Here is a 52,460-nt window from a genome sequence, read left to right as displayed (position 1 = left end):
GTGAAGATCACAACAAATTCTATTCGTGCCATAGGTTTTATTCCTGCGACGACTTAAACGTGCAGCTAGCTGCACGTTTAAAGAGGACAAACAATCGTCCTATGCGTCCTTTAAACTGGCTTTCGCCTATCGAATTCTTCAATAACTATCGTGTCCAATATCATTGACAAACTAACAAAATGCAAAAATTAGCGAAAAGTACTGTTAATCTTACAAAAAATATGTTATAATTAGTCTGGTAAAACTAAAACGCTAAAGCTTATCATAATATAATATTTTTACAGGAGGTCAACTATGCCAAAGGTAACAGAACTTAAAGACAAATTCGTTGAGATCTACACAGAAAACATAAAGCGCCCGGGTTCGGAAAAGCTGCTCAATTATCTGCTTTCAGAAAGCAGCGACTTCTTTGTTGCACCTGCTTCTACAAGATACCACGGAGCATACGAGGGTGGCTTGTGCGAACACAGCATACACGTTTATGAGTGTCTGAAAAGCTATCTGGAGCGTGAGCGTGTAAAGGAAGATTACAACATGGAATACTCAGACGAGAGCATTGCTATCGTTTCACTGCTTCATGACATCTGCAAGGTAAATCTTTACAGAGTAAGCTACCGCAATGCCAAGAACGAGCAGGGCGTGTGGGAGAAAGTCCCATACTATGAATTTCACGAAACACTGCCATATGGCCACGGTGAAAAGTCGGTCTACATAGTAAGCAGCTATATGCGACTGACCCGTGAGGAAGCCATGGCTATACGCTGGCACATGGGCTTTTCAGGAGAAGAAAACAAGAACAGTATCGGTCTTGCCCTTGAAATGTATCCTCTCGCACTGGCGACCCACATTGCAGATATGGAATCTACATTTTATATAGAAGGCGGCAAGGCGTGAGGATACTTATAGACGCTGACGGCTGTCCTGTTACGAACATCGCAGTTTCTATAAGCAAAAGCCATGGGCTTAAATGTATCATAGTTTGCGACAGCTCGCATATTTTCAGCTCTGACTATGCACAGGTGATAACTGTCGACAAGGGTGCAGACAGTGCAGACATGAAGCTTGTGAACATCGCTCTAAAGGGAGATATTGCCGTGACGCAGGATTATGGGCTTGCGGCAATGTGTCTTGCAAGAAACGTCCTTGCTCTGGACCAGAACGGCAGGATATATGACAGCTCCAACATTGATGCACTGCTTCTATCAAGACATACTGCAAAGAAGATACGCAGAAGCGGCGGCAGGCTCAAAGGTCCGCCAAAGCGAACCAAACAGCAGGACGAGGATTTCAGGGTGGCTCTTACCAAACTAATCGAAGATAATATTAACTTTATGTAAAATATGCACAAAATATATAGAATTTCATAGAAAATTGTGTTACAATCAAACTATAGTTTTATAGAAAAGAGGTTTTCACAATGAACATAGACAAGATTTTGAAGGAACTCACACTTGAAGAAAAAGCTTCATTGTGCTCAGGCTCTGACTTCTGGCACACTGAGGAAATAAAAAGGCTGGATATACCAAGCATAATGGTGTCTGACGGCCCTCACGGACTTAGAAAAATGCGTGATGATACAGACAATCCTAACGAAGCTATCAAGGCAGTATGCTTCCCATGTGCCTGCGCACTTGCCTGCTCTTTTGACAGAAAGCTGCTTACAACTCTCGGCAAGGCTCTGGGCGAGGAGTGTCAGGCTGAGGACGTTTCCGTTATACTTGGCCCTGGCTGTAACATAAAGCGTTCACCACTTTGCGGCAGAAACTTTGAATACTTCTCAGAAGACCCTTATCTTACTTCACAGCTTGCCACAGCACACATAAAGGGCGTCCAGAGCAAGGGCGTGGGAACTTCTCTTAAACACTTTGCCATGAACAATCAGGAAACAAGACGTATGAGCTATTCTGCCAACGTTGATGAGAGAACGTTCCATGAGATATATTTAAGTGCCTTTGAAACACCAGTCAAGGAAGCAAAGCCTTGGACAGTGATGTGTTCATACAACCGCATAAACGGCGAATATTCCTCGCAGAACAAGCTTCTGCTCACTGATATACTCAGAAACGAATGGGGCTATGATGGACTTGTAGTTAGCGATTGGGGCGCAGTTGATGACAGACCTCTTGGCGTTGCCGCAGGTCTTGACCTTGAGATGCCTACCAGCAACGGCAAAAATGACGAGCTTATCATAGAAGCCGTAAACAACGGCTCGCTTTCAATGAAAGACCTTGACAAGGCTGTGAGAAACGTGCTTACGCTTATTCAGAAAGCCGAGGACGGCTATGCCCCTGCAACAAAGTGGGATAAAGAAAAACAGCATGAACTTGCAGGCAAGATAGAGTCCGAATGTGCGGTACTGCTCAAAAATGATGATAAGATACTGCCGCTTGACAAGTCTGCAAAGATAGCTTTCATTGGCGAATTTGCCGACAAGCCACGTTATCAGGGCGGTGGAAGCTCTCACATAAATTCATTTAAGGTAACATCTGCTCTTGAAGCTGTCAAGGGCATGGATAATATCACATATGCACAGGGCTTCGTCACCGACCGTGACGAAACCGTTGACGAGCTTCTCGATGAAGCTGTGGAGCTTGCCAGAAGCAGCGATGTTGCCGTTATCTTCGCAGGTCTGCCCGAAAGCTTTGAGTCTGAGGGCTTTGACAGAAAGCATATGAGAATGCCTGATTGTCAGCTCAAGCTTATTGATGAAGTTGCTAAGGTAAATGAAAACGTTGTTATCGTTCTCCACAACGGCTCGGCTGTTGAAATGCCGTTTGCAGATAAGGTGAAGGGCATACTTGAAATGTATCTTGGCGGACAGAACATCGGCACTGCTGAAAAGGCTCTGCTTTTTGGCGAAGCTAACCCTAGCGGAAAGCTTGCGGAAACTTTCCCTGAAAAGCTTTCACATAATCCGTCTTATCTTAATTTCCCGGGAAATATGGACGATGTTGACTATGCCGAGGGAATATTCGTGGGCTACAGATATTATGACGAAAAGGGCATAAAGCCACTGTTCCCATTTGGTCACGGACTTTCATACACAACCTTTGAATACAGCAATCTTACTGTTTCAGAAAACGAGATAAAAGACGACAAGACCCTGACGGTCATGGTGGACGTAACAAACACAGGCGACAGAGACGGTATGGAGATCGTTCAGCTTTACGTTTCCGACAAGGAAAGCTCAGTGCGCAGACCTGTCCGTGAGCTTAAGGGCTTTGAAAAGCTTTTCCTTAAAGCTGGCGAGACCAAAAAGGCTGTGTTCCACCTTGATAAGCGTTCATTTGCATACTACGAGCCTGATATACACGATTGGTTCGTTGAATATGGTGAGTTTATTATCGAGGCAGGCTCTTCTTCAAGAGATATCAGGCTTTCGACTTCTGTTTATGTATCTTCCGATACAAAACTCCCAGTGCATTTCACCTTGAACACCACCTGTGGCGAGATAAATTCTATCCCAGAGGGCAGAGCTATGTTCGAGGACATTTTAAGCCAAATAAACTGCGGTTTTGGCGACGCGGCTTCCGACGATCTCGGCGCTTCTGCAAAGGAAATGATGGAAGCAATGATAAGAGATATGCCACTGAGAACCCTTGTTACATTTGCAAATGTTCCGGACATCACAAGAGCGAAGATGTCAGAAATGGTGGAAAATCTCAACGAAATGCTTGCAGAAAAATAATCAATTATGGACGGCAAGTTAGACAGCAACAAAGACGAAAAATCGAATGTGACAGAAAATGATGCTTCAAAAGTAGAAACAAGCAGGCTAAAACTTTTCGTAGGCGTGATCGCAGTTACGGTCGCCATTACTGCAGCGATCGCTTCTGCATTTGTTAACAGACCACAGCGTGATGATGTGGTGATACTCACACCGCCTGCTGACAGCTCTCAGGCTGACAAGGTGGACAATTCAGGCAGTGAAAAGGTCATTAGCAAGACTGCAAAGGCACATACCACAAAGAAAACAACGACATCAAAAGCCGTCACAAGCAGTATTGCTGAAACCAAAGAGGAATACTGCTTTCCTGCTGACATAAACAAAGCTGACAAGGAAATGCTTATGGCGGTGAGCGGTATAGGCGAGGTAACAGCCGACAGGATAATAGCATATCGTGACAGAGTTGGTGTTATCAGCAACATGGATATGCTTCTTGAAGTAAACGGCATCGGAGACTCTACACTTGCACTTCTCAAAGGCTATTTTTATGTTGACAGTGCAGACTACCATGATATGCCGCAGAAAACGAAAGTTGCAGAAACTCAGCCTGTTCAAATAGAAATCCCTGCTGATACTGTAACAGAGCCTCCGGCCACAGAGGAGCAAACTGTTACAACGGCTGAAACTACTGAAAAAGTCAGGCAGAAAGTGAACATAAACAAGGCTGACGCTCAGGAGATATCAGACAAGCTGCTAATTGATATGGACAAGGCGAATGCTGTCATAGAACTTCGTGAGCTTATATCCTATTACGAAAGCCCTAACGAGCTTCTTTTGTGCAAGGGCTTTACAGAAAAACTTGTTTCCGAGCTTTGGGATTATATTGAAATATAACTGTATTATATGTCTGCTGCATAAAAAAGAACTCGCACATTTTCGTGCGAGTTTTTTTTGCTTAATAATGCCAATGCAAACGGCGAGCCTTATGAATATCAGATCATTTATCCTTTGTTTTTTTTGACACGCTTACAGCAACGGCACCAAGCAGCAACATTGTCAATGCTGCACCTGCTCCTAAGCCTGTGTTAGGTGACTTATCACCGTCTTTGTTTACATTTTGAACTGCTGTCTGTGAACTGTTTTGTAAGCTATCATCTTTTTTACCAGTGCTATCTGGTGATATATCTGATGAACTTTCAGGTGCTTTTGTACCAAGGACATAGAAAGGTGCATCGTCTGTGACAAAGGATATTTCTGCATCAGACTCTTCACATTTAAGACTGCTTACTGTACCATCACCTTTAACGGAATTTACCTGATCTTTGTCTATGTTTATCGTTACCTTTATTCCATTTGCCGGCAGAATAGAATCTCCGTCAATGTAATAAATATGAAATGCTACGGTGTTTTCAGACTTTTTTCCCATGACGCTGTTTAACCAGTCAAGAGCTTTCTTCTCTGTGACCTGATCCACCACAAGATTTTTATCTTTATCGGCATTCTCGATCTTCACACTTGTGCCATCTGGAAAATCAATAACAGCATTTCCATCGTCGTCAACAGACACACTGTTCCATGGAACATCTTCTGTATAGACCGCATAAACATTTCCATTTGCAGTTGTATTATTATCATCAAGCTTTGCCTCGGCCGCATAAGCACCAGAAGGTATGCTTAATGCAAGCACAAGAGCAAGAAATGAAGTCATTTTTTTCATTGGTCTATTTGACCCCCTATCTGTGTATTCAAGGAAGCCGCACCTGCACTATAATAAGTGTGCGGCTCGTAACCCATGATCTTAAGCTTTATCTTTGTACCGACCTCCGGCGTCTTTGAGAGCGTAACATATTTCACATACTCGTTTGGCTTGATAAGACCCGTTTCTCCAAGCATATTTTCCTGTTCGTCAAACACTCTGAGCTTTATCCAGGCATTGTTGCCCTCGATATTTGTAAGATATACTATTGCCTTATCGCCTTCCATAGTGACGTTTCCGCACACCGCAAAATCATAGCTCATATCATCTCTGTTCGGAGAGCTATAGCCTAAATTTTCTGAAACCTCAGGCTTGCCATGCTGTGCTGTGCTTTCAAAAGGCGGTGGAGTAAATTCTGCACTTTTTTTATCATTTGGACGGCACAATGCAAATATCATCACGCCAATGGTAACTGCAAAACAGACCATAAGCACTGATACGATCAGCTTTCCGTCATTTTTTTGCTTATCCATCATAAGCCCCCTGATATGAATACTTTTTTAATTACGCTATCGGTACAATCCCAATATCATTGTTTTTTACTACCCTCCATGCTCCATTTGATCCTGTTACATAATAAAGAGTTGTATCAACATGGGTAGAAACAACCATTGCGTCAGTTACTTACTGAATGTCTTCAGAGATCGTTACTGTGATAGTGCCAAGATCTGTATTGTTTGTTTCTATCCCTGCTCCACTTACACTGAAATGTGTTGAATCTTTAGGTGCAGCGTCAACAGCAGTGCCTTCGGCTGTTTCCAATAAAATAACATCTTCATCAAATATGCCGTTAAGTCCTTCGACCTTTGATGCAAAATTCAACTGCGCTTTAATAGCCGAATTTGAATGGTTTGTTACAGTTATCTCCTTAGGCTCATTCCACCAGCATGCAGACTCTGTGGTATAGCTATGTGTTTCAGGATCCCATACCTTATATCCGCCAAAGTAGGTAAAATTCATTTCCTCCCACTCAACGTCCACAGACATTGTCGTTGACTTGGAATCAATATAGCTTCCTGTAACCTTGATATTTGTTGGTTCGCTGCCGTCATTTTTTTCTGAATTTACCGCATATGCTGTAACCACGCTAGTGCTTGCTAGCACTAATGCGGCAATGATCGCCAATTTGTTTTTCATGATAAATTCCTCCGTTATTTATTTTTCAACAGTGACAGTTATTTTTGCCACCGTATCGACCATTGCTTTTTCACCTGATTGCGGATCATAACTTAAAACTCTGAAATTTGCGTCTGAATAAGTGCCTTCACTAAGTTTGTCCGCCTCGCCCTCAAGCAAAGGAAGCGTTTTAAGCTGATTGCCTGGTTTTATAGTACCTGAGCGTGCGATGATCTCACCATTTACTTCGATACAAAGCACGATATCCTGAGTTGAACTGCTTGGATGCTTATAACTAAAATAAGCTGTTTTATCAGAAAGCTTGATATTCACTGTATTTTCGTATTCAAGAGAAATTCCTCCGCCACCCTCAAGCACATCAAGATTTCTGCTGTTGTCCTCCAAAGGTTCAGCATACTGCTCTGTCTGCTGAGGTGCATAATCAGGTACTAGAGATTTTGTTTCTGGCTTTCTGAAAAACACAACCCAAATCGTAATACCTATGCAAAACATCATGCCCAGAATAAGTGCAGCTATTATGATCCTTTGTTTTTTTGCCTTGTTCTCATTATTCTCCATCATTTTCCTCCTGCTTGCGCATTAGCCAGACTTTCCTGCTGAATAGCATTAATGTTCATAATAATTGTACATTGTTATTAACAAAAAGTCAACAATATTTGCACAAGTGGTAAAAATAATGCACAAGCGGTAGTTTTTTTGATACATATGGCATTCATTTTTTGACAGTTCAACATCCCCGTGACCGTTAAAGCACAACAAAAACGATAGCTCTCATAATAACACCGTTACTTTTTTATTAATAGATAATACTTGAAATCTTCGGGATAATATAGTATAATAACTTTATATGTTGTTATCCTGATAGGAAAACTCAGGCAGAAGGAATGGTGATAGTATGAAAAAAGGGGTTATCTCTGTGAACTCAAATGCAGAGAAAACTATTATCGCAATGACGATATCCGTTGTTCTTGCCATTATTTTTGACGGCAAAAAGAAAAAGCCTGCAAAGCGCAAAAGCTTTGCTCAGCGTGTTTCAAAGCACTATAAAACTATCGACAATATAATGCTTATGACAGTTGCAAAGGACGTCAAGAAAAAAGAGCAGGAACGTGCGGCTCTTAAAAAGAAAAATTCATACAAGACCAAGCTCCGTGACCTTGAGATACAAGACGCTGAGTTTATTGAACTGTAGGTGATATCATGACGGAATACTTCAAGCGTTACCGCAGTTTTGTTGCAAGCTGTCTTGAGGACAAGGACTGCGACTTTGCAAAGCTTCTTGATTATCACAAAGAACATATCGCTTTTTTTCAGCACGAACGGCTGATACACCTTATCGTGACGGTGCTTTTTGCACTTTGTACTGTCATGACGTTCATTGCCATTGCAGTTTGGCAGGTCATGATACTCATACCCCTTGCCGTTGCGTTTCTCATACTGCTTGTGCCTTATATAAAGCACTACTATTTTCTTGAAAACCAAACTCAGCTTCTTTATAAGGACTATGACAAAATATACAGACGAGTACATAATTTTGGACTTGACAACGAGAAAGGCGTGAAATAATGGAGTACACAAAATACACCAAGGAGCAGTGGAAAGGCAGCGTCATAACCTCTCCCCTGCCACCTACTCTCGTTACCTGCGGCAGTATGGAAAAGCCTAACGTGTTCACAGTTGCGTGGACAGGCATTCTCTGCACTCAGCCGCCTGTTACCTACATCTCCGTCAGACCTGAGAGATATTCCCACGAGCTTATCACTCAAAGCGGTGAGTTCGTCATAAATCTGCCGACCAGAGAGCTTGTGAAAGCTGTGGATTGGTGCGGTGTGAAAACCGGCAGAAAAGTGGATAAGTTCAAGGAAATGCACCTTACCGCAGAACCGTCCGCAAAGGTATCGGCACCTTTGCTGGCCCAGTCCCCTGTGAATATCGAGTGCAAAGTAAGAGAGGTCGTGAGCCTTGGTACACATGATATGTTCATTGCAGATATCGTGGGGCTTGACGTTGCAAAAGAATTGCTTGACGAAAAAGGAAAGCTTTGCCTTGACAAAGCGGGACTTCTTGCCTACGCTCACGGAGAGTATTACGGTCTTGGCAAAAAGCTTGGCACGTTCGGCTACTCAGTAAGGAAAAAGAAAAACAACAAAAATATCAGAAAAGGAAAATAGAGTTATGAAAAAAATTCTCACAGCCGCAGTTGCGCTGGCTGTATGCTATAGGCTCAGACCTATCAAAGCGTACGCATGGAGCGGCACTACTCACGAGGACATTGTGAAAAAATCACTTGCACTTCTGGAAAAGGAGAAAAAGCAGAAGCAGGTGACATTCTATAAAGACTATCACAGCGAGATACTCAAGGGCTGCACACAGCCTGACGAGGAGAACGATATGGACAAAGGTCATGGCAAGCATTATTACTCCTGCGTTAATCCAAAGGGCAAGGAGCTTCCTGAAACTAACGGCTATTACCGCAACCGCTTTGGTGACCTTGCAGTGAGCGCAAGAACTTGCCTCGAAGAAAACTACACCGCCGCAGTATCTCTTTACAAAAGCGGTGACATAAAAAACGCCATGCGTGTTCTCGGCAGAGCCGCACATTTTATTTCAGACATGGGCTGCACTGTTCACGTTGCAAACATGAAATATCAGGACAAGGCAAACAACGTGCATTACGCTTTTGAGAAGCACGTTTCCACCACCTGCACAAGACACACAGCCGACAGCTTCGACAAGCGTCTGCTGAAATACTACGGCAAGGATAACTTTGGCGAGGCTGCAAACAAGCTTGTAAAATACGCAAGCAAGTTCGTTGACACCATTTCTCACCTTGACCCAAGAGCTTTTGATGACGTTGCAAAGAACACTCTGCCTGTTACACAGCAGAATGTCACAGCGCTTCTTCTGAAATTCTATGACGATTGCACCTCTGACGCAGGAAATTACATACTTGACGGCAAGGCTTACACATTCAAAAACGAGATATCGGGACTTGTACTCACTGTTACTCCTAAGGGATTGCAGCTTGAAAAGCCTGACAAGGAGCTTGAACAGAAGCTGACGGTCTGTCTTACAGAGGACGGCACATTCGGTTTAAAGATAGGCGACGGCGGATATGTAAACGCTTCATGCAAGGGATATGACTATCTGAAAATAGACGGCAAGCCTGTTCAGTTCAGGGTCACTGCGCTGGGAAAAAGACGTTTCAGAATATCCACTGAGTCCACAGACTATGTAAAGGTGCTTGCAAACTCAAAGGGCGGAAAGCTCTCCTTTGCTGACCTTGAGCCTGAAAACTCAGCTCAGATCTGGATACTTAACTAAAAGAATACAACAAAAAAGGCAGACACAGCGTCTGCCTTTTTTTTACTGCAAATTATGTTTGCGTGTTATTATAAAGTTTGTCAGCAGGAAATATGCCAAGATATATGCGAACTGATACATTGTCATAAATACCAGACGCAAATCCAAGTTTATATTGCTCTCGTAATACACCGCATGACCCACAAAGAACATATTCCAAAGTGAAAGACCGCCAACAAAGCTGTTTATAAAAGAGAATATTATATTGCAGCCGAACACTATGCCAAAGCCTGCAAGCACCTTATGTCTGAAACAATTTGAAAGGGAGATAACAAAGTAAAAGAATATCTGCCAGTTGGCAAAAAGCATCAGAGCATAAAGACAAATAAGAAACGACGTGAGCGGTTCTTCAACAAAGCCATTGCCAAATGCGTTTATAAAATCTCCCACAGAGTCAAGATATTCTGTTGGATCGATAAGCAAAAGCGAAAGCACAAAAACGATCATGCTTGCCGCCGACCATATAACAGAAGAGATGAACTTTGTGAAAATGTGATAATATGGCTTGACAGGTATTGTCAGCATAAGATAGCCCTCGTCAGTGAAAAGGGTCTTGTGAAAGTTCGTCAGCGATATGGTAAAGCCCACAGTGAACAACGCCCCCACGGCAATACCATAGGCAATGCACACAACAATGAATATCACCAGAAAATTAGGGCTTTTAACACTCTCGCCATAACGAAGCATCAGAGAAAATATCAGTGCAACTATCATATATCCCACAACAAGAGGGAAAAACTTTCTTGCCGAGCGTTTAAGCTCATATTTCAAAAGCTTGCCTAACATCTGTACACCTCCCTGAAAAGCTGATCCACAGACTTGCCGGTTTCGTTATGGATAGCGTCAACAGATTTATGCAACCTTAGCATACCGTTTTGTATCATTACTACGTCGTCAAGGACAGGTTCGATATCTGCAATAAGGTGGGTGGAAATTACCACAGCCGCCCGCTCGTTGTAATTTGAGATTATGGTGTTGAGGATATAATCTCTCGCCGCAGGATCAACGCCTGCAATTGGCTCATCAAGAAGATAAACGTCAGCCTCACGGCTCATAACAAGACAAAGCTGCACCTTTTCTTTTGTACCCTTTGACATTGTCTTGAACTTTGCCGCAGGGTTTATCCCCAGCCTGTTCATCATATCCTGAGCCTTTGCTACATTGAAATTACTGTAAAAATCCTGAAAAAACCTGAGCATCTCATTTACTTTCATATCGTCAGGTATAAAATTTCTGTCAGGCAGATAGGAAACCACTTTTTTAGTTTCCACGCCAATAGGCATTCCGCATATGAGTATATCCCCTGCCGTAGGTTTTATAAGTCCACAGCAAAGCTTGATAAATGTTGTTTTTCCGCTTCCGTTCGGCCCTAGCAGACCGATAATTTTACCCCTCTCCAGCGCAAGGTCAAGATTGCTCAGCGCTGTAAAGCTTCCATACTGCTTTGTAAGCCCATAAGTCTGCAAAACAGTTTCCATGCTGTCCCCTCCTTTGTAGCAAAAAGCAGCAAGACTTTAACACGCCTTGCTGCCGCATTATTATCTTTCTTCACAAATAAGCTTGATCGCAGTTCTTTCCTCACCGTCGATCAAAACGCTTGCAAATGCAGGGATACAAATAAGATCAATGCCCAATGGTGCAAGATAGCCCCTTGCGATCGCTATAGCCTTGATCGCCTGATTGGCTGCGCCTGCGCCCACTGCCTGTACCTCAACTGCACCGCTGTCACGGATAACGCCCGAAACTGCTCCTGCCACCGAATTAGGGACAGACCTTGAAGAAACCTTTAGAATTTCCACTTGAATACCTCCATAAGTAAATTCAAAGAATTTACCCCACTTATTATACACATTATATTATACTACATACATAATAAAATTTCAAGCTTTATTAATACTTTTCGTTATTATCGCTTAATAACACGCTGTATATTTGTTGCTTTTCCCGATTTTTCATCAAATTTTACCACAACTCCATTTATAAAGCAATCGTTTGTGCTTTCTGAAAACCTCACAGGGGTGCGATATTTGAACTTATTTATGACTATATCGCTGTCCACCCCAAGTACGGAAAGCTCAGGGCCTGTCATTCCAACATCGGTGATATAGGCGGTATGTCCGCCTAAGATCATTTCATCAGCCGTCTGAACATGGGTATGAGTGCCAAGCACAGCAGTGCATCGTTTTTGCAGATAAAAGCCCATAGCCTTTTTCTCAGAAGTTGCCTCCGCATGAAAATCAACGATTATATTAGGCGTATCAATGCTTTCAAGAAGCTTGTCAACATAGTTGAAAGGATTTTCCACAGCTTCCATATACATCGTTCCCATAAGATTTACCACGGCTATCTTATAAGGACACATATCGATATAAGTCACTCCATGACCCATAACGCCCTCAGGGTAATTGGCAGGTCTTAAAAGTTGCTCGTTTGTGTCATAAAGCTCCTCAGCCTCACGTCGTCTGAAAGAATGATTTCCCGTTGTTACAACGTCAGCCCCCATGTTGAGAAGCTGTCTGTAAGACTGCGGTGTGATACCATTGCCCTGAGCAGAATTTTCACCGTTCACCACGGTCACATCTATATCATATTCACGCTTCAGCTTATACATTCTGCTTTCAAGAAAATCGCAGCCGCTTTGCCCCACAACATCTCCGATAAAAAGTAAGTTCATTTGTTATCTCCGTTCTATACTGCATTTTACAGCTACACTTATTATACACTATCATTACTGCAAAATCAAGCAGACATCACAAAAAAATCAGACGCTTTTACACGTCTGATTTCCCATATCAATTATCATCAACTGAAATATCATCAACTATCTCAGGAGTATCCTGGATTTCTGGTGTTTTATCAGGTTCGCCCATGAACTCGCTCTCTGTAAGTTCGCCATTCATAAGCTTCTCAAATGTTGCACCGTCAACCTTTTCATACTTCATAAGATACTTAGCCACAACATGAAGCTTATCCATATGCTCGTTGAGTATCTTTTCAGCGTCAGTAAATGCACTTTCAATAAGAGTTCTTATCTCATTATCGATCTCAGCCGCAACGTTATCGGAATAGCTTGGCGTATTAGTGTAATCCCTGCCAAGAAATACTTCATGATCGCCCTGACCGTATACAACAGGACCAAGATTGTCACTGAAGCCGTAGCGTGTTACCATGTTTCTAGCTGTGGAAGTAGCTCTCTCAAGGTCATTGGAAGCGCCTGTTGAGATATCGTCAAGGATCAGCTTTTCAGCAACACGTCCGCCAAGAAGAACCACGATATTTTCGTACATCTCGTTCTTGCTAACATAAGATTTATCCTTGACAGGCAGGCTCATTGTGAAACCGCCAGCCTGACCTCTCGGTATGATAGATACCTGATGAACTTTATCCTGTGATTTGCTGTAGTATGTGCAGAGTGCGTGACCACCCTCGTGATAAGCGGTAAGCTTCTTTTCGTCCTCTGTGATGACCTTAGACTTTTTCTCAGGACCTGCCACAACCTTGATAGAAGCTTCCTCAAGCTCATCTTTGGTGATAGCCTTTTTATTCTTTCTTGCCGCAAGGAGCGAAGCCTCGTTCACAAGGTTTTCAAGGTCTGCACCTGTAAAGCCCACAGTTGATTTTGCGATAGTTTCAAGGTCAACGTCAGGAGCAAGCGGCTTATTTCTTGTGTGAACTTTCAGTATAGCTTCTCTGCCCTTAACGTCAGGATAGCCCACAAGTATCTGTCGGTCAAATCTGCCCGGACGAAGAAGTGCAGGGTCAAGTATATCACGTCTGTTTGTTGCAGCCATAACAATAACAGAATCGTTATCCTCAAAGCCGTCCATTTCAACAAGAAGCTGGTTAAGGGTCTGCTCACGCTCGTCATGACCGCCGCCAAGACCTGCGCCTCTCTGTCTGCCCACTGCGTCGATCTCGTCTATAAAGATGATAGCAGGAGCGTTTTTCTTAGCCTGCTCAAAAAGATCTCTTACTCTTGAAGCACCGACGCCCACAAACATCTCAACGAAGTCAGAACCTGAGATCGAGAAGAATGGAACTTTTGCTTCGCCTGCAACGGCTCTTGCGAGAAGCGTTTTACCTGTACCCGGAGGGCCGAGGAGCAGAACGCCCTTAGGTATTCTCGCACCGATCTCGGTATACTTCTTATTATCACGGAGAAAATCAACGATCTCCTTAAGCTCTTCCTTTTCCTCGTCTGCACCCGCAACATCATCAAAGGTAGCTTTCTTGCTGCTTGGCGCCATTTTGGCATTTGTTTTTCCGAAAGATGACATCTTTCCGCCGCCTGCATTCTTCATCATGAACACAAAGAAGAATATCATAACGCCCAGCATAAGCAGCGTTGGTATCAGATTGAGCCAGAAGCTGTTATCCGATATCGGTATAAGATTATACTGCAAAGGATCGTCTGGATTTTCAGTATTATATTTCTTACGATAGTTCTCAGCGTCCTCACCGCCAAGGACTTCATTTGCAAACAGTGAAACATTTGGAACTGTATAACTATATACCTTATCCTCGCCCTTGAGCTTATACTTAAGCTGTCCGGAGCCGAGGTCAAGCTCAAACTGTGACACGTTCAGGCTGTCAAACTGTTCCATTATCTCCGAATATTTTTTGTCGGAAGATTTTGTGCTCATGCTTGTTAGCATATAGACCAATCCGCAGATTATGGCAACCGATACCAGCAGATAGATCAACAGGGTCTTTCCATTATTATTGTTTTTCAATCGATCACAACCTTTTGTTCTGTATTATATTTGGCTCCTTATTCGGAAACTATACCGATAAAAGGAAGATTTCTATATCTCTCATCATAATCAAGACCACAGCCAACAACGAATTTGTCCTCGATCTCATAGCATTTGAAATCAGGTGTTATGTCTGCAACACGTCTTGACGGCTTATCAAGCATAACAGCTATCTTAACACTTGGCGCACCCATTGACGCAAACTTCTTTTTTAACTCGCAAAGCGTTCTTCCTGTGTCGAGAATATCCTCAACCAATAAAACGTCCCACTCTCTCAGGTCAAGACCCATAAAATCATGATCTCCTGAAATTGAAACATTTCCTGTTGAGCTTGTGCCAACATAACTCTTTGCAGTAATAAAAGCGATCTGCATATCGTTGTCGATACTTCTTACAAGATCGGCAGTAAACACGAACGCTCCCTTAAGAACGCACACAACAAGAAGCTTTTTTCCTTTATACTCTTCAGTTATCTCTGCTCCAAGCTTTTTCACAGACAATGCAAGCTCTTCCTCAGAATAAAGAACCGATATATTGTTCATTAACTAACAACCTCTCTGATTATATATTATCAATGTGACAGAAAAGTGAAAAAATACAAGTTCACACAAAAAACTTTTCAGCTTAGGGTGATATTCATCTCACTTTATGGTAAAAGCCAATATTTTAACGGTTTCAGAGTCTATCTTCACCCTTTCAGCCACACCGCTTCCTTCAACAAAAACAACGCCCTGACTATCTTTTAGGATAACGGCACTGCTCCTGTCCTCAAGTCTGAAGGACTTGTTCACCAGCTTTCGCACATCGCTGTCAAAATCTCTGTTCACAAGGCGTATCTTCTCGCCCTCTCTTCGATTTTCGACAACAATCTCACCCTTTATTTTATCATAATCCAGACAACAATTTGCAAACTTTTTATGAACATTTGCGATTTTTCCGTCAAAAGGATAGATTTTAAACTCTATCTCCTTATTGCCGAACTGATAAACGCCTTCGTCGCTTACCTTAACGCTCCTGAGAGTGCTGTTTTCAAGCATCTCGCCCTTTGCAAAGCTGAGCACACCTTTTGAGCAGACCGCAAAGACTCCGCCCTTGACGTTCGCCTTACCCACGTCAAGTATAAGCCTGTCGATATCCTTGATACTGTCATGGCTCACAGTAAGCCCCTCTTTCTCAAGAATGTGCATTATTGCACGTCGGCGTACACTTTCGTGGAGCTGTCTTAGACACAATGCGTCATAACCCTTTGGCAAGACCGCTTTCTCAAAGGCTTCAAGCCCCTGACTTTCAAGATAGTCGCTGTCTGTTCTAAGCCTGTCAGCTGTCATGGAATATGAGCCAAAAAGCGAACTGTTAAGCTCCGCAAGCCTTGGCACAACAAGGTGACGAATCTTATTTCTGGTATAATCGTCAGTGAGATTTGTGGAGTCAGTAACAAAGTCCTGTCCTCTCTCTTTGAGAAAGCCCTCGATTTCCTGACGAGTACAATTTATAAGCGGCCTTATGATATTTCCCCTCACAGGCGGTATTCCGCAAATACCTTTCAGACCTGTACCTCTTGCGAGGTTGAATATGGCAGTTTCAAGGCAATCCGAAAGACTGTGTGCTGTGCATATCTTGTCTGCGCCGATACTGTCGAAAAAGTCATATCTAAGCTTTCTTGCCCCCTCCTCAGTGGATACAGAATGTTCCTTGCAATAGCCCACAACATCGGCTTGAAACACCTTCAGCTCGACCCCAAGCTTCTCGCAAAGCTTTTCACAAAAATGCTGATCTCTGTCGCTTTCCTCCCCACGGAGGTGGTGATTGACATGACAAGCGCATACATCATAGCCCAGCTCATATAAACACAAAAGGAGCGTAACGCTGTCGGCGCCTCCTGAGAGGCACACAAGCAAGCGTTCGCTCTTATTTGCCATATTAAATTTCTCTATGGTAGAAGCTACCTTTACAAGAAAATTATTCATCATCTCTCCTGAAATCAAGACCTCTGAACAGAGTATATTCGCCTATCCAACCAAGCTGCACCTTATCTGTCTGTCCGTGACGGTTTTTCGCAACGATACACTCAGCCACCGACTTGTCGCCCTCATCGCTGTAGTAAGCGTCACGATAGAGGAACATGATGATATCAGCGTCCTGCTCGATAGAACCTGATTCTCGCAGGTCTGAAAGGATAGGTCTTTTATCGTCACGCTTCTCTGAGCTACGGGAAAGCTGTGAAAGTGCGATAACAGGCACATTAAGTTCCTTAGCCATAAGCTTCAAGGAACGTGTTATCTCAGACACCGCCTCAACACGGCTGGCGTTTTTATTTGCTGATTGCATAAGCTGTATGTAGTCGATGACCACAAGTCCCAGATTTCTCATTCTTCTGAGCTTTGCTTTCATCTGCGGCACTGTACAGCCTGCACCATCGTCAAAATATATAGGAAGCTGTGACAGCGTATCTGCCGCACCTGCTATCTTCTCCCAATCAGAAGGCTCAAGATTGCCCGACCTAAGCAGAGTATTATTAACAAGTGCTTCCGAAGCGAGCATACGGGACACGAGCTGTTCCTTACCCATTTCGAGAGAGAATATAACAACATCACGCTTTGTCGCCTTGCAGGTATTCACCGCAATATTAAGTGCAAATGCAGATTTTCCCATTGCAGGACGTGCAGCGATAATGATAAGGTCAGTTCTGTTAAGGCCTGTTGTGATTGCGTCAAGCTGGCCAAAGCCTGTCTTTGCACCAAGATGTTCGCCAGCGTCAGGACCTGATATCTCCTGCAAATGCTCGAATGTATCAACGATAACGTCGCTTATTCGTGTAAGGCCCTGAACATCTCTGCCCTGTCTTATTTCAAATATAGACTGCTCGGCAGCGTCAAGCTGCGTCTGAGAATCCTCACCGCCGTCATACGCCTTTTCAAGAATCTGATTAGCGGCATTTATAAGCGACCTTACCCTTGCTTTTTCCTCGATTATCTTGCAATAGCTCTCGATATTATCCGTTGACGGCACCATTTCCATAATACCAAGAAGATAATTCTTAGCCATTGCAGACGTTTCAAAAACACCCATTGTGACGGCTTCATTAATTACCGTGATAAGGTCCTCTTTGCTGCCTGTGGTGAACATTCTCATTATTATGGAGAAAAGCTGTTGATGCTGTGGACGATAAAAGCTTTCAGGCTTTAGTATCTCAATGACCTTCGGAAGCACCGAAGGATCACGAAGAACTCCTCCCAAAACGGCTTCCTCAGCCTCCTGAGAAAAAGGCAGTTCCCTGCCAAGGGTCGCTCCTGTGGTAAGCCCACGGAAATTATCAGCCATGATTACTCCTCAACGACCTTTACTTTAATGCTGCATGATACGCCATGAGTAAGCTTTATCTGTGCAGCATAGTCACCGAAAGCCTTTATCTCGGCTGTAAGATTTATCTTCTTCTTCTCGATAACAACGCCATACTGAGCCTTGAGGCAATCTGAAATAACGTTTGCTGTAACTGCGCCAAAGAGCTTTCCGCCCTGACCTGCCTTAGCCTTTACCAGAACTTCCTTATCCTTTATTTTCTCTGCGATAGCTTTATTGTCGGCTGTTTCAACATCTATCTTGTGCTGAGCGGAAGCCTTTTTGCCTGCAAGGTCATTAAGGTTTTTAGCTGTAGCTTCAAGTGCAAGGCCCTTTCCAATCAGGAAATTTCTTGCATATCCGTCTGCAACGTTGATGATATCTCCCTGCTTGCCTGAACCCTTTACATCTTTTAACAAAATAACTTTCATATTATTCACTCTGCCTTTCTTTTTTTATTCCTGCGAATTATTTTCCCAGTATTCGTCAATGGCGTCTGCAAGACGTTTTCTCGCCTCATTCATTGAACAGTTGAGCTGAGTTGCCGCCATAGTAAGATGACCGCCGCCACCCAACGACTCCATGACGATCTGCACATTACAAGCACCCATGCTTCGTGCAGAGATATTTATCACACCGTTCGTTTCATAGATAACGAACGAAGCTTTTACGCCTGTTATACCAAGCAGCTCGTCTGCCGCCTGTGAAGCCGCTATCCTTATTTCAGAGAAGCTTTCCTCTGTATAAGCCACTGCGCACTCTTTATAAAGGTGAGCGCTGTTTATAAGCGACGATTTTTGATGATAAGTCTCAATAGAGTTTGCAAAAAGCTTTTTGACAGCTATGGTATCAGCGCCCTTTTTCTTCAAAAATGCTGCCGCTTCAAAAGTGCTTACGCCTGTTTTCATAATGAAATTCTTTGTATCCAGCATTATTCCCGCAAGCAGAGCTTCCGCCGCATGGACTGTGATATTGGAATCCTCACCGAAATACTCGATAAGAGCGGTCACAAGCTCGCAGGCCGATGACGCATTCGGCTCTAAGAATGACATGATAGTCGGCTCAATACCGTTCACCATTCTTCTGTGGTGGTCGATAACTACCACATTTTTCGCCCTTGCAAGTATCTCCTTTGACTCAACCAGTGCAGGGTTATGGGTATCAGTTACCACAAGAAGCGTGTTATCGTCAAGTCTTTCAAGACCCTCCTGAGGGGTTATGTAATAATGCTCCGACTCGTTTTCATTTATATAATTTATAAGCGTTTTCGACAAATTCTGCTCAGGGTCTACCACAACGTAAGCTTCTTTTACCATGTTTCTGATAGCACAGCAGAAGCCTGTTGCAGAGCCTACGCTGTCAAGATCGCCAAATCGGTGACCCATTATAAGCACCTTATCGTGATTGCAGATAAGCTCCAGCATAGCCTTTGCCACCATACGGATACGGGTCTTATTGTTCTTGTCAGGTGCAGAAGAAATGCCGCCGAAGAACTTGAATTCACCGTCCTCCTTGACAGCCGCCTGATCTCCGCCACGTCCAAGGCACATTTCGAGAGCCTGCTTTGCAAACTTCTCGCTCTCCGCAAGGTTTGCACCATCTCTGCCCACACCTATGGACAAGGTAAGGTTAGAACGCTCGCCAACGGCTATTTTTCTTGCCTGCTCGAGTATCTTAAATCTCTGCTCGATTATAGGTGCAAGGTGGCGTTCCTCCATATAAACATAGAACTTGTCGCTTGCAACTTTCTTTGACACCGCAGTGGTATTCTCCAAAAATTCCTCTATGAGCTTTTCTATCTCAACAACAACGTGAGCCTTTTCACTCTCTCTGATATTTGACATAAGCTCGTCAAAGTTATCGATAGTTATGATTATTACCGCTTTGTGGGACATTCTGAACTCATATTCAAGCTCCACATAATCGGTAACGTCATTGAAATAGACCATTGAAAGCTCACCGTTTGTATCGGTATGTATAGCCTTTGCCTTATAGAAATGAGAATTTGTGCAAACAAGGTCACCGTCAGAGGTGTATATCTTATCCATATCGATATTCATAAGCTCTGTGAGGTCGATTCCGTAGGCTTCCTCCTCAGAGTAGACCTGTCTGCCAAAAAGTCTGTTATACCACACGATGACGTTTTCGCTGTCGATTATTATAGCAGGAGCAGGAAAATTCAGGAGAGAATCTCTCTCCGTCTTTGAGATCATCGTGGAAAGCTTTGCCACATACTTACGAGTGTGATTGTGGAAAACCACTTCTTCAAGCACCCACAATACAGCCGCCGCCACAGACACTAGGATAAGCACACTGCCCGACTCTCTGTGAGACGGAGTAGAATGCAGCATAAAAGCGCCTATAAGTGACGAAAGCATAGTAACGCACACTGTTATTCTTATTATGATCTGTAATCCGTTGTTACTTTTCATTTTAAAGCTCCTGCATTTCTATAAACAGCCGCACTGTTGACAGGCGGTCATAATTCCATTATTATCGGCAAAATCATAGGACTTCTCTTTGTCTTTGTGAAGATAAAGTCCGAAAGATTATCCTTCATTCTGCCCTTTATGGTATTCCAATCCTTCATATTTCTGTCAAGACAATCCTGAAGTGTTTCGGTAAGAAGCTTCTGAGCTTCGGTCATAAGCTCCTCGCTCTCTCTTACATACACAAAGCCTCTTGAAACCACGTCAGGCCCTGCAAGGATATCTCCCGAAGCCCTGTCGATAGTTGCCACGGCAATGATAAGTCCATCCTGAGCAAGATGTTTTCTGTCACGGAGAACTATTGCGCCAACGTCGCCAACGCCAAGGCCGTCCACAAGCACCTTGCCCGCAGGCACTTGTCCTGTTATCTTCATGTCAACGCCGTCTGTTTCGATAACGTTGCCTATATCAGCAATGATTATATTGCTCTCAGGGATTCCCACAGAAAGTGCCGTATCTCTGTGCTTCATAAGATGTTTATACTCGCCGTGTACAGGGATAAAGAACTTTGGCTTTGTGATAGAAAGCAACAATTTCTGCTCTTCCTGACAAGCGTGTCCTGAAACGTGCACCTCGTACATTGACTCATATATTACCTCTGCACCCAATCTCATAAGGTCGTTTACTACCTTTGTGACATACTTTTCATTGCCGGGGATAGGATTAGCCGAGATTATGATAAAGTCCATAGGAGTGATAGTAACGTTCCTATGCTCGTTTGCCGACATTCTTGTAAGCGCCGACATAGGCTCGCCCTGACTTCCCGTTGTGACGATGACCATTTTTTCAGGTGCATATCTCGATATAGTGTCGATATCCACAAGCACACCGTCAGGCACTTTAAGATAGCCAAGCTCGATGCCCTTTGAGATAACATTCACCATACTTCTGCCCGACACAGCCACTTTTCTGCCGTGTGTGACAGCGTTATTTATTATCTGCTGAACTCTGTGAACGTTTGAAGCGAAAGTGGCAATGATTATCCTCTTGCCCTCAGCCTTGTTGAAAAGCTTCACAAAGCTTTCGCCAACCTTGCGCTCGCTCATGGTATAGCCAGGTCTTTCAGCGTTTGTAGAATCAGCCATAAGAGCCAAAACGCCCTTGTTTCCAAGCTCTGCAAATCTAGGCAGGTCGATTATACCGCCTTCGATAGGTGTATAGTCTACCTTGAAGTCGCCAGTATGGATAAGCACACCGGCAGGGGTATGGATAGCCATTCCCACGGCATCAGGGATAGAGTGATTTACTCTTATAAACTCCACCGCCATACAGCCAAGCTTAACTGTCTGTCTTGGCGTTACAACGTTGAGTTTTACAGTTCCTAAAAGCCCATGCTCTTTCAGCTTGCCCTCAACAAGACCAAGGGTAAGCCTTGTGCCGTAAACAGGCACGTTGAATTTTTTCAGAAAATACGGCAGACCGCCTATATGATCCTCATGACCATGTGTAAGCACAACGCCCCTGAGCTTTTCCTGATTTTTCTCGACGTATGAGAAATCAGGGATAACAATATCAACGCCAGGCATTTCACTGTCAGGGAATGCCAATCCGCAGTCGATAACGAACATATCGTTTGAACACTCGATAACAGTGAAATTCTTGCCTATCTCGTTAAGACCGCCAAGAGGGATTATCTTCACAGGCGTTCTTCTTACAGGCTCTTTCACTCTGTTCGCCGCAGGTCTTGGACGTCTTTGCTGAGTATTCTGCGGTTTTCTCTGTGGAGTTTCATTTCTCGGCTGAAGCGTTTTTTTCACACTGCCCGAAGCTCTCTGACTTTTTACACGGTCAAGCTCTTTTGAAGACTGAGCCAGAGGTATCTCGCTCTTATTTTGTTTTTTTCTAAAAAAACGTTTTTGTGTAGGATTTTTTACTGTGTTGTTCTTTTCGTTCATAAAATAATGTACTTTGCCCTGCTGTACTCCGCTTTTAAGCCTTCAAAGGCACAAAATGCCGCAAAAAAGCAGCACAAACATACGGCAGGAGCAATTATCTCCTTCCTGCTGCATTTTATCATGCTCAAATAATATTCGATTTTTCCGTTTAGATTCAATATACCGCTGCGTTTGGGCTTTATTATCATGTGCTGTCAAAAACGCTTAAAGCCTCAAAGAAAGACAAAATGGTGTGATGAACGCAGTTTAAATACAGCGGCATGAGCCGCCTTTGTCCGAACAAAAATATCTGATTATATTGTACTCCATTTTCGCCTCAATGTCAATAGCAATTTATTACATTTATCTGAATATGCCCTTTATCCTGCTTGTTATATCCTCGCAAAAGGCAGCCGCCTGCTCGCAGCTCACACTTTCTGCAAACACTGTTATACCTTTTTTATCCCTCAGCGGTCTTATAACTGCGTGGGTCTTGCCCATTGTTATTTCACCCTCTGCCGAACAGCCAAGTTCTGAAAATATCTTTTCCTTGTTTTCACGGCTCATTGTTATGCCCACAAATCGGCTTGAAGTGTATGCGTCAGGCACATCACAGAGAGCTTTTTCTAGCGTTATCCCCTGCTCTGACAGATAAGACGTCACCGCTGACGCAAGGTAAAGTCCGTCATAGGCAAACATATTATGGGTCGAAACTGCAACGTCCTTTGCTATGTCAGCATTGTTTTCGTATCGGTAAAGCCTGCCACAGTGGTCTTCAGCAGTGGCATCGGCATTAGAGGGGAAATTCTCAGGCAATGCCACCGCAAGCCCCTTTTCAAAGCACACCCCTGCATACATTGCCACCAGCTTTTCCCACATGACATAGCTTGTTTTCTCACTGTAAGCTGATACTTTTGTGCCGTCTGCGGAAAGATTGAATATTATACGCTCACCGTCTATATCGTTCCTGACGTGAAAAAGTCTGTCGGCAAGGTTCGCCTTTTTAACATCATATGTGCGGATATCCACATTTACGCCTTTAAATCGGTCAGGGAGTATTTTTTCAAGCTCTGCGACGTATATTTCCCTCACCGCTGAAAAATCTGTCACACAACCCATCTGAGAAAGCCCCACACTGCGATAAGCTCTGTCGTCAGATATGCTTCCAATGCGGTCAAGAAGCTTTTCATCAGGCAACATTCCCCCAGCCGAAATAAGCCTTGCATAACCTGAAATGTTTGCGCCTATGAGTATGCCGAACTCTCCGCCAAATCTGTTCACAGCATAAGAAAGCTCTGAAATGCCTGCTCTGCCTATACTGTACACGTTCACTCCAGCCTGACATATGCCGCAGTCAAGGGCTTGTTTGAGCAAAAGGCTTTCGTCAGAGCCATAGGCTGTCACTATACTTCCGCCTTTTTTTGCGGCGCTTGCGGCATACAGTCCAAAAAGCATAGCCTTTTGCGCTGTGGCTTCACCGCCCCACAAACTGCACTCGCCGTTTTCGTCTATGACAAGTCGGCTGTCAGATGATCTTTTCACGTTTTCATAAAGCCTTGCGCCCTTTTCAACAGTTTTTCCAGACCATATGCCTACTCCTTTTTCAATTACGGCTTCGCTTGCGATATGAGCCTTTTCGCCTATGACGGAATATTCACCGCACTTCACACCGCTGTCAAGGACAGCCCCACGGCATACCACTGCACTGTTTATATCACAGCGTTCAGATATCACCGAGCCTATGCCAACATATCCGTTCACCTTGCCGCCCTTTACAACAGCGTTATTGTCTATGACGCTTCCGCTTTCTATGACCGACCCTGACATAACAGACACGTTCTCTCCTATATAAACAGGCTCACCTATTGCCGCACCGCTGAAATTATTTTCCGTCAGCCTTTGTGACATATTTTCGCTGTAAAGCATATGCCTTTGACAATCAAGAAAAGCCTCAGGCGTGGTTATCCTTTTATAATAGCCTTTTCCATCAAGCAGGACAGCTTCACTGCTTTTCACAGCCTCGGGGATAATATCCTCCGTCATATCCGTAGGCTTTTCAGGATTAAGACTTTCAAAAAGCTCTCTTTTCACTATATATATGCCAGCAGGTTTGTTTTCAGTATCATAAGTCAGAGCCGTACAAAAGGTATCGTGGCTCAAATGAACTTTTATAATCTCATCAAGAGGGTGGGTGCATATACAGTTACATTCCACGACAAGAATTTCTGTTTCATCGCACATTGCTGTTCTAACAGCCTGCTCAGTGCTTTTGCCTGCGGTGTTTATCATATGGAGCTTTATCTTACCTGAGTATTTTTCATCAAGAAGCCTTTCTACCTGTTCAGAGCCATAGCCCACCGCAAGGACAGCTTCCGAAAAGCCTGCTTTCTCCAGCATTTCAAGAGTAAAAAGCAGAATTTCTTTTCCGCATAATCTCAGAAGAGCCGCAGGTCGCCTGTCTGTCATGGGCATCAATCTTTCTCCACGTCCTCCGCATAAAACAACAGCTTTCATATATGTTCCTCCGTTCATAATATTTGATTTAATGTATTATTGGAAAACATAACCACTGTTATTCATGTGAAAAAAATTTGCCGCCGCCCTTTTCAAGATAGAAAAAATATGCTATAATGTAGGATACGGCATAAAAGAAATTTTACGGAGGTGTATATAATGGAGCAGTTTACGGCTCTTAAAAGAAAAGCACTTGAAAAATATTTTTCACGAATGAACGACCAACAGCGCAAGGCTGTGTTCAAAATAAAAGGACCTCTCCTTATACTGGCAGGAGCAGGAAGCGGCAAGACCACTGTTTTGGTAAACCGCATCGCAAACATGATATACTTCGGCAACGCATACAACACAGAGCAGACCTACGGCACGCCCTCTGAACAGGACATACAGTTTCTCAAAGACTACATTGACGGCAAGACAAACGACGCTTCTACCCTTGCAGACATTGTGGCATATGACTGCATAAAGCCGTGGAGCATACTTGCTATCACGTTCACAAACAAGGCGGCAGGCGAGCTTAAAGAACGTCTTGCAGGAATGTTGGGAGAGGCAGGTCAGGGCATAACAGCGGCGACTTTCCACTCCGCCTGCGCAAGGATACTCAGGCGTGAATGTGACAAGCTTGGGTTTTCAAGCAGTTTCACCATATATGATTCAGACGACTCTCAGAGAACTGTAAAAAGCATATTGAGAGAGCTTGGCATATCCGAGAAGATGTTTCCACCGAGAACGATACTCAGCGAGATATCCCACGCTAAAGACCTGCTCCAAGAGCCTGATGAATACATCGCCTCAGCCGCAGGAGATTATCGTAATCTGACCATAGGCAAGGTATACAAGCACTATCAGAAGAAGCTCAAAGCCGCAAACGCTATGGACTTTGACGACATGATCTGCCACACAGTCAAGCTTTTTGAGCAGTTTCCTGACGTCCTCGACCACTATCAGAACTTGTATAAATATATAATGGTAGACGAGTATCAGGACACCAACAAGGCTCAGTTCAGACTTGTTTCGCTGCTGTCACAGAAGTATAACAACCTGTGCGTTGTGGGTGATGACGACCAGAGTATCTATAAGTTCCGTGGTGCGACTATCGAGAATATCCTCAACTTCGAGGAGCAGTTCGACTGCAATGCTGACACTGATGTTATAAAGCTTGAACAGAATTACCGCTCGACCCAGAACATTCTTAACTGCGCAAATCAGCTTATAAGCAACAATCAGGGCAGAAAGGGTAAAAATCTGTGGACAGCTTCGGGTGACGGTGAAAAGGTAACAGTCTACAAGGCTTCAAGCGAGCGCAGTGAAGCAAAATTCGTGGCTGACACTATTTTAGAGGACATAAACAAGGGCAGAAAATACAACGACCATGCCATTCTCTACCGAATGAACGCACAATCGAACGCTTTGGAGCAGACGTTCATACAAAGTGGAATACCATATAAAATAATAGGCGGTCTGAAATTCTATGACAGAAAGGAAATAAAGGATATCCTTGCTTATCTTTCTGTAATAAACAACCATTTCGACTTTCTCCGTCTGAGAAGAATAATCAACGAGCCGAAACGTGGTATCGGCGAAGCCACTGTAAACGCTCTTGAGCAGATAACCTCAGACCTTGGGGATTCACCTATCCACATCATGCAGGAAGCCGATATGCTTGCACCCCTTGTGAAGCGTTCAAAACAGCTTATGCCTGTGGGCGATATGCTCTCAGAGCTTACTGAGCTTTCTGACACTCTGCCACTTGCGGAGCTTTTGGACAAGCTTCTTGATATGACAGGCTACAAGCGCCATCTTGAAATGCAGGGCGACGAGGGTCTTACACGTCTTGAAAACATCAACGAGCTTAAATCCACCATGTCAAGCTACGAAGAAAATGCTGACGAGCCGTCGCTGTCGGGATTTTTGGAGGAAATATCACTTTACACTGACGTTGACAATCTCGACTCTGACGCTGACTATGTTGTGCTTATGACAATGCACTCTGCAAAAGGCCTTGAGTTCCCCATAGTTTTCGTGGTAGGCATGGAGGACAACATCTTCCCGTCATCAAGAAGTCTTGAATCAGAAGCTGACACGGAAGAGGAACGCAGACTTGCATATGTTGCAGTGACACGAGCAAAGGAAAAGCTTTATCTTACTCACGCAGAGGAACGTATGCTTTACGGTCGCACCGACAGAAACAGGATATCACGCTTTATAAAAGAGCTTCCTGCCGATTGCATAGAAAAGCAAGCCGAGGAAACAAAGGCTTCACCTTATCTCAACGGCTATGAAAAGCCTCACAGCATGAGTCTGCAACAGCAATTGGCTCAGCGAAAGGCTGATAAAAGCAATTTTTCTGTTAATACTGAAACTTTCGCCCCGGGCGACAGAGTTTTGCACAAGATATTCGGCGAAGGCACTGTTTTAAGCTCAAAACCTATGGCTAACGATACTCTTGTTGAGATAGCATTCGATAATCGTGGCACAAAGAAGATAATGGCAAATTACACGAAGATCAAAAAGATATAAGGATATAAAATAGAAAGATCCGCAGGGCGAAACAAAACGCTCTGCGGATCTTTTTGCAATATAAAAGCCGTACACCAAAAAATGTACGGCATATTTTATGTATCAGATAACATCGTCTTCCTGATTTGGAATGTTAAGCTGTTTCTTTGGAACACGCTTGATAGGATCATAGACCCACTTCTTACAGCTATAATCAGCGTCTACCAGACCCTGCTTCTCACAAAGGACCTTATTTCCTTCTCTTGATCTGTTGCCGAAAAGGCAGTAAGAACATGACGGTGAAATTCTGTTACCAAAATAGCTCTTCTTTGCCATGATTTATACAACTCCTTTAAGATAAGTTAATCTTTTTTCATTTGTTATTAATTATATCATACTGTTTTAGAAAATGCTAGTCTTTTCTTCAAAGTTAGTAATAAAATCATCATAATCAAGCAAAACGAGGGAACAAAATTGTTCACTTTGACGAATTTAACATTATTTGTAACAGAAGTCAAAACTGAATCAGGAATAAAGAAAGGATAGATAAAACGGCATATGACAGCGGACAAAAAGGCTGATGTCAAACGTGAGATAAAAAACGGCACAAGGGAGAAATCCACGCCAAGTGCAGCTATTTGTATAATCACACACAGACCACCGAAGGAGCAGACAGCGGCTATAAATGGCAGAAGATAAAATGGACTTTCCGAAAGCTCAGTGAGAGAGGTTATTTCAAGACAGCTTTTCACAAGCACAAGCTCGTTTTCTGACAGTGAAAACGCATTTTTCAGAAAGCTGAACGCTCCGCAACATTCAAGAGAGGACATAAACGCTCCGAAAAAGACTATCATAACGCAGATAGTAAAAAGCGACTTTCCTGCTGATATAACGCTGTCGGTGAACATTCTGCCGTCAAGTCTGAAAGTCGGCTTTGATGTTTTCTTATCCTCATTTATAGCTCTGCCGAGAACAAGCGCAGTGAGAAAATTTGCCGCTAGTATGGATACGAACACTGCAATGCCTGCTCCTGTACAACCAAACACTGCAAGGCCCACTGTACCAGAATAAAAAGCAGGCCCTCCACAGCAGCAAAAGCAGGACATTATCTTTGCAGTACGCTGGGATATTATCTTTCTCTGACACAGATCTGAAAGAAGCTTTACTCCCACAGGATAGCCTGCGGTATTGCCAAGAAGAAATACAAAGAAAAGCTGAGGCGGTATGCCAATTATAAATCTCGATATAGGATAAAAAGGCATTGAAACGCAGTAGTAAAGCCCACTTGAAACAAGTATCTGCGACAGCGCCATAAAAACAAACAGCGACGGGATTATGATATTCATACAGCGGTCAACTGCTTCGGAGATACCAAGCTTTACGCTCTCGCCCCCTGATATGGCGATAATACAAAACCATATGACCACCCCTGCAAGTATGTATACGCAAAGCTCCTTTGCAAGTCTTTTCAACATTTTTATTACCTCCCTGCTTTTACTTTTTAAGTATATGTCAGTCTGTCTAATAATATAATTAAGCATAAGACAATGAACGGAGGACGCAAAAATGAAGAAGATACCATTTTTAAGCTTTTTCGGCATGACAAAAGAATTGACCGCATTAAGCTCATACATAAGCATAACTGACGACAGAGCCGCCGTTATCGAAAACTGCAAGCAGATAGTTGAATGCAGTGAGATAATGGCAAAGGTGCTGACAGGCTCTTTTGAGATAGAGATATGGGGCAGCGGACTAACAATGTCAAATTTCTGCTCCGACAGCGTGGAGATAAGAGGAAAAATAGAGTCGGTCAGGCTTGTGTCAAGAAGTATCAGGGAGAGAGGATAATGATTTTCGGTTATATAGATTATGTTATCACAGGGGACAGCTTCACCAAGTTTTTCCGCAGGATAATGTCAAAAAAGCTTCCCGTAAGCAAAATGTGTGAAAAGAACGGAAAGCTCACTTTGCGTATGCCTGCGGAACACTGTAAGGCACTTGAAAGACTATGCGATGAACTTGGGCTTGAATACACCGCCACAAAACGTCACGGAAGCTTTGTTCTTGCAAAACGTTTTTTCGGAAGAGGAGGACTTGTCATAGGCACTGCGGCTGTCATGCTTTCGTGCTTCTATCTATCAAACGTGGTGGTGAGGTTTGACATACTCAGTGATGATGAAAATATCAGAAAAGGCGTTATGTCGGTGCTTAAAGAGGAGGGCATTGAAACCGGCACTTATATCCCAAGCATTGACCTCATAGTCACAGAACGTGCGTTAAAGCAAAAAGTGGAGGGCATATCATGGGCAGGCATAACACGCAAGGGGGACACGCTGATAATCGACGTTATCGAAACTGAGGGTGACACAAAGCGTGAGTCAAACCGCTATCCCTCAAATCTTGTTGCCTGCGAAAACGGAGTTATCGAAAAAATCGAGGTTTATGACGGACAGCTAAAGATACCTGTGGGAAGCGGTGTGACAAAGGGAGATATCGTTGTAGGCGGTGAGATCATCACATCAAAATTAAGCTGGATAGACGGCAAGGAAAACGTTGAAACAAAGACAAGCTATGCACGCTCAAAGGGTAAGATACTAGGCACTTTTGAGCGCACTGTCACATTCACACAGCCCTTTGAGGACAAAGCAGAAAAGACGACAGGCAAGAGAGATACAAAGCGTTTTTTCACTGTGTTTGACGCTGATATCCCTCTTTTTTTCTCAAAGCCTGAGGGTTACTGGAAAAATGAGCAGAGATATTCTCCTCTGTCGCTTTTCGGGTTTGAAATGCCTTTTGGCATAACCACCTGCGAACTTGAAGAATATAAATTTTCACAAGACACCCTGACAGAACAGCAGGCACTTGACTCCGTTCATGAAAAGGCGTATTTATATGAGGAAAATTTTCTCTCAGACTATGAGATAAAAGACCGGCAAGTGGAGGATAATGTGACAGAAAACGGAGTAACCGCTACTGTAACATACACCCTATATGGCGAGCTTTGCAGAGAGGTGGAATTTTTTATTAAGAAATGATCAAAAAGTGTGAAAAGGTGCATAAAAAAAGTGTTAAATCTTACTGAGATTGTTGCAATCAGAGGAAAAATGTGATATAATAGCTTTGTATAATAGGTATATCAGAACAAAAAAAAGAGGAAGTTGTGCTAATGGCGGAAAAACTTATCAGCGTGGACAGAATGGAAACTGTACTCAGCCTTTTCGGCAATTATGACGAGAATGTTAATCTTATCCAAAAAGAGTATAATGTTGTGATTCTCGGCAGAGGTGACGACATCAAGATAACAGGCGATGAGGAGAACGTATTTAACGCCTCGGAAGCTATAAACAGCCTTATTGCTCTTATCAACAAGGGCGAGGCTATCACTGAGCAGACTATAAGATATGTTTTCACACTTGTGCGTGAGGGCAAGCAGTATGAGATAAAGCATATGTCTGATGACGGAGTGTGCGTGACGGTGAGCGGAAAGCTCGTCAAGCCGAAAACTCTCGGTCAGAAAAGATATGTTGAAGCAATAAGGAAAAAGACTATCGTCATGGGCATTGGTCCTGCGGGAACGGGCAAGACTTATCTTGCGGTGGCAATGGCGGTAAAAGCTTTCAAGGCGCACGAGGTAGAGAAGATAATCCTCACACGTCCTGCGGTTGAAGCAGGAGAAAAGCTGGGCTTTCTTCCGGGCGACCTGCAATGTAAGGTAGACCCTTATCTCAGACCGCTTTATGACGCACTTTTTGAAATGCTCGGTCCTGACACTTTCGCTAAACAGCAGGAGCGTGGCTGTATCGAAGTCGCTCCGCTGGCATACATGAGAGGACGTACACTTGACGATTCTTTCATTATCCTTGATGAAGCGCAGAACACCACTCACGAGCAGATGAAGATGTTCCTTACACGTCTTGGATTCAACTCAAAGATAGTCATAACAGGCGATATAACGCAGATAGATCTGCCTGACCAGAGAAAGTCAGGACTTATTCAGGCAATGAACGTACTCAAAGGCATTGACGATATATCGATAAACAGATTTACCGACAAGGACGTTGTCCGTCACAAGCTTGTGCAGGACATAATCCTTGCTTATGAAAAATATAACAAAAAAGGAATGTGAAAAAGTAATGGGCAAGGTAAAAGTAATGATAACCAACAACCAGACAGAGGTAAAGATACCTGTTGGCATAAGGCTTCTTGTAAGACGCTGTTGCCATGCTGTGTTGGAATATGAGGGCCACAATGATGATTTTGAAGTTTCTGTATCTTTTGTGAATGACGAGCAGATACATGAGCTTAACAAGGAGCATAGAAACATAGACCGCTCAACAGACGTGCTGAGCTTTCCTCTTGGCGAGAACGGTGATTTTGACATGAACCACGAAACAGGCGCTTACCTGCTGGGAGATATAGTCATAAGCCTTGAAACTGCTTACCGTCAGGCTGAGATATATGGCCACTCTCTTGAAAGAGAGATAGGCTTTTTGACAGTACATTCAATGCTTCACCTTCTTGGCTATGACCATGAAGAAAGCAATCTTCAGGAGAGGATAATGCGTGAAAAGGAAGAAGCTATACTTGGCAATCTGGGCATATCCCGTGACGCCACTTTCTTAGGCGAGCATGAACACAGGTAAAACAGGGATAGGACGTTTCTTCAAGGGCTTTGTTTATGCCTTTGAGGGCGTTGTGAGCTGTATAAAAACAGAGCGCAATATGCGTTTTCACATTGGTGTTGCAGTGCTTGTGATACTGCTAATGCGATTTTATGGGCTTAGCGCCGCCGAAACTGCCGCAGTTTATATCTGCATAGGGCTTGTTATTTCACTAGAGCTTGTGAACACGGCTGTTGAAGCCGCTGTGGATATGGCGTGTAAAGATAAAAACCCCCTTGCTAAAAAGGCTAAAGACTGTGCGGCAGGGGCTGTTCTCATTGCGGCGATAGCTTCTGTGGCTGTGGGAATAAGGATATTCTGGGACTATTATGCTTTTATGGCTATAGCCTCTTATTTTGCAAGAAACATATGGCTAGGGATAGCTTTAGCCGCAGGTGTGATACTGTGGCTCGTATGGGTGTTCAAAACGCCTGCTGACAAAGATAAAAAAGATAAGGAAAAATATATATGAACAAGAAAAATGCAAATTCAAAAAATGCGTTCGTCACCATTGTTGGACGTGCGAACGCAGGCAAATCCTCATTGCTAAACGCACTTGTGGGCGAAAAGATAGCCGCAGTGAGCGACAAGCCGCAGACAACAAGAACAAAGATAACAGGTGTTCTCACAAAGGGAGAAACACAGTTCGTTTTCATGGACACACCCGGTATGCACAAGGCTAAAAACAAGCTTTCCGAGCATATGCTCAACGCTGTGAACGAGTCTGTTGCAGGGTTTGATCTTATTATCCTTATGGCTGACTGCACAAAGAAAATATCCGAAAACGAGCGTGAGCTTGTAAAGGGCTTCAAGACAGGCAAGACTAAAGTGATTCTTGTGCTCAACAAGATAGATCTTCTTGAAAACAAAGAGGATCTTATCGCAGTGATAGCAGAGTATTCAAAGCTTTTTGATTTTATAGATATCGTACCGGTGAGCGTTCTTGAAAATGACGGTCTTGATATTATTATGGAAGATCTTGAAAAGAATGCTGTGGAGGGTCCGCACTACTTCCCTGACGATAAATTCACAGACCAGCCTGAAAAGGTCATAATGGCTGAGATAATAAGAGAAAAGGCACTCAATAACCTTAATGACGAAGTTCCTCACGGCATAGCTGTGACTATCGAACATCTTAACGAGCGTGAAAACAGAAACGGTGAAGCTATACTTGACGTTACCGCTACTATTTACTGCGAGAGAGAGTCACACAAGGGTATCCTTATTGGAAAAGGCGGCTCTATGCTTAGAAAGATAGGTCAGGAAGCAAGAGCTGACCTTGAAGATTTCTTCCAGATAAAAGTAAATCTCCAGTGCTGGGTTAAGGTAAAAGAGGGCTGGAGAAACCGTGAGGGCATGATAAAGAATTTCGGTTTGGAATAAAGGCAACATATTTTTCCGCTTATAATGACCGCCAAAAAAGCTGATAATATCAGTAAGGCGGTGAATATCATGACTTTATGGGACAAGTTCTTTGAAAGCGGCAGGATAGAGGATTATCTCACATATGCCGCACACAGAAAAGAGGATACTGACAATGCTGACCTTTATGGGACTGATACTGAGGGAAAATGACAGGGGCGAAACAAGCAAATCCGTCACTGTCCTCACAGCAGAGCGTGGAGTCATAGATATATTTGTTCGTGGTGGCAGGAAAAGCACGAAAAATGCGTCATCAACGCAGCTTTTTGCATACTCTAAGCTGTGCGTTGAGGAAAAGAAGAACGCTAAAGACCAATCAATGTTTTTTCTCAACAGCAGTGAATCAGAGAAGCTTTTTTACAACATCAGGCTCGACCCCAAAAAAACGGCTCTTGCCTCTTACTTTTCTGAGCTTCTCATGTATATACGAACAGAGGAAAGCGGCTGTGACGAGATAATGCGGCTGACGCTGAACACACTTTATTTTCTCGATAAAGGCGACAGGGATAACGAACTTCTCAAATCTATATTTGAGTTTCGTCTGCTGTGCGAAGCAGGATTAAGACCTGCGCTTCTTGGCTGTTCAGTGTGCATGGCGTATGAAGCTGACATTATGCACTTCAATCTGTCAACAGGTGTCTTGGAGTGTGACAAATGCTGTTACAATCCTGACAGCATTTACGATATTGAATTAGACAGGACTATGCTATACATAGTCCGATTTATTGCACTGACGGAATATGAGCGGCTTTTTGCTTTCAAGATAAGCGAAAGATATCAGAAAAAGCTGACGGCTTTTACAGAGCGGTTTGTTAGATATAATCTGAAAGGCAAGTTTCCGTCGCTTGATTTTTACAGACTTTTGTAGGCATTGCGTAGCTTTGCCTATTGTCATATTTTGAGGTATATATAATGGACGAAAGATTTTACGATTCGCTGGAGCTGAACAAAATTCTTGAAATGCTTTCAAAAGAATGCTCCAACGAAAAAACGAAAAAAATGGCTTTGGGGATAAAGCCTTGTTCTGATCTTTACACGGTCAAGAAAGAAACAGGCAAGACCGCCGAAGCACTTGAACTCAGCGTGAGATATGGCACGCCGAATTTTTACAACATAAATGACGTATCAACTTACATCAAAAGAGCCGAGGCAGGCGGTGTGCTTTCTCTTGGAGAGCTTATCCAGATAAGACGCTTGCTTGCGCAGACCTATGAGCTTCACCACTGGTATGAGCAGTGTGAGAACAAGGACACTTCCCTTTCATATCTCTTTGAAATGCTCTATCCAAACAAGTATCTGCAGCAGCGACTTGAAACGGCTATCATAGATGACACAAAGCTTTCTGACGACGCAAGTGTGGAGCTGAGAAGCATAAGACAGAAGATAACACGTTCAGGGCTTAAGATAAGAGAGACCCTTGACAAGATGATAAAATCCCCGAGCACTCAGAAATATTTGCAGGAGAGCATAGTCACAATGCGTGACGGACGTTTCGTTCTTCCGGTAAAGACTGAGTTCAAGGGCAATGTCAGCGGTCTTGTTCATGACACCTCCGCAACAGGCTCAACCCTTTTTATCGAGCCTATGTCGGTAGTGGAAGCCAACAACGATATCCGCATTTTGCAGGGTCAGGAGCAGGACGAGATACACAGGATAATCGCTGAATTTTCCATGGAATGTGCCGAAATGAAAGACCAGCTCATTTCAAACTACAATGCGGTAACAAAGCTTAACCTTTATTTTGCAAAGGCAAACCTCGGTGCAAAAATGAGAGCAATGCTCCCTGAGATATCCAATGACGGTATTATCGTGCTGAACAAGGCACGTCACCCTCTTATCGACCCGAAAAAGGTCGTGCCTATAAACTTTTCTATTGGCACAGACTATCACTCCCTGATAATAACAGGCCCTAACACGGGCGGTAAAACAGTTGTGCTTAAAACTGTGGGTCTGCTCACGCTTATGACAATGTGCGGTCTGCTCATTCCTGCGTCAGACGGAAGCAGGATATCAGTATATAAAAACGTGCTCGTTGATATCGGCGACCAGCAGTCTATAGAAAACAATCTGTCTACCTTCTCTTCTCACATAAGCAGAGTAAAGACCATACTTGACGAAGCGGACAGCGAAAGCCTTGTGCTTCTTGACGAGCTTGGCTCAGGCACTGACCCAGTGGAGGGCGCTGCGTTGGCGGTGGCTATAATCGAACGCATAAGGATATTCGATGCAACACTTGTTACAACTACTCACTATCAGGAGCTTAAAATGTACGCTATCGACACTCCTGACGTTGAGAACGCTTCATGCGAGTTTGACGTGCAGACTTTGCACCCGACATACAGGCTTATCATAGGCTCACCCGGTAAGTCCAACGCTTTTGCTATCTCTGAAAGTCTTGGTATCGACAAGGATATAATCAAGTACGCTGAGTCGCTTATTTCTGAGGATAACAGAAAGTTTGAAACTATCATAGACAATCTTGAACGCACAAGAATACAGCTTGAAGAAAACAACAGGCTTGCGGAGAAATACCGTGCGGAAAGCGAGGCTCTCAGAAAAGAGCTTGCAGAGCAGAAAGAAAAATTCTACGATCAGAAAGAAGCCGAGCTTGAAAAGGCAAGACGTGAGGCTCAGCAGATCGTAAATCGTGTTCAGCGTGAGTCGCAGGCGCTTGTTGACGAGCTTGACAAGCTGAGAAAAGAGAAAGAAAATCCGAACTTCACTCAGAAAGCCATTGATGCAAGGCACAAGCAGAAGTCCACAATGAACAAGCTTTACAGCGAGGCTAACCCTGTTTCTGAAAGCAGGAACGAGGGATATGTGCTGCCAAGGCCGCTGAAAAAGGGTGACAGCGTGCTTATCGTTGACACAAACAGAAAGGGTATCATTATAACGCCCCCTGACAACAGCGGAATGTGCTTCATTCAGGCAGGCATAATGAAAACCAAGATAGATGTAAAGAAGCTTCAGCTTATTGAAAAACAACAGCCGCAGAAACAGTCCAAAAAGCCTGTTAAAAAAGGCGGTGTATCCAAAAGCGGCATTGAGAGCCGTATGACACGAAAGGTATCCACCGAGCTTGATATCAGGGGCTATGCCGCTGACGAGGGCGTTCATGAAATGGAGCAGTTTATTTCTGACGCTATCATGTCAGGGGTGACGATGCTTACCATAATCCACGGCAGAGGCACTGGTATTCTCCGTGATGCCATAAGGCGTGCGCTTAAACACCACCCTTCTGTAAAATCATTCAGAAAAGGCGTTTACGGAGAGGGCGAGGACGGCGTAACTATCGTTGAATTAAAGTAAAATAATCACATATCACCGCATTTTGGTATATAATAAGCCAAAGGCGGTGATTTTTTTGAGTGTTCACAAGCGTTCTTTGAAGAACAGACTTTCATATATACTGCTGACTTTTATCGTTGTTCTTGCACTGCTCACGACTGTGTTTTTTGCACAGCTTTCAAGGCACATCAGCGAAATAAGCGAGTTTGAGAGCAAGCAGGCTGCACTAGATGTGATAAATGCGGCAATAAGCCAAGAGCTTAAAAAACTGCCGCAAAGCAGTTATATAAAAATATCCGAAACAGACGGCAGGATAACCTCCATAAACAGCGACACAGCCTCAGTGAACAGGCTGCAAAGCAGCGTTTCAAAAGCTGTGAACGAAAGCCTTTCACAGCTTGAGGGTACAAAACTCAGCGTACCCATCGGCACACTTTCAGGAATAAATATCCTCACAGGCAGAGGTTTTGACATACCACTGCGGCTTCATCAGATAGGTGCGGCAAAAACAGAGCTTAAAAGCGATTTAACGGAAGCAGGGATAAATCAGACAAAATACAGCCTTTATCTCACTGTGACCATAGAAATGACAGCCATTCTTCCTGCACACTCTACGGATATCGTTGTGAGCTATGACTATCCCGTAAGCGAAACTGTTATCGTAGGGGAGATACCTGATATGTACTTAGACAAGGGAAAAGGCTGATTTTTTCGCAGTTTATAGAAAAAAGGCTTGTATTTCACCAGCAATTATGGTATAATATAAAGGGCAATACCGCATAAGGCACGCCTAACGGCTTTGCACGCAATCTGCTTGCAGATTTTCCGTTATCTCGCACAGAAACTCCTTGAAATACGAAAGTATTCCTACATCGTTTCTATACAAGCTAACGAAAAATCCGGCTACGCATCTTGCGTACAATCCTTATGTGGTATTGCCCTGCGTATGATATGCCGTAAAAAGTTGGCAGAAATGGAGTTGTGTTATTTTGAACGAACAGGACGCTAAAAAACGTATAGACGAGCTTGTGAAGCTTTTGAATTATCACTCTCAGCTTTACTATGTTGAGGACAGGAACGAGATCACAGACTATGAATACGATATGCTCCAGCAGGAACTAAAGGGTCTTGAGGAGCAGTTTCCGCAGTTTATCAGAAACGACTCCCCTACTCAGCGTGTAGGCGGCAAGGCGATATCAATATTTGAGAAAGTCACACACCGTGTGCAAATGGGTTCTTTGCAGGACGTTTTTTCCTTTGAACAGGTGAGAAGCTTTATTGAGACAGTTCAGCAGGCTGTGGATAAACCGCAATTCGTTGTTGAGCCGAAAATAGACGGACTTTCGGTATCCCTTGAATATCATAACGGCGAGCTTGCCATAGGTTCTACCCGTGGTGACGGCTTTGTGGGCGAGGACGTTACTTCTAATCTGAAAACTGTAAAGTCCATTCCTATAAAAATAAACGAGGAACTGCCTTTGATAGAAGTCAGAGGTGAAACATATATGCCGAGAAATGTTTTTCTGAAGCTTGTTAAAGAGCAGGAGGATAATGACGAGCAGCCTTTCAAAAACCCTAGAAATGCCGCCGCAGGTTCTCTTAGACAGAAAGACCCTAAGATAGCGGCAAAAAGAAAGCTTGATATCTTTGTGTTCAATGTTCAGCAGATAGAGGGCAAGGAGCTTACTTCCCACAAGGAGTCTCTTGACTATCTGAAAACACTGGGATTCAAGACTATCCCTGATTACAAGCGTGTGTCTACCGCTGATGAGGTCATAGGCTGCATAAAGGCTATCGGAGAAAAGCGTTTTGACCTGCCATTTGATATTGACGGCGTTGTTATAAAGGTCGATGATTTCAGACAGCGTGAGATACTTGGTGCGACTGCAAAAGTGCCAAAGTGGGCTGTGGCTTACAAGTTTCCGCCTGAGGAAAAGACCTCAAAGCTGCTCGATATAGAGCTTAATGTGGGCAGAACTGGTGCTATAACACCTGTGGCCGTGTTTGAGCCTGTTTTTCTTGCAGGCACGAGCGTTTCAAGGGCGACCCTACACAATCAGGATTTTATAAGAGAAAAGAATATTTCCGTTGGGGATATCATCAAGGTCCGCAAGGCTGGAGATATAATCCCTGAGGTGCTTGGCTCTGTGGAAAAGCATGGCGACGGAGTTTTCACGCTTCCTGAGTGCTGTCCTGTATGCGGAACAAAGCTTGTGAAGTCCGAGGAAGAAGCGGCGGTAAGGTGTCCGAACGTTGAATGTCCTGCGCAGATATTCAGAAGCATCGTTCACTTTGCTTCAAAGGGCGCAATGAACATTGACGGTCTTGGTCCGCAGATAGTTCACACCCTTCTTGACAACAAGCTTATCACCTCTGTGGCTGACCTTTACACTCTGAGCGAAAACAAACTTTTACAGCTTGACAACTTCAAGGAAAAATCAGTGAACAATCTGCTTAGTGCTATAGAAAAGTCAAAGTCCAATTCTTTGGACAGATTGGTTTTTGGTCTGGGCATAAGAAATATCGGACAGGCTTCTGCGAAGCTTCTGTGCGACAAGTTCGGCGACCTTGACAACATCATGAACGCCTCCGCAGAGCAGATATCCGAGATAGACGGCTTTGGCGGCGTAATGGCGCAAAGCGTTTACAACGCTTTCCATGAAGAGCATATGATAGAGCTTATCCAAAGGCTCAAAGAATGTGGGATAAACACAAAGTATGAGAAGATACAGATAGACGACCGCTTTGCAGGAAAGACTTTTGTTCTCACAGGCACTTTGCCGACGCTTAAAAGAAGTGAGGCAAAGGCACTTATTGAAAAATACGGCGGCAAGGCAAGCGGCTCGGTGTCCAAAAAAACGGACTACGTTCTTGCAGGTGAGGAAGCAGGAAGCAAGCTTGATAAAGCTCAGCAGCTCGGTATCGAGATAATCACCGAAGAACAGTTCAAGGATATGATAAAATAAGATAATATCTTTTTATATAAATAAAACAGGAGGAATGTAAAATGAACATTGACATTAAACACATTGCCAAGCTGGCAAGACTTCGCATCGAAGACGATCAGCTTGATAAGTTTGAGTCAGAAATGCAGAACATCGTGGGAATGGTTGAAAAGCTCCCCGACATTCAGGACGAAATGACCCTTGACCCTGACAACCCGATGATACTCAGAAAAGACGTGGCTGTTCAGGATAAATTCACAAGACAGGAGCTTATGCAGAACGCTCCTCATGTAAAGGCAGGCTGTCTTGTCGTGCCTAAAACAGTAGAGTAAGGAGTGTTATAATTGGAACTTTTTGAAAGAAATGCCTGCGACTTGTCAGAAATGATAAAGAACAAGGAAATAAGCTCCGCAGAGCTTACAAAGTCTGTTTTTGACAGAATAAAAGCAGTTGAGGGCAAGGTAGACGCTTATCTGACACTTGACGAAGAAAACGCTATGAAAAAAGCCGCTGAGATAGATGAAAAGCTTGCAAATGGCGAAGAGCTTTCACCTTTGGCTGGTATACCTGTTGGTATCAAGGACAATATCTCAACAAAGGGTCTGAGAACAACTTGTGCGTCAAAAATGCTTGGAAACTATGTTCCGCCTTTCAATGCAACTGTAATGAACAAGCTTGATGATATCGTTGTAACAGGCAAGCTCAACATGGACGAGTTCGCTATGGGTTCATCAACCGAGAACTCACATTTTAAGCCTACTAAAAACCCATTTGAAACAGAGAGGATACCTGGCGGTTCATCAGGCGGATCTGCTGCGGCTGTTGCAGCAAGAGAGGCTATCGTTACTCTTGGCTCTGACACTGGCGGATCTATCAGACAGCCTGCTTCATACTGCGGCGTTGTAGGTCTGAAGCCTACATACGGCAGCGTTTCAAGATACGGTCTTGTTGCTTTCGCTTCATCACTGGATCAGATCGGACCTCTCGGCAAGTGCGTAAAGGACGTTGCTATGGTACAGTCTGCTATCGTTGGTCATGACAAGTATGACGCTACTTCTTCCTATAGAGAGTATCCTGATTTTGCGGCTGACCTTAAAGCTGACGTAAAGGGTCTGAGAATCGGTATACCAAAAGAGTATTTCGGCGAGGGTATCGACCCATTCGTTAAGCAGTCTGTAATGAACGCTGTGAAAGAGCTTGAAAAGCAGGGCGCAACTGTAAAGGAGATCTCTCTGCCGTCTACAGATTATGCACTTTCATCATACTACATCATTTCTTCTGCAGAAGCTTCTTCAAACCTTGCAAGATTTGACGGTGTAAGATACGGCTTCAGAGCTGAAGAATATGACGGACTTGTTGATATGTACGAGAGAACACGTTCAGAGGGCTTCGGCGACGAAGTAAAGAGAAGAATAATGCTCGGCACATTCGTGCTTTCATCAGGTTTCTATGACGCTTACTACAAGAAAGCAAAGCTCGTTCAGAAGAGAATAATGCAGGAGTTCGCATCTCAGTTCGCTGACGTTGATGTTATCGCTACTCCTACAGTTCCGTCAACAGCATTCAAGATCGGTGAAAACACTGACGATCCCCTTAAAATGTACGCAAACGATGTCTGCACTGTTACAGTGAACATTGCAGGTCTGCCTGCAATAAGCATTCCTTGTGCATATGACGACAAGGGTCTGCCTGTTGGTATGCAGCTTATCGGCGGAAAGTTTACAGAGCAGCGTCTGCTTAACACAGCTTATGCTTATGAGCAGCTTGTTGGCGGATTCAAAATGCCTGAGCTTTAAGGAAAGGGGTCACAAAAATGGTAAAAGGCTACGAAGTTGTAATCGGTCTTGAAACTCATGCTGAGCTTAATACCGAGTCTAAAATATACTGCGACTGCAAGAACCAGTTCGGTCTTGAAGTCAATTCACAGGTTTGCCCTATCTGCATGGGTATGCCTGGCACACTGCCTACTCTTAACGAAAAGGTAGTTGATTATGCAATAAGAATGGGTCACGCACTCAACTGCGAGATAAACCGTGTCTGCAAGCAGGACAGAAAGAACTATTTCTACCCTGACCTGCCAAAGGCTTATCAGATATCACAGGCAGAAGTTCCTCTCTGCGGCAAGGGTTATGTTGATATCCTTGTTGACGGCGAGGAAAGAAGAATAGGTATCACAAGAATACACATCGAGGAGGACGCAGGTAAGCTTCTCCACTCTGACAAGTTCCATGGTGTATCACTTGTTGACCTTAACCGCTGCGGTGTTCCGCTTATCGAGATAGTTTCTGAGCCTGATATGCGTTCCTCACAGGAAGCAAAGGTTTATCTTGAAACGCTGAAATCTATCCTACAGTATCTTGGCATATGCGACTGTAAGATGCAGGAAGGCTCTATCAGATGTGATGTAAACGTATCTGTTCACAAGCCTGGCGAACCATTCGGCACACGTTCTGAGATGAAGAACGTAAACAGCTTCTCTGCCGCAGTAAGAGGTATCGACTACGAGGTAGAAAGACAGATAGCTGTTCTTGAAGCAGGCGGAAAGGTCGAGCAGGAAACTCGCCGTTGGGACGACGAAAAGGGAATGAGCATTCCAATGCGTTCAAAAGAGGACGCACAGGATTATCGTTACTTCCCTGAGCCGGACCTGCTTACTATCGTTGTTGAGCAGGAGCGTGTTGACGAGCTTAAAAAGAGTATCCCTGAGCTTCCAAACGTAAAGATACTCAGATATGTAAAGAAGTTCGGTCTGAACATAAAGGACGCAACGTTTATAGCAGAGTCTGTTTCCCTTGCAAAGCTTTTTGACGATTGCATGGCAAAGGACAAGTTCCCTGCAAAGTGCTATACAACATGGATACTCGGCGACCTTGTTAAGTACATGAACGCAACAGGCAAGACTCTCGAAGATACAAAGCTCACTGCTGACAATCTTACTGACCTCGTCGCTGCGATCGAGGCAAAGACCATTTCCAACGCTGGCGGAAAGAAAGTTTTTGCAGTTCTTCTCGAGGAGGACAAAAAGGTAAGCGACATTATCGAGGAGCAGGGTCTTGCACAGGTCTCTGATGACAGCGCACTTGAAAAGATCGCTGACGAAGTTCTTGCCGCAAACGAAAAGTCTGTAAATGACTACAAGGGCGGAAAGACAAATGCTCTGGGCTATCTGGTAGGTCAGTGCATGAAAGCATCAAAGGGCAAGGCTAACCCAGGAAAGATGAAGGAGATAATCCTTGCAAAGCTTGGATAAGCCTGAGTATATTTGGATATAACGAAAGAGGATCGCATTTGCGGCCCTCTTTTTTGTACTCATATAAGTTTTCCGTAACAAAACTCGCCATCTGACGAGGTTATCTCTATCTTTAAAAGCTGTCGCCTTAAAGAAACTTCTTCGCTCGACCTCGGTATTTTCACTGTCACATAATTTGGCGCATGACCTTGGTGCCACTGAGGGCTTGTTTCCTTTTCAAACAAAACCTCCAGCACTGTGCCAACAAGGCTTTTGAGATACAAAGCCTTTGTTTCGTTGCATACATCTGCCATTTGAGCCGCACGACTGTACTTGGTCTTGCGTTCGAGCTGACCTTTCATTTTGTCGGCAACAGTGGTAGGTCTGCGTGAATACGGGAAAATATGCGTTTCTGCAAAGGATATCTTCTTTGCAAATGCCAACGACTTTTCAAATTCCTCGTCAGTTTCCTGTGGAAAGCCCACCATTATGTCGGTGGTTATAGCGCAGTTTGGAAAATGCCTGCGAAGCTTCTCGCAAAGCTCTGCATACTCCGCCGTATCATAATGACGGTTCATGCGCTTCAAAGTTTCGTCACAGCCACTTTGCAGGGAAAGATGAAAATGCGGACAGAGCTTTTCAAGCTTTGACATTCGCAGGATATCTTCATCTGAAATAAGCTCAGGCTCAACAGAGCCGATACGCACTCTGTAATCGCCATCACAGCCGCAGGCAGCTTCAACAGCGTCAATGAGCCGTGTGCCGTTTTTGAAGTCTCTGCCGTAACAGCAAAGATTTATGCCCGTGAGGATTATCTCCTTGTGACCTGAGTCAACGAGCTGCTGAACTTCGGGGGCGATATCCTCCAAAGGTTTTGAACAGATGTGTCCTCTCGCAGTGGGGATAATACAGTAGGTGCAATACTGATCACAGCCGTCTTGAATTTTGATATACGCACGAGTTTTTTTGTCAGCACCTGAGTTTGTCATTTTCTCAAAAGCCTCTCCCCTCTCACGAGGAACTATCCTGATAATACGCTCGCCACTTGTGATATACCTTTTTATAAGGGCAGGTATCTCCTTTTTTGCACCTGTGCCAACTATGATACCGCACTCATCAAGAGCAGAAGCTTCCTTTTCAAAAGCCTGCGGAAAACAGCCTGCCAAAACTATCAGACACTCAGGATTAGCTTTTTTTATCTTGTGAATAAGCTGTCGGCATTTTGAGTCCGACTGAGCGGTAACAGTGCAGGTATTTACAACACATACCTCTGCATCAGCATAATCCTCAGTGACCTCATACCCCTCGGACAGCATTGCTTCCTTTATATTTTCTGTTTCATATTGGTTTACCTTGCAGCCGAATGTATAGAAAAAGGCTTTCATATTTGATTTCCTTTCAGTAGCCAAATGTTTATAATGCACAATAAATCACAATAATATATGTGCATATTGCATAAATCTAAACTTTGATTTTTATCACTCTTGACTATTGTACCATATTTTAATTTTTTTTGCAAATATCCATTGACAAATCAGAAAAATCGTTTATAATATAAATTGTAGAGAAAAGATCTACAGAATTTATGTGGGAATCAAGATCGGATATACCGATCATTCTGAAGGAGGAATATTTATGACAAAGGTAAAAATCATGCTCGATTCCATTGCAGCGGTAAAGAAGTTTGTAAGCGTAGTTTCTATGTACGACTTTGATGTGGATCTTGCGTCAGGAAGATATGCAGTTGACGCTAAGTCAATTATGGGTATTTTCAGCCTTGACCTTTCAAATCCTATCCAGCTCGTAGCACACACAGACGACGCTACTAAATTCCTTGACGAGATCAAAGAATTTATTGTTGACTAAACTTTGATATCACGAAAGCACTGAGTTTTAAAAGCTCAGTGCTTTTTTTGTTGCAAAATTTAAACGATTTCGCATTTTTGCAAAATCTCATCATATAGTTTAATATATTTACGAATATATACTTTCTACTTTTGTTGTATTTTCATTCAAAACGCATATAAAACGTTTGAGATTTTCGTAATAAGAAAACTTTTAGCTAATTTGTTATAGCTTTTATATAAGTTCCACATTAACTAAAACGTTTTAACATGATTAATTATCCAAATTTTATATAACAAATTAACATGAAATAAGTAAAATTCATATTAATATCTTCGTATATAATATTTTACACAATATCTGTTTACTATTTGTTCACATTGGCATATAATTATATATGGATTAAGATATGTGACATATAAGTATAGAACTGCTGTTGCTAATGTAAAAAGAAACGAAAATCTCAGAAATTTTCGGTTCTTTTTAGTTTTTCAGAGGTTATTATTGCGAAAGGAGGATATGCCAAAGGGCATAATCACGAACATGATCAAAGCTTATATCAGGATAAACGATCTTAATGACATCAAGACTTTGCATGAAGCGGCTTTAAGCTGCAAATACGATCTGGTGGTGCAGTCAGGAACAAAAATACTCAATCCAAAATCACTTATGGGTATTTTCGGTCTTGGCACAAAGAAAACTGTATCGCTGGTAGCTAAATATGACGACAAGCGTGATTTTCTCGAAAAATTCGGTGATCTGATCTCAACTTAGATCATTCCTTATAAAAGCGTTCTGCTGCTGCGGAGCGCTTTTCTCTTTTGCCCTTGTAATCACAAGAGCTATATGTTATAATAGTACAAAAAAGACAAGGAGATAACTAATGAGCGTAAAAATAATATTGCTTGCACTGGAAACTTTGCTGTTGTTTCTGTTTCTTGTACCATTTCCTGTTATATGCTCGGGCAACCTGCTTGGCATCATCGTTTCGGTGATACTAATGCTCATAACAGCAAACTGGACAAAATTCTGCGGTATCATATCAAAAATATGGGAACATGGCGCAGGTAAATTCGGGCTTATCTTTGTAAGCACACTGATACTTGCCGGAATAATATATGTAATCATTCTTTCCATACTTATGTACAAAGCACAGGAAAACCGCCCTGAAAAAGCCAATGTTATAGTTGTGCTTGGCTGTCAGGTAAAAGGCGAACGCCCCTCACGAATGTTACGCAGACGACTTGACGCTGCAATTATAGCTATGAACGACAATCCCGATACGCTTTGTATAGTTTCAGGCGGCAAGGGCGATGATGAGAAAATAAGCGAAGCCTTGGCAATGAAAAACTATCTGCTAGAAAAAGGCATGGACAGCGACAGGCTAATAATGGAGGACAAGTCCACTTCAACTTACGAAAATATCCAAAACTCTCTCAAGATACTCGATGAACTCGGCATGAGCCATGATATGACTATCGTCACAGACGGCTTTCATCAATACCGTGCAAGCCTTATCGCAAAGGCTCAGGGGGTGGAAAGCGTCACCGCTTATTCAGCCTACACAGAACCACGATACCTGTTCACATATTGGGTGAGAGAGTGGCTTGGGCTAACGCACTTTTTCATGCTGGGCAGCTAACTAAATTTCACGAAAATTTGCACAAAAAGCTATTGAAAACAGCACAAAGGTATGCTAGAATAAAGTCATAAATAAATGAAAATCGGAGGTTAGAAAATGAAAAACATTCCAGAGGTGAAGCTTGGCATAGTAGCAGTTTCAAGAGATTGCTTCCCTATGTCGCTTTCAGAATCAAGACGTATCAAGGTCTGTCAGGAGTACAAAAAGGCTTACGGAGATATCTACGAATGTCCTACAGTTGTGGAGAACGAAAATGATATGCTCAAAGCCCTTGACGAGGTAAACACAGCAGGCTGTAACGCACTTGTTGTATATCTTGGAAACTTCGGACCTGAGTCCTCAGAAACACTTCTAGCAAAGAAGTTTGGCGGTCCTGTTATGTTCGTTGCGGCTGCTGAAGAGCCATGCGGTGATGCACTTATCGACAACAGAGGCGACGCTTACTGCGGAATGCTCAACGCAAGCTATAACCTTGCACTGAGAAACATCAAGGCTTATATCCCTGAGTACCCTGTTGGTACACCTGACGAGTGCGCAAAGATGATAAGCGAGTTCGTTCCAGTTGCAAGGGCTATCCTCGGTCTTAAGGATCTGAAGATAATCTCATTCGGACCACGTCCACAGGACTTTCTTGCCTGCAACGCACCTATCAGACAGCTCTACAACATGGGTATCGAGATAGAAGAAAACTCAGAGCTTGACCTTTTCGAGTCATTCAACGCCCATGCCGGCGATGAGAGAATATCTGCTGTTGTTGCTGACATGGAAGCAGAGCTTGGCAAGGGCAATAAAATGGCAGGCATCCTTCCAAGACTTGCGCAGTATGAGCTTACTCTTCTTGACTGGGCAGAAGCTCACAAAGGCTCAAGGAAATATGTTGTATTTGCAAACAAGTGCTGGCCTGCATTCCAGACGCAGTTTGGCTTCGTTCCTTGCTATGTTAATTCAAGACTTACAAAGATAGGCATTCCTGTTGCCTGCGAAGTAGATATCTACGGTGCTGTCAGCGAATACATAGGCGTTTGTGTATCACAGAAGCCTGTTACGCTCCTTGACATCAACAACACTGTTCCTGCGGACATATACAATGATGATATCGCAGGAAAGTTCCCTTACACACATAAGGATACATTCATGGGCTTCCACTGCGGAAACACAGCTTCATGCCTTGTAAAAGAGCCTGAGATGAAGTTCCAGCGTATCATGAAGAGAAATCTTGAGCCAGACAGCGAGCCTAACATTTCAAGAGGTACTCTTGAGGGTGATATCGTTGACGGAAATATAACATTCTTCCGCTTTCAGTCAACGGCTGACGCACAGCTCAAAGGATATATTGCAGAGGGCGAAGTTCTTCCTGTGGCAACACGTTCATTCGGATCTATCGGTATTTTCGCTATCAACGAAATGGGCAGATTTTATCGCCATGTTCTCGTTCAGAAGAACTATCCTCACCACGGTGCTGTTGCTTTTGGTCACTATGGAAAGGCACTCCACAGTGTTATGACATATCTTGGCATGACAGACATAGGCTTCAACCAGCCTAAGGGTATGCTTTATCCAACAGAAAATCCGTTTGCAGATTAATATTTTAGGGATACCGCACTGTAATGGTGCGGTATTTCTGCTTTTATGAACTAAAAAATCAACAAGTGAACCAACGCTTATTCACACATAATTATATGCCCTGCCGAATAATAAGAATTTTATTGACAAATATGCGAAAAATGTAGTATAATAAAAGTAACTATTATAAGGAGATGTAGCCATGTCTGTTTACCGTATTTATGTAGAAAAAAAGCCTGAATTTGCAGTTGAAGCAAATTCACTTATCGGCGGAATAAAGTCAGCTCTGGGACTTGATAACCTTACAGGTCTGAGAGTTATAAACCGCTATGACGCAGAGGGTCTTTCAAGAGAGGATTTCGACCTTGCAGCACCAGTCGTTTTCTCTGAGCCTGCTGTTGACGTTACTTACGATCACCTGCCTGCTGTAAAAGCTGACGAGTTTGTTTTTGCAGTTGAGTATCTGCCAGGTCAGTTCGATCAGAGAGCCGATTCCTGCGCACAGTGTATCTCACTTCTCACTGGAGGAAAAAGACCTACTATCAAGTCAGCGAGAATTTATATCGTTTCTGGCAAACTCACAGAAGCAGAGCTTGACCAGATCAAGCACTATATGATAAACCCTGTTGAGTCAAGAGAAGCTTCCCTTGATTGCTTCGATACACTCGATATCAAGTATACTATCCCTACCACAGTCAAGACTGTTGAGGGCTTTATCTATTCAACAGACGATGACCTGAGATTTATGCTCACAGACTTGGGTCTTGCAATGGACTTTGACGATATCAAGTTCTGTCAGGATTATTTCAAGAACGTTGAAAAGAGAAATCCTACTATCACTGAGATAAGAATGATAGACACATATTGGTCTGATCACTGCCGTCATACTACATTCTCCACTATCGTCGATAACGTTTCTATCGACTCAGACTACATAGCTGCTACCTTTGCAGACTATATCAACACAAGAAAAGACCTTTATGCAGGCAGAACCGACAAGCCTGTTACACTTATGGATCTTGCTTGTATCGGTGCAAAGCAGCTTAAAAAGGCTGGTCTGCTCAAAGACCTTGACGAGAGTGAGGAGATAAACGCTTGCTCCGTTAAGATAACTGTTGACGTTGACGGCAATCCCGAGGACTGGCTGCTCATGTTCAAAAACGAAACACACAACCACCCTACAGAGATCGAGCCTTTTGGCGGTGCAGCAACTTGTCTTGGTGGCGCTATCAGAGACCCTCTGTCAGGACGTTCATATGTATATCAGGCAATGAGAGTAACAGGCGCAGGCAATCCGCTGGTTCCTGTTGAGGACACTATCACAGGTAAGCTTCCACAGAGAAAGATAGTTGTTGGTGCTGCCAATGGTTATTCTTCATACGGCAACCAGATAGGTCTTGCTACCGGTCACGTTCACGAGATATATCACCCGGGCTATGTTGCGAAGAGAATGGAGATAGGTGCTGTAGTCGGTGCTGCTCCTGCTGAGAACGTAAGACGTGAAAGACCTGAGCCTGAGGATATCGTTATCCTCCTTGGCGGAAGAACAGGACGTGACGGCTGCGGCGGAGCAACAGGCTCTTCAAAATCACACAACCTGCACTCACTGGAAAGCTGCGGAGCTGAGGTACAGAAGGGTAACGCACCTGAGGAAAGAAAGCTTCAGCGTTTGTTCAGAAACCCTGAAGTTACTTCAATGATAAAACGTTGTAACGACTTCGGTGCAGGCGGAGTTTCCGTTGCTATCGGCGAGCTTGCTGACGGACTTTCTATCAACCTTGACGCTGTTACAAAGAAGTATGACGGTCTTGACGGCACTGAGCTTGCTATCTCTGAGTCACAGGAGAGAATGGCTGTTGTTATCGCAAAGAGCGACCTTGAAAAGTTCATGGCTGAGGCTGCAAAGGAAAACCTTGAAGCAACAATGGTGGCAAGAGTAACTGCTGAGCCAAGACTTAAAATGAACTGGTGCGGCAACACTATCGTTGACCTTACAAGAGAGTTCCTTAACTCAAACGGTGCAGAAAAGCACACAGATATTTCTATCCCTGCTCCTGTTTTCGCAGCAGAGAGCAATGACGCTGACACTGCTGACCGCTGGGAGTCTATGATATCAAACCTCAACATCTGCTCACAGAAGGGTCTTATTGAGAGATTTGACTCAACTATCGGTGCAAACACAGTTCTTATGCCATTTGGCGGTAAATATCAGAACACACCTACACAGGCAATGGCTGCAAAGCTCCCTGTTCTTCACGGCAATACAAAGACAACGTCCATTATGGGCTGGGGCTATGACCCATATCTCTCATCTGTAAGCCCATACCACGGCGCAATGAGCGCTGTAGTTGAGTCTATCGCAAAGGTCATCGCAACAGGCGGTACATATGAGAAGTGCTGGCTCACATTCCAGGAGTATTTTGAAAGAACACAGAACGATCCTGAACGTTGGGGCAAGCCTATGTCTGCTCTCCTCGGTGCATACAAGGCACAGATAGAGCTGGGATGCGGTTCTATCGGCGGTAAGGACTCAATGTCAGGTACATTCGAGGAAATAGACGTTCCACCTACACTTGTTTCATTCGCTGTTTCAGTAACAGACGCAGACAAGGTAGTTTCACAGGAATTCAAGAAGGCAGGCTCTAAGGTGATCCTTATCAAGCCTGAATATGATGACAACAAGCTTGTGAACTTCGATTCACTGAAGGCAGTATTTGAAAAGGTAGAAAAGCTTATCGCTGAGGGCAAGGTGCTTTCATGCTGGGCTGTATCCTACGGCGGTGTATCTGAGGCTGTTGCAAAAATGGCATTTGGTAACAAGATAGGCTTTAAGTTCACAGACAAGCTCACAGCAGAAGAGCTTTACAGAGCTTGCTATGGCGCATTTGTTATCGAGCTTGCAGAGGGCGTTGACACTGACGAGAGAGTTATCGGTGAAACAACAGAAAGCTACGAGATAAAGTCAGACAATTACACAATAAGCCTTGACAAGCTCCAGACACTTTGGGAGGGCAAGCTTGAGCCTGTATATCCTGTTCATGTGAAGGAGCCTGCTGAAAAGCCTGAAAAGTACAGCTACAAGGCAGACAAGAGAGTTGCACCTGCTATCAAGGTGGCAAAGCCAAAAGTGCTTATCCCTGTATTCCCTGGCACAAACTGCGAATACGATACAGCAAGAGCCTTTGAAAAGGCAGGCGCAGAGGCTGACATCTTCGTTGTAAGAAACCTTACAGAACAGGCTATCAAGGAGTCTGTTGACGCAATGGAGAAGAAGATAAAAGAGTCACAGATAGTAATGCTCCCAGGCGGATTCAGCGGTGGCGACGAGCCTGACGGCTCAGGCAAGTTCATCGTATCATTCCTGAGAAACCCAAGACTTACAGACGCTATCCATGACCTGCTGAAAAATCGTGACGGTCTTATGCTTGGTATCTGCAACGGCTTCCAGGCACTTATCAAGCTTGGTCTTGTACCATATGGTGAGATAAGAGATATGAGAGACGACTCCCCTACACTGACATTCAACACCATTGCAAGACACCAGTCTAAAATGGTAAACACAAGGATCGCTTCCAACAAGTCACCATGGCTTGCAGGCTGTGAGGTAGGCGATATCCACAGCGTGGCTATCTCACACGGTGAGGGACGTTTCGTTGCAACAGCAGAGGAAATCGCACAGCTTGCTGCAAACGGACAGATCGCTACACAGTATGTTGACTTTGACGGAGAACCTACATTTGACATTCATTGCAACCCTAACACATCATTCCAGGCTATCGAGGGTATCACCTCACCTGACGGACGTGTTCTTGGTAAAATGGGTCACTCAGAGCGTAAGGGCTGCTGCGTATCAAAGAACGTTCCCGGTGAAAAGGATCAGAAGATATTTGAAAGCGGCGTAGCTTACTTCAAGTAAAAACAAAAATACAAGGGCGGAGCTTTTCCGCCCTTTGTTTATATGAGGACAAAGATATGTTGAAATACATTATAATATATCTTTCCGCAATGAGCCTTTTGACGTTCATACTTTTTGGAGCAGATAAGCACAAGGCAAGAGCACACAAATGGCGGATACCTGAGAAAACGCTCCTTGGTCTGAGCCTGCTTGGCGGCTTTGCAGGAGGATTTCTGGGCATGGAATTTTTCCGTCACAAAACAAAACACTGGTATTTTTATATGGTGATGATAATTTCTCTTGCACTATGGGTATTTATAATATACAAGGTCATTGCAGAATAGAATAAGTTCTTTAGGTAGTCGGTAACGGCTGCCTAATTTTTCTGCCAATTCTGGTAAAAAACATATAAAGCAGTGTAAACTTATTGGCGAAAAATAAAGTTAATCCTGTATAATAAAACTTGAAACATACAAAACAGTGCATAGTATTATACCACAAAAAAAGACTGCTTTCTACCCTTTTCCGTGGTTGAACTGACCCCAAAAAGTTAGACAAAGATTCAAAAGAAAATTTAT

At 43.6% G+C, this 52,460-nt stretch carries 48 protein-coding genes; 29 read left to right on the top strand and 19 right to left on the bottom strand.

Annotated elements, in window-relative coordinates; all coding sequences use genetic code 11:
• Nucleotides 1-294: 294 nt before the first annotated feature.
• The 4 genes from DW015_RS09765 to DW015_RS09750 all read left to right on the top strand — a co-directional run bounded on the left by DW015_RS09765 (nt 295) and on the right by DW015_RS09750 (nt 4,561).
• Nucleotides 295-894 (top strand): hydrolase, encoded by a 600-nt coding sequence (locus DW015_RS09765; RefSeq protein ID WP_117905500.1) that lies wholly within the window; start codon nt 295-297, stop codon nt 892-894.
• Nucleotides 891-1,337, top strand: coding sequence for a YaiI/YqxD family protein (locus DW015_RS09760; protein WP_117905499.1), 447 nt, complete (start codon nt 891-893; stop codon nt 1,335-1,337). The genes DW015_RS09765 and DW015_RS09760 overlap by 4 nt, the downstream gene beginning before the upstream one ends.
• 80 nt (nt 1,338-1,417) lie before the next feature.
• Nucleotides 1,418-3,688, top strand: a complete 2,271-nt coding sequence (locus DW015_RS09755; protein ID WP_117905498.1) for a glycoside hydrolase family 3 C-terminal domain-containing protein — start codon at nt 1,418-1,420, stop codon at nt 3,686-3,688.
• Between the two features lie 6 nt (nt 3,689-3,694).
• Nucleotides 3,695-4,561 carry a helix-hairpin-helix domain-containing protein gene (locus DW015_RS09750; RefSeq protein WP_117905497.1) on the top strand — a complete coding sequence of 289 codons (867 nt, stop codon included), beginning with the start codon at nt 3,695-3,697 and terminating at the stop codon, nt 4,559-4,561.
• A 103-nt stretch (nt 4,562-4,664) separates the two neighbouring features.
• Here DW015_RS09750 and DW015_RS09745 read toward each other — a convergent pair whose 3' ends face one another.
• The 4 genes from DW015_RS09745 to DW015_RS09730 form a co-directional block, all read right to left on the bottom strand.
• A complete protein-coding gene (locus DW015_RS09745) occupies nt 4,665-5,384 on the bottom strand; it encodes an NPXTG-anchored protein (RefSeq protein WP_117905496.1) in 720 nt (239 codons plus the stop codon).
• Nucleotides 5,381-5,896 carry a hypothetical protein gene (locus DW015_RS09740; protein WP_117905495.1) on the bottom strand — a complete coding sequence of 172 codons (516 nt, stop codon included), beginning with the start codon at nt 5,894-5,896 and terminating at the stop codon, nt 5,381-5,383. The genes DW015_RS09745 and DW015_RS09740 overlap by 4 nt, the downstream gene beginning before the upstream one ends.
• Before the next feature lie 151 nt (nt 5,897-6,047).
• Nucleotides 6,048-6,560: a hypothetical protein gene (locus DW015_RS09735; protein WP_117905494.1), complete on the bottom strand. Its 513-nt coding sequence runs from the start codon at nt 6,558-6,560 to the stop codon at nt 6,048-6,050.
• Between the two features lie 18 nt (nt 6,561-6,578).
• Complete coding sequence (locus DW015_RS09730) at nt 6,579-7,118, bottom strand: hypothetical protein (protein ID WP_117905493.1); 540 nt, start codon at nt 7,116-7,118, stop codon at nt 6,579-6,581.
• Between the two features lie 337 nt (nt 7,119-7,455).
• Here DW015_RS09730 and DW015_RS09725 point away from each other — a divergent pair, with 337 nt between their 5' ends.
• From DW015_RS09725 to DW015_RS09710, 4 genes are read left to right on the top strand one after another with little or no spacing between them, the layout of a single operon-like run.
• The gene (locus DW015_RS09725; RefSeq protein WP_022287830.1) at nt 7,456-7,752 is read left to right on the top strand and encodes a hypothetical protein; all 297 of its coding nucleotides are present in this window, start codon (nt 7,456-7,458) and stop codon (nt 7,750-7,752) included.
• An 8-nt stretch (nt 7,753-7,760) separates the two neighbouring features.
• Nucleotides 7,761-8,126: a hypothetical protein gene (locus DW015_RS09720; protein ID WP_117905492.1), complete on the top strand. Its 366-nt coding sequence runs from the start codon at nt 7,761-7,763 to the stop codon at nt 8,124-8,126.
• Nucleotides 8,126-8,731 carry a flavin reductase family protein gene (locus tag DW015_RS09715; protein ID WP_117905491.1) on the top strand — a complete coding sequence of 202 codons (606 nt, stop codon included), beginning with the start codon at nt 8,126-8,128 and terminating at the stop codon, nt 8,729-8,731. Before DW015_RS09720 ends, DW015_RS09715 begins: the two co-directional genes overlap by 1 nt.
• 4 nt (nt 8,732-8,735) lie before the next feature.
• Complete coding sequence (locus DW015_RS09710) at nt 8,736-9,884, top strand: zinc dependent phospholipase C family protein (RefSeq protein WP_117905490.1); 1,149 nt, start codon at nt 8,736-8,738, stop codon at nt 9,882-9,884.
• 42 nt (nt 9,885-9,926) lie between these two features.
• On the opposite strand, the gene DW015_RS09705 is transcribed toward DW015_RS09710, so the two are convergent.
• The 12 genes from DW015_RS09705 to DW015_RS09650 form a co-directional block, all read right to left on the bottom strand.
• Nucleotides 9,927-10,709, bottom strand: coding sequence for a hypothetical protein (locus DW015_RS09705; RefSeq protein ID WP_117905489.1), 783 nt, complete (start codon nt 10,707-10,709; stop codon nt 9,927-9,929).
• On the bottom strand, nt 10,703-11,401 hold the full coding sequence (locus tag DW015_RS09700) for an ABC transporter ATP-binding protein (RefSeq protein WP_117858943.1): 699 nt from the start codon (nt 11,399-11,401) through the stop codon (nt 10,703-10,705). Before DW015_RS09700 ends, DW015_RS09705 begins: the two co-directional genes overlap by 7 nt.
• Before the next feature lie 60 nt (nt 11,402-11,461).
• Nucleotides 11,462-11,722: a stage V sporulation protein S gene (locus DW015_RS09695; RefSeq protein WP_022287824.1), complete on the bottom strand. Its 261-nt coding sequence runs from the start codon at nt 11,720-11,722 to the stop codon at nt 11,462-11,464.
• A gap of 107 nt (nt 11,723-11,829) precedes the next feature.
• Nucleotides 11,830-12,597 (bottom strand): TIGR00282 family metallophosphoesterase, encoded by a 768-nt coding sequence (locus tag DW015_RS09690; protein WP_117905488.1) that lies wholly within the window; start codon nt 12,595-12,597, stop codon nt 11,830-11,832.
• A gap of 118 nt (nt 12,598-12,715) precedes the next feature.
• Nucleotides 12,716-14,656 (bottom strand): ATP-dependent zinc metalloprotease FtsH, encoded by a 1,941-nt coding sequence (ftsH, locus tag DW015_RS09685; protein ID WP_117858948.1) that lies wholly within the window; start codon nt 14,654-14,656, stop codon nt 12,716-12,718.
• A 38-nt stretch (nt 14,657-14,694) separates the two neighbouring features.
• Complete coding sequence (hpt, locus tag DW015_RS09680; RefSeq protein WP_046440161.1) at nt 14,695-15,219, bottom strand: hypoxanthine phosphoribosyltransferase; 525 nt, start codon at nt 15,217-15,219, stop codon at nt 14,695-14,697.
• Nucleotides 15,220-15,318: 99 nt separating this feature from the next.
• A complete protein-coding gene (gene tilS / locus DW015_RS09675) occupies nt 15,319-16,647 on the bottom strand; it encodes a tRNA lysidine(34) synthetase TilS (RefSeq protein ID WP_117905487.1) in 1,329 nt (442 codons plus the stop codon).
• Nucleotides 16,637-17,998: a replicative DNA helicase gene (dnaB, locus tag DW015_RS09670; RefSeq protein WP_038671492.1), complete on the bottom strand. Its 1,362-nt coding sequence runs from the start codon at nt 17,996-17,998 to the stop codon at nt 16,637-16,639. Before dnaB ends, tilS begins: the two co-directional genes overlap by 11 nt.
• A 2-nt stretch (nt 17,999-18,000) precedes the next feature.
• Entirely contained in the window at nt 18,001-18,447 is a 447-nt protein-coding gene (gene rplI / locus DW015_RS09665) for a 50S ribosomal protein L9 (RefSeq protein ID WP_117905486.1), read from the bottom strand.
• 24 nt (nt 18,448-18,471) lie between these two features.
• The gene (locus DW015_RS09660; protein ID WP_117864584.1) at nt 18,472-20,448 is read right to left on the bottom strand and encodes a DHH family phosphoesterase; all 1,977 of its coding nucleotides are present in this window, start codon (nt 20,446-20,448) and stop codon (nt 18,472-18,474) included.
• A gap of 47 nt (nt 20,449-20,495) precedes the next feature.
• A complete protein-coding gene (locus tag DW015_RS09655; RefSeq protein WP_242993263.1) occupies nt 20,496-22,400 on the bottom strand; it encodes a ribonuclease J in 1,905 nt (634 codons plus the stop codon).
• Between the two features lie 342 nt (nt 22,401-22,742).
• Nucleotides 22,743-24,893 (bottom strand): sugar phosphate nucleotidyltransferase, encoded by a 2,151-nt coding sequence (locus tag DW015_RS09650; protein WP_181979898.1) that lies wholly within the window; start codon nt 24,891-24,893, stop codon nt 22,743-22,745.
• A gap of 159 nt (nt 24,894-25,052) precedes the next feature.
• On the opposite strand from DW015_RS09650, the gene DW015_RS09645 reads away from it, so the two are divergent.
• A complete protein-coding gene (locus DW015_RS09645; RefSeq protein WP_022287814.1) occupies nt 25,053-27,413 on the top strand; it encodes a UvrD-helicase domain-containing protein in 2,361 nt (786 codons plus the stop codon).
• 102 nt (nt 27,414-27,515) lie between these two features.
• Here the strand turns inward: DW015_RS09645 and DW015_RS09640 are convergent, their stop codons facing one another.
• Nucleotides 27,516-27,728, bottom strand: coding sequence for a hypothetical protein (locus DW015_RS09640; RefSeq protein ID WP_022287813.1), 213 nt, complete (start codon nt 27,726-27,728; stop codon nt 27,516-27,518).
• Between the two features lie 56 nt (nt 27,729-27,784).
• Entirely contained in the window at nt 27,785-28,867 is a 1,083-nt protein-coding gene (locus DW015_RS09635; RefSeq protein ID WP_117905484.1) for a nucleoside recognition protein, read from the bottom strand.
• A gap of 91 nt (nt 28,868-28,958) precedes the next feature.
• Between DW015_RS09635 and DW015_RS09630 the strand changes: the two genes are divergently transcribed.
• The 14 genes from DW015_RS09630 to gatB all read left to right on the top strand — a co-directional run bounded on the left by DW015_RS09630 (nt 28,959) and on the right by gatB (nt 42,958).
• Complete coding sequence (locus DW015_RS09630) at nt 28,959-29,240, top strand: YabP/YqfC family sporulation protein (protein ID WP_117905483.1); 282 nt, start codon at nt 28,959-28,961, stop codon at nt 29,238-29,240.
• Nucleotides 29,240-30,427 carry a sporulation protein YqfD gene (locus DW015_RS09625; RefSeq protein ID WP_181979897.1) on the top strand — a complete coding sequence of 396 codons (1,188 nt, stop codon included), beginning with the start codon at nt 29,240-29,242 and terminating at the stop codon, nt 30,425-30,427. Before DW015_RS09630 ends, DW015_RS09625 begins: the two co-directional genes overlap by 1 nt.
• A gap of 131 nt (nt 30,428-30,558) precedes the next feature.
• Complete coding sequence (locus DW015_RS09620; protein WP_038671482.1) at nt 30,559-31,518, top strand: PhoH family protein; 960 nt, start codon at nt 30,559-30,561, stop codon at nt 31,516-31,518.
• Between the two features lie 7 nt (nt 31,519-31,525).
• The gene (gene ybeY / locus DW015_RS09615) at nt 31,526-32,035 is read left to right on the top strand and encodes an rRNA maturation RNase YbeY (protein ID WP_117864595.1); all 510 of its coding nucleotides are present in this window, start codon (nt 31,526-31,528) and stop codon (nt 32,033-32,035) included.
• Nucleotides 32,022-32,525, top strand: a complete 504-nt coding sequence (locus DW015_RS09610; RefSeq protein WP_117905481.1) for a diacylglycerol kinase family protein — start codon at nt 32,022-32,024, stop codon at nt 32,523-32,525. The genes ybeY and DW015_RS09610 overlap by 14 nt, the downstream gene beginning before the upstream one ends.
• Nucleotides 32,522-33,436 (top strand): GTPase Era, encoded by a 915-nt coding sequence (gene era / locus DW015_RS09605; protein WP_117905480.1) that lies wholly within the window; start codon nt 32,522-32,524, stop codon nt 33,434-33,436. Before DW015_RS09610 ends, era begins: the two co-directional genes overlap by 4 nt.
• Before the next feature lie 24 nt (nt 33,437-33,460).
• Nucleotides 33,461-33,628, top strand: a complete 168-nt coding sequence (locus tag DW015_RS13610) for a hypothetical protein (RefSeq protein ID WP_195249467.1) — start codon at nt 33,461-33,463, stop codon at nt 33,626-33,628.
• Nucleotides 33,591-34,343, top strand: coding sequence for a DNA repair protein RecO (gene recO / locus DW015_RS09600; RefSeq protein ID WP_038671479.1), 753 nt, complete (start codon nt 33,591-33,593; stop codon nt 34,341-34,343). Before DW015_RS13610 ends, recO begins: the two co-directional genes overlap by 38 nt.
• Nucleotides 34,344-34,387: 44 nt before the next feature.
• Nucleotides 34,388-36,784 (top strand): endonuclease MutS2, encoded by a 2,397-nt coding sequence (locus tag DW015_RS09595; RefSeq protein WP_117905479.1) that lies wholly within the window; start codon nt 34,388-34,390, stop codon nt 36,782-36,784.
• Between the two features lie 76 nt (nt 36,785-36,860).
• Nucleotides 36,861-37,469 carry a sporulation protein YunB gene (gene yunB / locus DW015_RS09590; RefSeq protein WP_207659371.1) on the top strand — a complete coding sequence of 203 codons (609 nt, stop codon included), beginning with the start codon at nt 36,861-36,863 and terminating at the stop codon, nt 37,467-37,469.
• A 283-nt stretch (nt 37,470-37,752) separates the two neighbouring features.
• Nucleotides 37,753-39,729: an NAD-dependent DNA ligase LigA gene (gene ligA, locus DW015_RS09585; RefSeq protein WP_117905477.1), complete on the top strand. Its 1,977-nt coding sequence runs from the start codon at nt 37,753-37,755 to the stop codon at nt 39,727-39,729.
• Nucleotides 39,730-39,770: 41 nt separating this feature from the next.
• Nucleotides 39,771-40,040: an Asp-tRNA(Asn)/Glu-tRNA(Gln) amidotransferase subunit GatC gene (gene gatC / locus DW015_RS09580; RefSeq protein WP_117905476.1), complete on the top strand. Its 270-nt coding sequence runs from the start codon at nt 39,771-39,773 to the stop codon at nt 40,038-40,040.
• Nucleotides 40,041-40,052: 12 nt separating this feature from the next.
• Nucleotides 40,053-41,504, top strand: coding sequence for an Asp-tRNA(Asn)/Glu-tRNA(Gln) amidotransferase subunit GatA (gene gatA / locus DW015_RS09575; RefSeq protein ID WP_117905475.1), 1,452 nt, complete (start codon nt 40,053-40,055; stop codon nt 41,502-41,504).
• A 17-nt stretch (nt 41,505-41,521) separates the two neighbouring features.
• Nucleotides 41,522-42,958, top strand: coding sequence for an Asp-tRNA(Asn)/Glu-tRNA(Gln) amidotransferase subunit GatB (gene gatB / locus DW015_RS09570; protein WP_117877556.1), 1,437 nt, complete (start codon nt 41,522-41,524; stop codon nt 42,956-42,958).
• Between the two features lie 59 nt (nt 42,959-43,017).
• Here the strand turns inward: gatB and mtaB are convergent, their stop codons facing one another.
• Nucleotides 43,018-44,322, bottom strand: a complete 1,305-nt coding sequence (gene mtaB / locus DW015_RS09565; RefSeq protein ID WP_117905474.1) for a tRNA (N(6)-L-threonylcarbamoyladenosine(37)-C(2))-methylthiotransferase MtaB — start codon at nt 44,320-44,322, stop codon at nt 43,018-43,020.
• Between the two features lie 250 nt (nt 44,323-44,572).
• Between mtaB and DW015_RS09560 the strand changes: the two genes are divergently transcribed.
• The 6 genes from DW015_RS09560 to DW015_RS09535 all read left to right on the top strand — a co-directional run bounded on the left by DW015_RS09560 (nt 44,573) and on the right by DW015_RS09535 (nt 52,226).
• Nucleotides 44,573-44,803, top strand: coding sequence for an HPr family phosphocarrier protein (locus DW015_RS09560; RefSeq protein ID WP_022287796.1), 231 nt, complete (start codon nt 44,573-44,575; stop codon nt 44,801-44,803).
• Between the two features lie 483 nt (nt 44,804-45,286).
• Complete coding sequence (locus DW015_RS09555; protein ID WP_046440140.1) at nt 45,287-45,556, top strand: HPr family phosphocarrier protein; 270 nt, start codon at nt 45,287-45,289, stop codon at nt 45,554-45,556.
• Between the two features lie 109 nt (nt 45,557-45,665).
• Nucleotides 45,666-46,424: a YdcF family protein gene (locus DW015_RS09550; RefSeq protein WP_117905473.1), complete on the top strand. Its 759-nt coding sequence runs from the start codon at nt 45,666-45,668 to the stop codon at nt 46,422-46,424.
• A gap of 96 nt (nt 46,425-46,520) precedes the next feature.
• Entirely contained in the window at nt 46,521-48,008 is a 1,488-nt protein-coding gene (locus tag DW015_RS09545) for an L-fucose/L-arabinose isomerase family protein (RefSeq protein ID WP_038671463.1), read from the top strand.
• Between the two features lie 181 nt (nt 48,009-48,189).
• Nucleotides 48,190-51,903 carry a phosphoribosylformylglycinamidine synthase gene (locus DW015_RS09540; protein WP_117905472.1) on the top strand — a complete coding sequence of 1,238 codons (3,714 nt, stop codon included), beginning with the start codon at nt 48,190-48,192 and terminating at the stop codon, nt 51,901-51,903.
• A gap of 56 nt (nt 51,904-51,959) precedes the next feature.
• The gene (locus DW015_RS09535) at nt 51,960-52,226 is read left to right on the top strand and encodes a DUF1294 domain-containing protein (RefSeq protein ID WP_347501047.1); all 267 of its coding nucleotides are present in this window, start codon (nt 51,960-51,962) and stop codon (nt 52,224-52,226) included.
• The last annotated feature ends 234 nt before the right edge of the window (nt 52,227-52,460 follow it).

It is taken from the genome of Ruminococcus sp. AF37-20 (assembly GCF_003460465.1).
Classification (GTDB): Bacteria; Bacillota; Clostridia; order Oscillospirales; family Ruminococcaceae; genus Hominimerdicola; species Hominimerdicola aceti.
Note: the sequence above shows the minus strand (reverse complement) of the source record. Positions and strands in the feature narration are given on the sequence as shown.

Coding starts and splice junctions, on each gene's coding strand:
- era (WP_117905480.1), top strand. CDS start 32,522: ATGAACAAGAAAAATGCAAATTCAAAAAATGCGTTCGTCACCATTGTT.
- mtaB (WP_117905474.1), bottom strand. CDS start 44,322: ATGAAAGCCTTTTTCTATACATTCGGCTGCAAGGTAAACCAATATGAA.
- DW015_RS09730 (WP_117905493.1), bottom strand. CDS start 7,118: ATGGAGAATAATGAGAACAAGGCAAAAAAACAAAGGATCATAATAGCT.
- DW015_RS09535 (WP_347501047.1), top strand. CDS start 51,960: ATGTTGAAATACATTATAATATATCTTTCCGCAATGAGCCTTTTGACG.
- DW015_RS09620 (WP_038671482.1), top strand. CDS start 30,559: ATGGCGGAAAAACTTATCAGCGTGGACAGAATGGAAACTGTACTCAGC.
- DW015_RS09560 (WP_022287796.1), top strand. CDS start 44,573: ATGACAAAGGTAAAAATCATGCTCGATTCCATTGCAGCGGTAAAGAAG.
- ybeY (WP_117864595.1), top strand. CDS start 31,526: ATGGGCAAGGTAAAAGTAATGATAACCAACAACCAGACAGAGGTAAAG.
- rplI (WP_117905486.1), bottom strand. CDS start 18,447: ATGAAAGTTATTTTGTTAAAAGATGTAAAGGGTTCAGGCAAGCAGGGA.
- DW015_RS09690 (WP_117905488.1), bottom strand. CDS start 12,597: ATGAACTTACTTTTTATCGGAGATGTTGTGGGGCAAAGCGGCTGCGAT.
- hpt (WP_046440161.1), bottom strand. CDS start 15,219: ATGAACAATATATCGGTTCTTTATTCTGAGGAAGAGCTTGCATTGTCT.
- dnaB (WP_038671492.1), bottom strand. CDS start 17,998: ATGGCTGATAATTTCCGTGGGCTTACCACAGGAGCGACCCTTGGCAGG.
- DW015_RS09735 (WP_117905494.1), bottom strand. CDS start 6,560: ATGAAAAACAAATTGGCGATCATTGCCGCATTAGTGCTAGCAAGCACT.
- DW015_RS09645 (WP_022287814.1), top strand. CDS start 25,053: ATGGAGCAGTTTACGGCTCTTAAAAGAAAAGCACTTGAAAAATATTTT.
- DW015_RS09765 (WP_117905500.1), top strand. CDS start 295: ATGCCAAAGGTAACAGAACTTAAAGACAAATTCGTTGAGATCTACACA.
- DW015_RS09630 (WP_117905483.1), top strand. CDS start 28,959: ATGAAGAAGATACCATTTTTAAGCTTTTTCGGCATGACAAAAGAATTG.
- DW015_RS09725 (WP_022287830.1), top strand. CDS start 7,456: ATGAAAAAAGGGGTTATCTCTGTGAACTCAAATGCAGAGAAAACTATT.
- DW015_RS09640 (WP_022287813.1), bottom strand. CDS start 27,728: ATGGCAAAGAAGAGCTATTTTGGTAACAGAATTTCACCGTCATGTTCT.
- DW015_RS09720 (WP_117905492.1), top strand. CDS start 7,761: ATGACGGAATACTTCAAGCGTTACCGCAGTTTTGTTGCAAGCTGTCTT.
- DW015_RS09755 (WP_117905498.1), top strand. CDS start 1,418: ATGAACATAGACAAGATTTTGAAGGAACTCACACTTGAAGAAAAAGCT.
- DW015_RS09745 (WP_117905496.1), bottom strand. CDS start 5,384: ATGAAAAAAATGACTTCATTTCTTGCTCTTGTGCTTGCATTAAGCATA.
- DW015_RS09595 (WP_117905479.1), top strand. CDS start 34,388: ATGGACGAAAGATTTTACGATTCGCTGGAGCTGAACAAAATTCTTGAA.
- tilS (WP_117905487.1), bottom strand. CDS start 16,647: ATGATGAATAATTTTCTTGTAAAGGTAGCTTCTACCATAGAGAAATTT.
- DW015_RS09545 (WP_038671463.1), top strand. CDS start 46,521: ATGAAAAACATTCCAGAGGTGAAGCTTGGCATAGTAGCAGTTTCAAGA.
- DW015_RS09625 (WP_181979897.1), top strand. CDS start 29,240: ATGATTTTCGGTTATATAGATTATGTTATCACAGGGGACAGCTTCACC.
- DW015_RS09635 (WP_117905484.1), bottom strand. CDS start 28,867: ATGTTGAAAAGACTTGCAAAGGAGCTTTGCGTATACATACTTGCAGGG.
- DW015_RS09705 (WP_117905489.1), bottom strand. CDS start 10,709: ATGTTAGGCAAGCTTTTGAAATATGAGCTTAAACGCTCGGCAAGAAAG.
- DW015_RS09740 (WP_117905495.1), bottom strand. CDS start 5,896: ATGGATAAGCAAAAAAATGACGGAAAGCTGATCGTATCAGTGCTTATG.
- DW015_RS09750 (WP_117905497.1), top strand. CDS start 3,695: ATGGACGGCAAGTTAGACAGCAACAAAGACGAAAAATCGAATGTGACA.
- gatB (WP_117877556.1), top strand. CDS start 41,522: ATGGTAAAAGGCTACGAAGTTGTAATCGGTCTTGAAACTCATGCTGAG.
- DW015_RS09710 (WP_117905490.1), top strand. CDS start 8,736: ATGAAAAAAATTCTCACAGCCGCAGTTGCGCTGGCTGTATGCTATAGG.
- gatC (WP_117905476.1), top strand. CDS start 39,771: ATGAACATTGACATTAAACACATTGCCAAGCTGGCAAGACTTCGCATC.
- DW015_RS09655 (WP_242993263.1), bottom strand. CDS start 22,400: ATGAACGAAAAGAACAACACAGTAAAAAATCCTACACAAAAACGTTTT.
- DW015_RS09540 (WP_117905472.1), top strand. CDS start 48,190: ATGTCTGTTTACCGTATTTATGTAGAAAAAAAGCCTGAATTTGCAGTT.
- DW015_RS09550 (WP_117905473.1), top strand. CDS start 45,666: ATGAGCGTAAAAATAATATTGCTTGCACTGGAAACTTTGCTGTTGTTT.
- DW015_RS09715 (WP_117905491.1), top strand. CDS start 8,126: ATGGAGTACACAAAATACACCAAGGAGCAGTGGAAAGGCAGCGTCATA.
- DW015_RS13610 (WP_195249467.1), top strand. CDS start 33,461: ATGACCGCCAAAAAAGCTGATAATATCAGTAAGGCGGTGAATATCATG.
- recO (WP_038671479.1), top strand. CDS start 33,591: ATGCTGACCTTTATGGGACTGATACTGAGGGAAAATGACAGGGGCGAA.
- DW015_RS09650 (WP_181979898.1), bottom strand. CDS start 24,893: ATGAAAGCTGTTGTTTTATGCGGAGGACGTGGAGAAAGATTGATGCCC.
- DW015_RS09700 (WP_117858943.1), bottom strand. CDS start 11,401: ATGGAAACTGTTTTGCAGACTTATGGGCTTACAAAGCAGTATGGAAGC.
- DW015_RS09610 (WP_117905481.1), top strand. CDS start 32,022: ATGAACACAGGTAAAACAGGGATAGGACGTTTCTTCAAGGGCTTTGTT.
- DW015_RS09660 (WP_117864584.1), bottom strand. CDS start 20,448: ATGAAAAGTAACAACGGATTACAGATCATAATAAGAATAACAGTGTGC.